At 42.0% G+C, this 53,782-nt stretch carries 49 protein-coding genes and 3 pseudogenes; 22 read left to right on the forward strand and 30 right to left on the reverse strand.

Going from position 1 to position 53,782, the window contains the following annotated elements; genetic code table 11:
- A pseudogene (locus EO95_RS01990) lies at positions 1 to 540 on the reverse strand (hypothetical protein); the annotation flags it as partial.
- A 215-nt stretch (positions 541 to 755) separates the two neighbouring features.
- On the opposite strand from EO95_RS01990, the gene fae reads away from it, so the two are divergent.
- A complete protein-coding gene (fae, locus tag EO95_RS01995) occupies positions 756 to 1,238 on the forward strand; it encodes a formaldehyde-activating enzyme (protein WP_048131735.1) in 483 nt (160 codons plus the stop codon).
- A 248-nt stretch (positions 1,239 to 1,486) separates the two neighbouring features.
- Here the strand turns inward: fae and EO95_RS02000 are convergent, their stop codons facing one another.
- Positions 1,487 to 2,422, reverse strand: a complete 936-nt coding sequence (locus EO95_RS02000; RefSeq protein ID WP_048131644.1) for a nitrilase-related carbon-nitrogen hydrolase — start codon at positions 2,420 to 2,422, stop codon at positions 1,487 to 1,489.
- A 129-nt stretch (positions 2,423 to 2,551) separates the two neighbouring features.
- The gene (locus EO95_RS02005) at positions 2,552 to 3,412 is read right to left on the reverse strand and encodes a hypothetical protein (RefSeq protein ID WP_235282821.1); all 861 of its coding nucleotides are present in this window, start codon (positions 3,410 to 3,412) and stop codon (positions 2,552 to 2,554) included.
- A gap of 377 nt (positions 3,413 to 3,789) precedes the next feature.
- On the opposite strand from EO95_RS02005, the gene EO95_RS02010 reads away from it, so the two are divergent.
- From EO95_RS02010 to EO95_RS02030, 5 genes are all read left to right on the forward strand, one after another.
- Positions 3,790 to 4,287 carry a pyruvoyl-dependent arginine decarboxylase gene (locus tag EO95_RS02010; protein ID WP_048131645.1) on the forward strand — a complete coding sequence of 166 codons (498 nt, stop codon included), beginning with the start codon at positions 3,790 to 3,792 and terminating at the stop codon, positions 4,285 to 4,287.
- A 505-nt stretch (positions 4,288 to 4,792) separates the two neighbouring features.
- Complete coding sequence (locus EO95_RS02015) at positions 4,793 to 5,830, forward strand: deoxyhypusine synthase (RefSeq protein WP_048131649.1); 1,038 nt, start codon at positions 4,793 to 4,795, stop codon at positions 5,828 to 5,830.
- A gap of 63 nt (positions 5,831 to 5,893) precedes the next feature.
- Entirely contained in the window at positions 5,894 to 6,415 is a 522-nt protein-coding gene (locus EO95_RS02020; RefSeq protein ID WP_048131650.1) for an ArsR family transcriptional regulator, read from the forward strand.
- Complete coding sequence (locus tag EO95_RS02025; RefSeq protein ID WP_200894980.1) at positions 6,415 to 7,203, forward strand: MarR family transcriptional regulator; 789 nt, start codon at positions 6,415 to 6,417, stop codon at positions 7,201 to 7,203. The genes EO95_RS02020 and EO95_RS02025 overlap by 1 nt, the downstream gene beginning before the upstream one ends.
- Positions 7,204 to 7,430: 227 nt before the next feature.
- Entirely contained in the window at positions 7,431 to 7,979 is a 549-nt protein-coding gene (locus EO95_RS02030; protein WP_048131656.1) for a metallophosphoesterase, read from the forward strand.
- Between the two features lie 154 nt (positions 7,980 to 8,133).
- Here the strand turns inward: EO95_RS02030 and EO95_RS02035 are convergent, their stop codons facing one another.
- The 4 genes from EO95_RS02035 to EO95_RS02055 form a co-directional block, all read right to left on the reverse strand.
- On the reverse strand, positions 8,134 to 8,355 hold the full coding sequence (locus EO95_RS02035; protein WP_011032245.1) for a hypothetical protein: 222 nt from the start codon (positions 8,353 to 8,355) through the stop codon (positions 8,134 to 8,136).
- 362 nt (positions 8,356 to 8,717) lie between these two features.
- Positions 8,718 to 9,287, reverse strand: a complete 570-nt coding sequence (locus EO95_RS02040; protein ID WP_048131659.1) for an RPA family protein — start codon at positions 9,285 to 9,287, stop codon at positions 8,718 to 8,720.
- Positions 9,288 to 10,541 carry a replication protein A gene (locus tag EO95_RS02045; RefSeq protein ID WP_048131662.1) on the reverse strand — a complete coding sequence of 418 codons (1,254 nt, stop codon included), beginning with the start codon at positions 10,539 to 10,541 and terminating at the stop codon, positions 9,288 to 9,290.
- 311 nt (positions 10,542 to 10,852) lie between these two features.
- Positions 10,853 to 12,691, reverse strand: a complete 1,839-nt coding sequence (locus tag EO95_RS02055) for a cation:proton antiporter (RefSeq protein ID WP_048131665.1) — start codon at positions 12,689 to 12,691, stop codon at positions 10,853 to 10,855.
- A gap of 416 nt (positions 12,692 to 13,107) precedes the next feature.
- Between EO95_RS02055 and EO95_RS02060 the strand changes: the two genes are divergently transcribed.
- The 5 genes from EO95_RS02060 (at position 13,108) to glmU (EO95_RS02080) (ending at position 20,065) form a co-directional block, all read left to right on the forward strand.
- Positions 13,108 to 14,076, forward strand: coding sequence for a calcium/sodium antiporter (locus tag EO95_RS02060; RefSeq protein WP_327037134.1), 969 nt, complete (start codon positions 13,108 to 13,110; stop codon positions 14,074 to 14,076).
- A 303-nt stretch (positions 14,077 to 14,379) separates the two neighbouring features.
- Entirely contained in the window at positions 14,380 to 15,597 is a 1,218-nt protein-coding gene (glmU, locus tag EO95_RS02065) for a bifunctional sugar-1-phosphate nucleotidylyltransferase/acetyltransferase (protein ID WP_048131668.1), read from the forward strand.
- A gap of 23 nt (positions 15,598 to 15,620) precedes the next feature.
- On the forward strand, positions 15,621 to 17,477 hold the full coding sequence (gene glmS / locus EO95_RS02070) for a glutamine--fructose-6-phosphate transaminase (isomerizing) (RefSeq protein WP_048131670.1): 1,857 nt from the start codon (positions 15,621 to 15,623) through the stop codon (positions 17,475 to 17,477).
- A 93-nt stretch (positions 17,478 to 17,570) separates the two neighbouring features.
- The gene (glmM, locus tag EO95_RS02075) at positions 17,571 to 18,875 is read left to right on the forward strand and encodes a phosphoglucosamine mutase (RefSeq protein WP_048131672.1); all 1,305 of its coding nucleotides are present in this window, start codon (positions 17,571 to 17,573) and stop codon (positions 18,873 to 18,875) included.
- The gene (gene glmU, locus EO95_RS02080; protein ID WP_048131674.1) at positions 18,872 to 20,065 is read left to right on the forward strand and encodes a bifunctional sugar-1-phosphate nucleotidylyltransferase/acetyltransferase; all 1,194 of its coding nucleotides are present in this window, start codon (positions 18,872 to 18,874) and stop codon (positions 20,063 to 20,065) included. The genes glmM and glmU (EO95_RS02080) overlap by 4 nt, the downstream gene beginning before the upstream one ends.
- A gap of 225 nt (positions 20,066 to 20,290) precedes the next feature.
- Here the strand turns inward: glmU (EO95_RS02080) and EO95_RS02085 are convergent, their stop codons facing one another.
- Both EO95_RS02085 and EO95_RS02090 read right to left on the reverse strand, forming a co-directional pair.
- Positions 20,291 to 20,854 (reverse strand): hypothetical protein, encoded by a 564-nt coding sequence (locus EO95_RS02085; RefSeq protein ID WP_048131676.1) that lies wholly within the window; start codon positions 20,852 to 20,854, stop codon positions 20,291 to 20,293.
- A gap of 318 nt (positions 20,855 to 21,172) precedes the next feature.
- Entirely contained in the window at positions 21,173 to 21,370 is a 198-nt protein-coding gene (locus EO95_RS02090) for a hypothetical protein (RefSeq protein WP_048140475.1), read from the reverse strand.
- Positions 21,371 to 22,032: 662 nt separating this feature from the next.
- On the opposite strand from EO95_RS02090, the gene EO95_RS02095 reads away from it, so the two are divergent.
- Together EO95_RS02095 and EO95_RS02100 are read left to right on the forward strand one after the other, a co-directional pair.
- A complete protein-coding gene (locus EO95_RS02095; RefSeq protein WP_048131679.1) occupies positions 22,033 to 23,151 on the forward strand; it encodes an AAA family ATPase in 1,119 nt (372 codons plus the stop codon).
- Positions 23,152 to 23,498: 347 nt separating this feature from the next.
- Positions 23,499 to 23,759: a hypothetical protein gene (locus EO95_RS02100; protein ID WP_048131681.1), complete on the forward strand. Its 261-nt coding sequence runs from the start codon at positions 23,499 to 23,501 to the stop codon at positions 23,757 to 23,759.
- A gap of 233 nt (positions 23,760 to 23,992) precedes the next feature.
- Here the strand turns inward: EO95_RS02100 and rnz are convergent, their stop codons facing one another.
- Positions 23,993 to 24,910, reverse strand: a complete 918-nt coding sequence (gene rnz, locus EO95_RS02105; RefSeq protein WP_048131682.1) for a ribonuclease Z — start codon at positions 24,908 to 24,910, stop codon at positions 23,993 to 23,995.
- 506 nt (positions 24,911 to 25,416) lie between these two features.
- On the opposite strand from rnz, the gene cobA reads away from it, so the two are divergent.
- The 8 genes from cobA (at position 25,417) to EO95_RS02145 (ending at position 35,720) form a co-directional block, all read left to right on the forward strand.
- Positions 25,417 to 26,184, forward strand: coding sequence for a uroporphyrinogen-III C-methyltransferase (gene cobA / locus EO95_RS02110; protein ID WP_048131684.1), 768 nt, complete (start codon positions 25,417 to 25,419; stop codon positions 26,182 to 26,184).
- 27 nt (positions 26,185 to 26,211) lie between these two features.
- Entirely contained in the window at positions 26,212 to 27,003 is a 792-nt protein-coding gene (locus tag EO95_RS02115) for a uroporphyrinogen-III synthase (protein ID WP_048131685.1), read from the forward strand.
- Between the two features lie 223 nt (positions 27,004 to 27,226).
- Positions 27,227 to 28,426: a 12,18-didecarboxysiroheme deacetylase gene (gene ahbC, locus EO95_RS02120; protein WP_048131687.1), complete on the forward strand. Its 1,200-nt coding sequence runs from the start codon at positions 27,227 to 27,229 to the stop codon at positions 28,424 to 28,426.
- Positions 28,427 to 28,723: 297 nt separating this feature from the next.
- The gene (locus EO95_RS02125; RefSeq protein ID WP_048131689.1) at positions 28,724 to 29,389 is read left to right on the forward strand and encodes a molybdopterin-dependent oxidoreductase; all 666 of its coding nucleotides are present in this window, start codon (positions 28,724 to 28,726) and stop codon (positions 29,387 to 29,389) included.
- Positions 29,390 to 29,694: 305 nt separating this feature from the next.
- Positions 29,695 to 30,648 (forward strand): phosphotransferase, encoded by a 954-nt coding sequence (locus tag EO95_RS02130; RefSeq protein WP_048131691.1) that lies wholly within the window; start codon positions 29,695 to 29,697, stop codon positions 30,646 to 30,648.
- Between the two features lie 96 nt (positions 30,649 to 30,744).
- Positions 30,745 to 31,509, forward strand: coding sequence for an HAD family hydrolase (locus EO95_RS02135; protein WP_048131693.1), 765 nt, complete (start codon positions 30,745 to 30,747; stop codon positions 31,507 to 31,509).
- Between the two features lie 612 nt (positions 31,510 to 32,121).
- Positions 32,122 to 32,775, forward strand: coding sequence for an HAD family hydrolase (locus EO95_RS02140; RefSeq protein WP_048131694.1), 654 nt, complete (start codon positions 32,122 to 32,124; stop codon positions 32,773 to 32,775).
- A 335-nt stretch (positions 32,776 to 33,110) separates the two neighbouring features.
- Entirely contained in the window at positions 33,111 to 35,720 is a 2,610-nt protein-coding gene (locus EO95_RS02145; protein WP_048131696.1) for a valine--tRNA ligase, read from the forward strand.
- 582 nt (positions 35,721 to 36,302) lie between these two features.
- On the opposite strand, the gene EO95_RS17965 is transcribed toward EO95_RS02145, so the two are convergent.
- From EO95_RS17965 to EO95_RS18670, 14 genes are all read right to left on the reverse strand, one after another.
- Positions 36,303 to 36,476, reverse strand: a complete 174-nt coding sequence (locus tag EO95_RS17965) for a hypothetical protein (protein WP_200894979.1) — start codon at positions 36,474 to 36,476, stop codon at positions 36,303 to 36,305.
- Positions 36,477 to 36,589: 113 nt separating this feature from the next.
- Complete coding sequence (locus tag EO95_RS02155; protein WP_048131738.1) at positions 36,590 to 37,573, reverse strand: hypothetical protein; 984 nt, start codon at positions 37,571 to 37,573, stop codon at positions 36,590 to 36,592.
- A 2-nt stretch (positions 37,574 to 37,575) separates the two neighbouring features.
- Positions 37,576 to 39,198 (reverse strand): archaellar assembly protein FlaJ, encoded by a 1,623-nt coding sequence (flaJ, locus tag EO95_RS02160; protein WP_048131699.1) that lies wholly within the window; start codon positions 39,196 to 39,198, stop codon positions 37,576 to 37,578.
- A gap of 12 nt (positions 39,199 to 39,210) precedes the next feature.
- Positions 39,211 to 41,073 carry a type II/IV secretion system ATPase subunit gene (locus EO95_RS02165; protein WP_048131701.1) on the reverse strand — a complete coding sequence of 621 codons (1,863 nt, stop codon included), beginning with the start codon at positions 41,071 to 41,073 and terminating at the stop codon, positions 39,211 to 39,213.
- A 36-nt stretch (positions 41,074 to 41,109) separates the two neighbouring features.
- Entirely contained in the window at positions 41,110 to 41,826 is a 717-nt protein-coding gene (locus tag EO95_RS02170; protein WP_048131703.1) for an ATPase domain-containing protein, read from the reverse strand.
- Position 41,827: 1 nt separating this feature from the next.
- Entirely contained in the window at positions 41,828 to 42,301 is a 474-nt protein-coding gene (locus tag EO95_RS02175) for a flagellar protein FlaF (RefSeq protein ID WP_048131705.1), read from the reverse strand.
- 4 nt (positions 42,302 to 42,305) lie between these two features.
- On the reverse strand, positions 42,306 to 42,779 hold the full coding sequence (locus EO95_RS02180; protein ID WP_048131707.1) for a hypothetical protein: 474 nt from the start codon (positions 42,777 to 42,779) through the stop codon (positions 42,306 to 42,308).
- On the reverse strand, positions 42,761 to 43,450 hold the full coding sequence (locus EO95_RS02185; protein WP_048131709.1) for a hypothetical protein: 690 nt from the start codon (positions 43,448 to 43,450) through the stop codon (positions 42,761 to 42,763). The genes EO95_RS02180 and EO95_RS02185 overlap by 19 nt, the downstream gene beginning before the upstream one ends.
- Positions 43,451 to 43,519: 69 nt before the next feature.
- A complete protein-coding gene (locus EO95_RS02190; RefSeq protein WP_048131711.1) occupies positions 43,520 to 44,083 on the reverse strand; it encodes an archaellin/type IV pilin N-terminal domain-containing protein in 564 nt (187 codons plus the stop codon).
- A gap of 11 nt (positions 44,084 to 44,094) precedes the next feature.
- Entirely contained in the window at positions 44,095 to 44,691 is a 597-nt protein-coding gene (locus EO95_RS02195) for an archaellin/type IV pilin N-terminal domain-containing protein (protein ID WP_048131713.1), read from the reverse strand.
- Between the two features lie 753 nt (positions 44,692 to 45,444).
- Positions 45,445 to 46,257 carry a protein-glutamate O-methyltransferase CheR gene (locus tag EO95_RS02200; RefSeq protein WP_048131715.1) on the reverse strand — a complete coding sequence of 271 codons (813 nt, stop codon included), beginning with the start codon at positions 46,255 to 46,257 and terminating at the stop codon, positions 45,445 to 45,447.
- Complete coding sequence (locus EO95_RS02205) at positions 46,248 to 46,910, reverse strand: chemotaxis protein CheD (RefSeq protein WP_048131717.1); 663 nt, start codon at positions 46,908 to 46,910, stop codon at positions 46,248 to 46,250. Before EO95_RS02205 ends, EO95_RS02200 begins: the two co-directional genes overlap by 10 nt.
- Positions 46,907 to 47,482 (reverse strand): chemotaxis protein CheC, encoded by a 576-nt coding sequence (locus tag EO95_RS02210; protein WP_235282822.1) that lies wholly within the window; start codon positions 47,480 to 47,482, stop codon positions 46,907 to 46,909. The genes EO95_RS02205 and EO95_RS02210 overlap by 4 nt, the downstream gene beginning before the upstream one ends.
- A 19-nt stretch (positions 47,483 to 47,501) precedes the next feature.
- On the reverse strand, positions 47,502 to 48,677 hold the full coding sequence (locus tag EO95_RS18670) for a chemotaxis protein CheA (protein WP_394297338.1): 1,176 nt from the start codon (positions 48,675 to 48,677) through the stop codon (positions 47,502 to 47,504).
- A 217-nt stretch (positions 48,678 to 48,894) separates the two neighbouring features.
- Between EO95_RS18670 and EO95_RS18675 the strand changes: the two genes are divergently transcribed.
- A complete protein-coding gene (locus EO95_RS18675; RefSeq protein WP_394297339.1) occupies positions 48,895 to 49,128 on the forward strand; it encodes a pentapeptide repeat-containing protein in 234 nt (77 codons plus the stop codon).
- Positions 49,129 to 49,481: 353 nt separating this feature from the next.
- Here EO95_RS18675 and EO95_RS18680 read toward each other — a convergent pair.
- The 6 genes and pseudogenes from EO95_RS18680 to EO95_RS17815 form a co-directional block, all read right to left on the reverse strand.
- Positions 49,482 to 50,615: pseudogene (locus EO95_RS18680) on the reverse strand (Hpt domain-containing protein); the annotation flags it as partial.
- Positions 50,605 to 51,657 carry a chemotaxis response regulator protein-glutamate methylesterase gene (locus EO95_RS02220; protein WP_048131723.1) on the reverse strand — a complete coding sequence of 351 codons (1,053 nt, stop codon included), beginning with the start codon at positions 51,655 to 51,657 and terminating at the stop codon, positions 50,605 to 50,607. The gene EO95_RS02220 and the pseudogene EO95_RS18680, both read right to left, overlap by 11 nt.
- 13 nt (positions 51,658 to 51,670) lie before the next feature.
- Positions 51,671 to 52,033, reverse strand: coding sequence for a response regulator (locus EO95_RS02225; RefSeq protein ID WP_048131725.1), 363 nt, complete (start codon positions 52,031 to 52,033; stop codon positions 51,671 to 51,673).
- A gap of 17 nt (positions 52,034 to 52,050) precedes the next feature.
- Positions 52,051 to 52,851: a CheF family chemotaxis protein gene (locus EO95_RS02230; protein ID WP_048131726.1), complete on the reverse strand. Its 801-nt coding sequence runs from the start codon at positions 52,849 to 52,851 to the stop codon at positions 52,051 to 52,053.
- Positions 52,848 to 53,327, reverse strand: a complete 480-nt coding sequence (locus EO95_RS02235) for a chemotaxis protein CheW (protein WP_048131729.1) — start codon at positions 53,325 to 53,327, stop codon at positions 52,848 to 52,850. The genes EO95_RS02230 and EO95_RS02235 overlap by 4 nt, the downstream gene beginning before the upstream one ends.
- 94 nt (positions 53,328 to 53,421) lie before the next feature.
- A pseudogene (locus tag EO95_RS17815) lies at positions 53,422 to 53,782 on the reverse strand (chemotaxis protein); the annotation flags it as partial.

Genomic DNA, 53,782 nt, shown 5'->3' on the forward strand with positions numbered 1-53,782 from the left:
CTTTATAGACTTTTTAAGAAACTTGGGGTTCTCAATTTTCTCCCCTGTAGATATGGCTGCAAATGTCTTGATACCAACATCAACGCCTACCAGAGTTGATTCGGAATATTGTTGAGTTACCGGATATTTATTCAGATCCCCGGTTAAGATGCTAATGTGGTATCTTCCGGCTGATGTTCTGGAAACGGTAGCAGTTCTTAAGAATTCTGAATTAAGATCCTTCTCAACTATGAGTTCGTTATTAATGGTAGTTGTTTTGATATTAGTTTCAAAGAATTCAGGTTCAAAAAGTGGTCTATGTATATTGATTTTAATCCAGCCAATAATAGGTAGAAATATCTCAGACGTAGTTAAGTTAATTTTATAATGCTGAGGAACCTGGAAAGAGAAATGTTGTTTTTTCTTTAATTTCTCAGCTGGATAATCCCCTAATCCTTTAAAGTAACAGGCATTCTGCCTTCGTTTTTCGTAAAAACCATTCTGATACAGGGGTAAAGTTTCTGGGCAAAAGTTTCTCGGGGAAAATTTATCTATCAGCAAGGCAGGGAACTAACAAATTATTTATTTATGTTTGAAAGTATTAAAGGTTAATTTATTCTCTATATATGGAAACAGCCTTACCCTCTCCTGCCCCATTATCATAACATCATCAAAATATCAGTAAATTTCTCTTTCAGGAAAGGGATTAGGTACGATTTTTCCTTTGTAGAAATAGACTTGAGGTGTTGAAATTGGTAAAAACTGTTTTAAAAAGCATGATAGGAGAAGCCCTCGTTGGCTCAGGCCCGGAAATTGCACACATCGACCTTATCATCGGACCAAGAGGAGGACCGGTAGAGGCAGCATTTATGAATTCCCTTGCGATGCCCAGGCAGGGCCATACCCCGCTTCTTGCTGTCCTTGAACCGAATCTCCAGCCAAAACCTGTAACCCTGCTCGTAAACAAGGTAACGATCAAGAATGTGGCACAGGCTGCCCTGATGTTCGGGCCGGCCCAGGCTGCGGTTGCAAAAGCGGTTATGGACTCGGTAGCTGCCGGAGTACTGCCTGAAGAGCAGGCAGATGACATTTTCATAATTGTTTCGGTCTTTATCGAATGGGATGCAAAAGACAAAGATAAAGTCTACGAATATAACTATGAAGCTACAAAGCTTGCAATATCCCGTGCAATGGAGAGCAGTCCGACAGTAAAAGAGGCGCTGGACAAAAAGGATTCAGCAAAGCATCCATTCGCATAAAGTAAGCTGTATAAGGGTTTCCTGGTTTTACAGACATATCAGGGCTGAAATCCGATAGACTCTAAAATCCGATAGACTCTAAAATCTGATAGACTCTAAAATCCGATAGACTCTAAAATCCGAGAAACCCTATTTATTTACTTTAATGCAGGCAGGTTATCTCAGAATATATCTAAATATTTCCAGGCCGTACCCGGAATATCATCCGGGTATCTCTCATTTTTCAAGAGCAGCTCTGCTTCAACCTATCAATAAAGCTCAGTTCTCCGGTCTTCAAAAACAGGAATAGCCTTTCGAATCTCATCTTTTCCTGCAAGATCAAGGTCATACACGATCACACATTCTTTGCTGCCGGCATCGGCTTTTACCTCACCCCAGGCATCAATAATCATCGAGTTTCCGAAGTAAGTGCAGTCAGGAGCAGAGCCGGTTCTGTTACAGGCGATATGAGGAATCTGATTTTCGATTGCGCGTGCCTTTGCAAGGGTTTTCCAGTGCTCAGCCCGGGGGTTAGGAAAAGCGGCTGTAGTCACAAGCAGGTCAGAGCCGGCAAGGGAAAGTTTTCTTGCAACCTCGGGAAAGCGGAGCTCGTAGCAGATTTCAAACCCGATTTTCAGACTTTGTTTTTTAAGGGAAATGGGCTCTATTGAATTGCCTTTTGAAAAATAACTGTTTTCGTCTTTGAAGGGGTGAGTCTTCCGGTAGGTGCCTGCAAGGTTTCCGGACTCGAAACAGAAACCAAGGTTATAGTAAAGAGCAGATTTTTTACTTTCCGGCATTTCCTTTACTTTTCCGGAAAAATCAATTTTTCCCTCTGGAAAATAATTTTCCCCCTCTGGAAAATAATTTTCTCCTTCTGGAAAAACTTTTTCTCCACCAGTTTCTCCACCATCTTCTCCATCACTTTCTATACCACATTCTCCACTATCCTTCTGAATAATTGAACCCAGGATAATGCAGTCATTTGCTTCGGAAAAACATGCCAGGTTCTCAAGAGTGGGAGATGGGAGACTTTCGGCTGCATGGCTGAAGTTATCATAGCAAAACCCTGTGGAAAAGACCTCCGGAAAAACAATTAACTCGGCTCCTTTCTCAACGGCTTTGAGAGCCATGTAAAGGGCTTTTTCAAGGTTTTCCTGCTTCCTGCAGTGAAGCACATCCATCTGGATACAGGCAACTTTCATATTAGGACCAACATATCTGCTATTTGAGCCCTGATTGTAATTCGGATTTGCGTAAAGGCTTCAGGGCAGGGAATAAAAGGATTTCGGGATAGGGAATAAAAGGATTTCAGGATAGGGAATAAAAGGGTTTCAGGGGACCAGGGTAGTTTGCTTGCTTTTTGCTACCAGCCCTTCGAGGTCCATTCTGTGTTTAATCATCCCTGCAAGCACTTCGTTTGCAAACCTGGTTACTTCTTCCCTGTTTTCCCGGATTTCATATGCAGGGTCATCCGGAGGGACCTCAATTTTTGTAATGTCTGCCCGGGCTTTTTTCAGGTATGAGTCAGGGACTTCGCAAACCAGTCCGGGTTTTTCCATGTACCGGTCAAGGTGTTTCTGGGTGATTCCTACAAGTTTTAACTCCCTGCGGAAACAGGGCCTTTCAAACAGTCTGGAAATTACATAAACGCCAACAGGAATCCGGAAATCCAGATCGATTTTAAGGAGCTGTGCCCTGAAAATGAGGTAAATGTCTTCAGAATCAGAGGAATCTGCCGGACTGAGTTCCCTGCCCTTTTCTGGCAGAGGCTCCTTGCCTTTTTCAGGCAAAGAATAAATTTTGGAAGGGGGAACTTCGATTTCCTCCAGAAGTTCAAGATCCCGGAGTGCCCTGAGGTAGCCGGTCAGAACCAGCCGGTGTTCTTCTATCCCTCCGACTTTCAGTTCCCGTGAGAGTCCGCTGATTGAGAGCTGCCTGCCGTCAAGCAATTCCATAACTTTAAGGTTGAGTTTCTCTGCCATTTTCTCTGCCTTTATATCGACATCCGGGTTAATTAATGGTAGTTCGGTTTTCAGGCCCGAGGCCAGAAAAACACAATCTCCTGCTACAATAACGCGTATAATCAGGTCCGCATTTCCGAAAGTTTCCGGAAAAACTGAATTTTTCCTATCATTAAAAGGCTGTGGACAGGAAAATTGCAAGGAGTAACACACGATGTAATTATCCTGCATGATATAAAGCTTATGAGAGATTTTGCAAAAGGGCTGGAAAATAGAAGAATTTCAGTAAAAGAACGTAAAAGCGAGATAATCTCAATAAGAGAATGGATAAGTAAAAGAATCTTAGAAGTAACCGATTAATTTTGAGTAAATTAATTTATAGAGCCTATTGAATAAAAGTAAAAGAACTTCATATTGAAAAAATGCATGTAAAAATCTCCTGACAAAATCCATTTAAATATAAAAGTATAGATATAAACTTCTACAGTCCAATAATGCCTGAAGAAACAGGAATTGAACTTTTTCCAGCAAAATTGAAGGGCAACGCTTAAAAATGATAATTGCCATCTCAATTAAGTTCAAATTGATGACTTCTCAAGGATGCAAAGATGATCACAAAGTTAATTCCAAGAAAAGTATTCTTCACAAGTGGAGTTGGTACACACCCCGAACAACTTGAATCATTTGAGGTTTCACTCCGGGATGCGGGCATTGAAAAATTTAACCTTGTAACTGTAAGTTCTATTCTGCCTCCAAAATGTGAAATTGTGACAAAGGAAGAAGGTCTGGAAGAACTGAGCCCTGGAGAGGTAGTTTTCTGTGTGATGTCCAGAATCTCTTCCAATGAACCAAGAAGAACGTTAAGTACTTCCGTCGGATGCGCACTTCCCAGGGATATAAGCAAGCACGGCTATATTTCCGAGTATCATGCTTACGGAGAAAACGCACATGATGTAGGGGAACATGCCATAAAACTTGCCGGAAGCATGTACAGCACCTGGACAAATGAGGCACCCCTCAAAACTTTCAGCACCCCCAGATCATCGTCCGTACACGAAAGAGGGGACTGGATGACTGTAATATCCGCAGCAGTTTTTATTATTTAAAAGAGGAGTTTCACACAGGAACTCCAGTTAATACTATTGCTTCATATACATAATAGTATTATTTATAGACAGACTCATTTACGATATATACGTAATAGTATTATTTACAGACAGACTCATTTACGATATTATCTATTTACATAATCTATTTGCAACATCACCTGTTTACCGATACTATCCTATACACACTCACCAAACTGCAACTATCAAGCATCTAATCATCATTGAATCCAGTCATTATTAGAAACTATCTTATAAACGATCTATTACACATCTTTCCCTCTTAACTCATAACTCTTATACACAGCAAATCAGTCTTCCTTCGGAGAAGCCTGTCTCTGTAAGGAATCCTCAGGCGAGATAGTCTGCATATATTAATATTTAATAAAAAATATATAATCCTAAACGTTATTTGCGTCTCTTACCATCTATTGTCGGGTACCTCCAGACAGGATATTAGGATCACAGGCAAACATATCATGATCTGCTTATTATGGAGAATGGCATGCATCACAATATATTTACAAATAACCCAACAGTTCCAATTGATGTGAAAGACAGGTCTGTAAGTGAATTGATAGACGGAATGCTCAAAACCGGCTTTCAGGGCAGGAAGCTGGCAGAGTCAGTCCAGGCCTGGCATAACATGCTCAAAGAGAAGAACACAACAGTGCTTATGGGCTTATCCGGGGCCATGGTCCCTGCCGGCATGCGCAGAGTTCTTTCCTATATGATCCAGGAAAGAATGATCGATTGCCTTGTAAGCACAGGGGCAAACCTGTTCCATGACTGTCACGAAGCCCTCGGCAGGAAGCACTATGTGGGCTCACATCTTGCTAATGATGAAAAACTTTTTGAGCACGGTGTGGACAGGATTTATGATGTCTTTGCAGTGGAAGAAGAGTTCAGGACCGCAGATAACCTGATTGCAGATTTTGCAGAGGAGATTGGAGAGATTTCCTGTTCCTCAAGGGAGTTCATGTACCTTCTTGGAAAGGAGCTTGTAAAGAGAGGAGCTGCTGAAGACTCAATAGTTGTAAGCGCGTACAGGCACAATGTCCCGATTTTTGTACCTGCACTGTCGGACAGTTCCATAGGGATAGGGCTTACCATTGCAAGGAGAAGAGGGCTGAAACTTGAAATTGACCAGATAAAAGACGTTGACGAGATCACACAGATTGTGGAAAAATCAGAAAGGACAGGCGTTGTTTATGTAGGAGGCGGAGTCCCGAAGAACTTCATCCAGCAGACCGAGGTAATAGCTTCGATTCTTGGAATGGATATTGGCGGGCATGACTATGCAATCCAGTATACTTCCGATTCTCCACACTGGGGAGGACTCTCAGGATGCACTTTTGACGAAGCAGTTTCATGGGGAAAGATCGCACCTCAGGCAAAAAAAGTACAGGTTTTTGTGGATGCTACCATTGCCCTTCCAATTGTTATCCATGCCCTGCATGAAAAATCACGTGATATGAAGCGTGCTGCTCCTGTTTTCAACTGGGATAAGCCCGAAGGGCTTGATATCGCTTATAACGAATAATCACATCACAAATCTTTATTATATTGAAAGCCGATAACATAAGGCGAGAAGGAGAGGACATAAATGGGTAAACGAACTCGAATAATTAACGATCCTTCCTATTTAGTACCATTACTCAGGACTTTTGGATCCAGAACCCATAAAAAAATATTCGATGCACTTTCTAATAAATGGATGACCAGAGCAGAAATCGATGAGTTCATAGGTTCGGATTCATCAAAAAACCTTCATATTCTGAAAAAAGCCGGGCTCCTTGAAAGCCAGTGGAGAGTCCCTGAAGCGGGACAAAAACCCTCAAAAGAATACCACAGTTCTTATTCAAAGGTTCAGGTGAACTTTCAGTGCTCCTTTGAAGATCTCAGTGACATCATTATGCTGACATTCAAGCCGTATGAAGAGGTGAAGGATGCCATGGATGAACTGGAAAGACTGGTAGAAGAGGGCAACACCTCAATGAGCAACCTTACACGGACTCTTAACAAAAACCCATTTTATATTTGTGCCGTTGCCCGCCGGTCCGAAAGGCTATCAGTAATGGGGCAGAGGTTAAAAATAATTGAAGATGTCGAGGAGAATTACGATTGATGATTAAAATCCTCCAGACCAAGAGCGGAGTCACCAAATTTCAGGTCCTTATCGAGATTGCCGCCCATCAGCCCAATGTCAGGCAAAAGGAGATTGCCGCAAAGATAGGAATAACCCCCCAGGCTGTTTCCGAATACATCAAAGAGCTTGTAAATGACGGGCTTATTGTAACCGAGGGCCGTGTCCGGTACAGGATAACAAAAGAAGGCGTAGAGTGGGTCCTTGAAAATGCCGCCGAAATGAAGCGGTACGCCCGCTTTGTCATGGAGGACATAATCAGCCATGTCTCAACCTGGACAGCCATCACAAAAGAGGAAGTCAAGGAAGGCCAGCAGGTTTACCTGAAAATGGACCACGGACTTCTCTATGTAAGCAGCACGGAAAAGACAGGCGCATCAGGCACTGTCATATCCGATGCCTCCCAGGGGGACGATGTGGGAGTAACCAGCCTCAAAGGCCTTATAGATCTGGAAAACGCAACCATCACGATCTGCAAGGTTCCCAGGGTCGAGCGCGGAGGGTCAAGAAAAGTGAATCTCGAGCGCCTGAAGACGCTGGCAAACTCAAAACCCTATATCGCAGCAATAGGCGTAGAATCGTTAATTGCTCTTCGCAAGATCGGCATAAGCCCCAATGTCATGTTCGGGACAAACGAATCCGTTATCGAGGCTGCATACCACGGACTTTCATCCCTGGTAGTTTCAGTAGATGAACAGGTCTCTGCACTCCTTAACAGGTTAGAAACCGAGAACCTTGAGTACGAACTTGTTGACCTGACAGTCGAATAACTTTCCTGAGTTTTAGCTTCCGGTTCGAGGTATTCCTGACTCACGAGTTGGGAATTCGAACCTGTTATTTTTTCCGAAAACAGTATCGGTTTTTTTGTGTTTGTCAGGTTTAACTATAATTTTTCAGGTTTAACTGTAATAACCATCTTTAATTACGCTGCACATTTTTATCTTAATATCTTAGTATATTAATATTAGATAATCATCTGATAATCCGGAGGTATTCCATGAAGCTGATCGCACTTTCCGACACCCACCTTAAGAAAGGAGAAATCCCCCCGCAACTTCAAAGCATTCTCAAAGACTGTGACCTGATTGTCCATGCAGGGGATTTCAGTACTGTAGAAGCTTATAAGGCATTCAGTGCTAGCGGCAAGCTGAAAGCCGTTTATGGAAATGATGACACCTTAGAACTCCGGAAGCTCCTTCCCGAAAGGCTGAAATTTGAGGTTGAAGGGATCAAAGTAGGGGTAATACATGAAGGAGGGCTTTCAGTAATGGATACAACTGCCCAGGGTTACCTCGCAAAAGAAATGGGAGTAGATGTCCTGATTTTCGGGCACCTTCACCGCCCTTTGATTGAAAAGAAAGATGTTATGCTGGTCTGCCCGGGTTCTCCGACAAAACCCCGGATGTCAAATCCAGGTGTTGTGGAACTAATAATTGAAAAAGGAAGTATTAACGGCAGGATACTTACCCTTGAAGGAGAGAGCTGTGAATATATCAAGTTCCGGGATGAACTGAAAAAACAAAAAAAGGAAGAGAATCATAAATAATAAATAAAAAGAAGCCTGAGCGCCTGAAGCCGACCAGCAAATCCTGAAAAAGTAATACGCAGGAACCTGCTAAGGATTTTTATTGTAAGAACTCAGGCACATGCCTCGCTAGGCGAGGTCTCTGGAACTATATATTTGGCGAACTCCTATCAGTTCACATGGTCTCCAGTTTGAACATTACACCTGTTCCCTGAAGGCTCAGGTAGACTTTATCTCCAAACTCGAGAATCTTCTCGACACCAACATTGCTGTTCCAGTTATATACAAAATCGTAGCTGCCCTGCATGGGTTCAAAACCCAGGGACAACAGTCTCTGATTGACCTCAGACGGGCGAACTCCTTCACTACTAAACCAGACCACAAGATAGGTTTTCACAGGATCATCCCATATGCCAATTCATTAACTTATTTTAGCGTTGACTCTTATTCAATTACTCATTGCTCATTTTATATCATGTTTCGTTTATTTATCTATATTTTGCCTCTTATGCCCTAATACCATGAAAAAAGGAAAAACTTATTCAGCGCATTAAAATTTAGAAGTGAACTATCTGAAAAGAAACAGGAAAAAACAAAACAAAAGCAAGAGAAAAAAGGATTTAGAAAAAATAAAGAAGCAAAGAGCTTCCTAATTTAAAAGTGTGAATTCAGAGTAAAATGTCCCTGAATTTCACGATCCCTAAGGTAGGATACCCGTCACTTTTGACGACTACCAATTAAGGCTACTTTTTGCAATTCTCAGGCATTGTCTTTAAGGGACTCAAGGGCTTTTTTAACCATTTCACGATAAATCTCAGTATCAGTGGAATAGTGCTCCTTTGCAAGCTTTGAGTTCGGGTCTTCCTGTGCCTCAACTGCCCTTATCCTCTCAAGAGTCTGCTTTGCAGTATCAAGTACCCACAGATTTCTTGTCAGCTCATCTACCTGCTGGATAGATTCCGGACGGATAGAGGTCAGGACGTTTCCATCATCGGTGGTATAGGTGCTGGTTTTGCCGATGACCGCTACGAAAGCAGGCAGTTCGCACTCAGCAAGGAACTGAGCGGCTTCGGGCTGGTACTGTCCTGCATAGACAAGGAAGGAACCTGTCGGGTCGGAAACCCTGCCTCTCCAGTATTCGGAGTCAGTACCAATATCCTCCTTTTCGATAAGAGTCCCCACAATGAAGATACGGTTCACCTTCGCCCCTGTTGGAGTAAGGAGATACTGAGGGGCATACTGGTCACTTTCGTCCCTGGATGTGAGGTTTGAGTCTTTCAGTTCCTGGGAAAAAACCCTGCGCGATACTTCTCTAAAGAAGCCTGCCATTTAAGCCACCTCCAGTTCAGAAAGCAATTCATCAAGGAGTTCCCTGTCCAGGGAACTCGTTGGAGTAAAGGAATCCACAAGGATATAGCGGTCAAGCTTGTGTCCGCTAATAGTATAATACCTGCCGACAAGCTCGTGTTTTAATTTATCCAGTACTACTCCGGGATCAAGGGCATCTGCAGCCATTGCAATGGCGCTGTCAAGAGATATCCCGGCAATCTCTTCAGTAAGCTCCCGGTTAATCAGGGCATCCTGGGTGGAAGTCCCCGAGTCAAGGACTGCCTTTATCCGGAGGTCATATTCCCCTTTGACCTTCCCGTGCTCTGCACAGGCGCCTTTAACCAGGGCCCGTTTGCACTCAGGGCACCGCTTTATAAGTCCGGAGCCTGTCTGAATGTCAATCATTGCCCCGAAATATGTAAAAGCAGAAGTCCCCACTTCGATATCTTCATCGAGTGATTCTATGGAACTTGACCTGTTAAGCTGAATCTGGACCTTGCCGTTCCACTCGTTAATGACCACGTTTTTCAGCATGTAACTTTTGCCTTCTTCCATATCAGGAAGTTCGGAGCTTGCCCAGTTAGTGAATTTAATGACACCGGTCTCATCTCCTATAAGCCCTGCCTGTTCTATCGACTCATGGGAGTTTTCCCAGAGCTGGACCACTTTCCCTCTTACGGTAGCCCACTGGTTTCCCACAAGATCAACAATGTTTCGGAGTTCGGCCTCTCTTGCTGAAGGAATGAAATCGCCACCTCCTACTTCAACAGGCTCGGAAAGCTTCTCTATGGAACTGTTTTTGTTAACCTGGACCTGAAACCTTTCGTTGTATTCTCCGACAACGACACTTCTGAGAAGGTAGCTCTCTCCCTGCTCAAGGGGAGGAAGTTCGGCATTTTTCCAGGTGGTAAACTTTATGATTCCAGTTTCATCTCCAAGGAGCCCAACCTGAGATATGGATTCATGAGTATTTTCCCAGAGCTGAACAACCTTTGCCTTAAGGTTTGCCCACTGCCCATTCTCCGTAACATCCGCAATTTTGGTGAGCTGGGGTTCAGCCTGCCTGACATAAAACTCATTTTTAGGAATGGAATATTTCTTCAAAAAATAGTTTGTTACGCTGCGTTGCGCCTCGTTTGAAGGCACTTTGAACTTCGTAATCAACTCGTCGAGTCTGCTTTCGATGTCCTCGACAGGCACATCGATGCCAAGTTTCATAAACCGGTCTCTAATGGATTCTGCAGTCTGTTTCATCTTAATTCTACCTCAAGCCTCATGGTTAGTTTCATATTTTGGGAGGCACTTTAAAGTACCGCGGCAGAGAATATAAAGCTGAGTGAAGCGGGGTGAAAGTATTCAGTTATTATACAGTCCGCCCTTCCCCGCAGGGAAAAACCCGGGAAAAGAGAATCAGAGTGGCTATCCCTTCCGTGTATGTTTATCACAGCAAGGGAGAGCTTCATCTTCCTTTCTAAACCTGAATCCATGATGCAAAATTACTTTCTCTGTTTTTGTATTCCCAGTAAGTGTATTATCGAAAAGTATACCCCACAATGTACTTAAAATTATTTGTGAAGTATACCTGCGGTCCGCTTGGCTGCATCCCCTTCCCCAATAACGGTTACGATATCTTCATATTCAAGCACAAGGCTCCCGTGCGCGATAATAGAATCACTGCCCCGCTGAACCATAACCAGGAGACTCTTTTCAGGGAACTGGATATCCTTGATGGCTTTCCCGACTACCCCGGGGTTCGTGACCTTGACTTCCATCATGTCCCCTTCGCCCCCTACCTCGCACATGGAGAAGAGATGAGGCCTTCCGATCATGTTGTCAAGCACCACTGCAGTGGTTGTGGCCGGGCTCATGGCGCGGATGCCCAGATTCCAGAAAGCCTGAAGGTTTTCGATCTCGTTTACCCTGGCCACCAGCTGGTCACCCCTGAATCCGAAAGAAACTTTAGCAATCTGGCAGAAGAGAAGGTTCGTGTTATCCTGATTGGTTGTAGCAACCACATATTTGGCATTCCCTATCCCTGCCTTTTTCAGGACGTTTACATCCCCTGCATCACCCTGGACAACCCGGATCCCGAGTTCCATGCATTTTTTGCAGTTGCTCTCGGAAATATCCACAACAACTACATTTTCTCCTCTTTTGTCAAAACGTTCGGCAAGAATCCTGCCTACCTTTCCACCACCAATAATAAGAATTTCCATAGGGATTACCTCCAGCATCTCTGCCACTTTTTTTGACAGGCTGCCACTCATGAAGACCGTGATGATAACTGTAAGGAAGACAAGCCCCACAAGGGCCTGCCCTCCCGGAATGCCCATCGAATCGAGCTTGATTGCAAAATAGGTCGCAACCGAAGTCGGCACAACGCCCCTGGGCCCAACAAAGGAAATGAAAAGTTTCTCATTCGTACCGATCTGCGAGTTCCACATCGAAACGAAGACCGCCACAGGGCGGATGAGGAATATGAGAAGCAGTACAAGGACTATCCCGCTTACCCCTATTCTCTGGATATCTTCAAATTTAAGCATTGCCGCAAGCAGGATGAAAATCAGGGAAAGCATCACAATCACAATGTCACTCTTGAATTCCTTGATAGTATCCTTGTAAGGGAATTCAGAAGTCCCGAGGATGATCCCGAAGACGGCTACCGCCAGAATCCCGGACTCGTTGCCCAGGTATTCTGAAAGAACGAAGCAGGCAAATACGGCGGTCAGGGAAACCAGCCTTGCGGTCCGATTGCTGATCACCGTTCCCCGAGTGAAGAACCAGCGGAGGGCAAACCCGCTCAAAGACCCCAGTGCAATTCCTATCCCCAATCTGTAAAGGATAAAGATCACAGCATCAGTCCCGGAAAGCTCTGCTGCGACCCATTCGAAGACCATGGCTGCAAGGATCACACTGGCAGCGTCATTCAGGACCCCCTCAAGTTCCAGGATCTTGCCAAGCTTGTGGCTAATCTGGATATTCCTTACAATGGGAGTTATCACAGTCGGCCCTGTTGCCGTGACAAGGGCTCCGAAAAGGGCAGCGAGTTCGAGAGGGATGTCTATCAGGAGGCTGGTCAGAACCGTGGCTCCCAGGAAGGTAACAAAGACTCCTATTGTTGTCAGCTTAAGGACACTTTCCTGAACCATCCTTATATGCTTCAGGTCAATATGAAGCCCCCCGTCAAAAACAATCACGGATACCGAGATTGCCACGATAGCACTTAGCCCCTCGATATAGAGGGCAGGGTCCAGCAGGTTAAGGACCTCAGGCCCTACGATGATTCCTTCGATCAAAAGGAAAACGATAAAAGGAATCCGGAAATAGCAGCTGAGGGCCTGTGCGACAAGGGACATAATAAGTACGGCAACTACCAGTCCAAGTAGAAGTATCGGATCAAGCATGAGATTCCCTGTAATGATGAGTTAACTTGCTAAAAATGATTCGTAAACATCCGAGAGAAATTGAAAGGAAAGATACGTCAAGGTTGTATTGCCAAAAAAGCACAAAATGTTTGGTACTGTATACATAATCATACAATTGTGATATATAAATTTGACTCCTGATTGTTAACCCCCGAACACTTTCTTCTCGATAACTCTCATTTATATCTAAATGAGAAAGGCAGTTCCCAAAGAAAGAACAGTTTTTCACAACACCTGCAAATCAATTTCAGAAAAGTATTCCCAGAATCTTTTCAATTTGAAAGCCTGTTACTTTGAGGTCCGGATACAAAAATTCTGAAAAGGCTGCATAATCAAAAGACCATTAGACAAAAACCCTAAAAACTGCAAAAACAGGAGCGTATGAGTTATATTCTTTGTACTCTTTAAGGGACGCCATGGACTTGCTTTTGATCTTTCTTTTTCTGCTCAGCCTTGCTATGATAAGCAAAGGTTCGGACTGGTTCATTGAAGCTGCGATTGCAATATCAAACAAAAGCGGGATCCCAAAAATGCTTATAGGGGCTACGATTGTGAGTTTTGCAACCACAGCTCCGGAGTTTGCAGTTTCTGCAACGGCAGCTTATATCGGGCATACAGACGTAACAATAGGAAATGCAGTGGGTTCGGTCATATGCAACACCGGGCTTGTACTGGGTTCGATTATAGCTGTAAAAGCAATCCCTATGAAGGATGATACGTTTCCCATTAAAAGCGGGCTTATGCTCCTTTCAGGAATTGTCCTTATCATAATCAGTCGCGACGGAAGTGTGAACCGGCTTGATGGGATTATACTTCTGCTGGTGTTTTTTGCTTTCCTCTTCCATGCTTCAAAGACCCAGCGCGTGTTGTTTGAAGATAATGAAACAGGTAGACAAAAACTAAAAATCAAAGATATCCGGAAAGATATAGCTTTCTTCGTTCTCGGCTCCCTTTCCGTAGTTATAGGAAGCAGGATCCTGGTAGATTCAGGAATAAAAATAGCCGAATGGATGGGCATCCCTGAAGTAATAATAGCCCTGACGGCGGTCGCAATAGGAACATCCCTTCCCGAACTTGCAACTGCAATTACCTCCCTCAAGAAAGGGCACCAGGACCTCTCCATAGGAAACATCCTCGGAGCAAATACAATGGACATTGCCATGATCCTCGGGGCATCATCCCAGATTCGCGTGCTCCCTGTTTCGGAACAGCTTGCAGGATACGATTTCCCGTTCATGTTCCTGATATCTCTCGCCCTTATAATCTTCGGGATCACTGGAAAAAAGCTGGAAAGATGGGAAGGAGGCGTAATTCTCGGGGCATATCTGATTTATGTGGCAGGGCTTTTTATCCTCTATAGATAAGCCTGCACCCCAACTTTAAAAAGTAAGAACCTCTTCACGTTTCAAATTCAGGATTTTTACTTTTTACATATTTTTCTCATTTTACATATTTTTCTATTTTTACATATTTTTCTATTTTTACATATTTTTCTATTTTTACATATTATTCTCTATTTACATATTAGTCTCTATTTATAGGCCACCTATTCACTCGTAAATTTTATACAATGTGAAGAATCATCTTTTTTTATAAGCAAATTTTTATATTCATCTTATATCTTCTGAAGGCAATGTATAAATTCTAAAAAAAGGTTCTTTAACTCTATGAAAGCTATTATCCTCGCAGCAGGAGAAGGACTGCGCTGCAGGCCTCTTACTCTTACCCGTTCCAAAGTGATGCTTCCTGTAGCCAACAGGCCTATTCTGGAACATGTCATATCTTCTCTTGAGAAAAACGGAATCAATGAGATCATACTGATTGTCGGGTATGAAAAAGAACGCATAATGAACTATTTTGAAGACGGGCTGAATTTCGGGGTCAATATAAAATATGTCGAGCAAAAAGCCCAGCTCGGGACAGCACATGCGATTGAACAGGCAAAAAAACTAATACGTCCCGAGGATTCCGAATTCCTTGTCCTGAACGGGGACAACCTGGTAGAACCAAAAACCATAGCTGATATCCTTAACAATTATGAAGGAGATGCGAGCCTTTTAACCGTGAGAATGAAGGACACAGCAGGTTATGGAGTGGTACTGAAAGAAAAGAAGAGAGTTACCCAGATTCTGGAAAAAAGACCCGGAGATTTAAGCCATCTTGTAAACACGGGAATTTATATTTTTACGCCGCAGGTCTTTGAAACTATTGAAAAAACTCCTATATCCGAAAACGGAGAATATGCGATAACCGATACCCTCCAGCTTATGATTGACGAAGGAAAAGTAGTCACTTCAATCTCAACCGAATCCAAGTGGCTGGATGCGGTCCATGCCTGGGATCTCCTGAAAGCAAACTCAATTGTATTAAACTCCTCCAGAAACCTGAAGCAAGAAGGAGAACTTGAAGAAGGAGTAATAATTCGCGGAAAGGTTGAAATCGGAAAAAACACAAAAATCCGTGCCGGAACCTATATTGTAGGTCCGGTAGTAATCGGGGAAAACTGTGATATAGGACCTAATGTAGTAATTCTGCCCTCCACTACTATAGGAGACAATGTGTCCATAAGGTCCTTTACCGAAATCCAGAACAGCATCATAATGAATGACTGCCGGATTTCTTCCCACGGGCAGATCTCCAATTGCATAATTGGAAGCAACAATACCCTTGGTCCGGGTTTTACTGCAGAGGAAAAAGAAAACCTTGAGATAAACATTAACTGCAGGATCCACAAAGCTCCAAAACTCGGCACTATCATTGGGGACGATAACCGGATAGGAGGCAGAGTGCTCGTGAAAGCCGGAGTAATGATTGCTGTCAACTGTCAGGTAGAGTCTGGAAACACTATTTACAGAGACCTGCCCCGTGATTCGGTGGTCCTCTGAGCTCTTAAGAAGGAGATAAAAAAATGTGTGGAATTGTCGGATATGCAGGAAGAAATGCTGCTGCACCGGTTCTTATAGAATCTCTCAAAAAACTTGAATATAGGGGATACGACTCCGCAGGGATTACCGTTCTTGGCAGTGGAATTGAAACTTATAAGGCAGTCGGGAAAATCATAAATCTCGAATCCGAAATCCCAAAGAAACTCGGAGGAACTGTCGGAATAGGACACACCCGCTGGGCAACCCATGGACGCCCAAATACGGAAAATGCCCACCCTCATAACTCGGGAGTAAACCCGGAAAAAATCTCGATCGTGCATAACGGGATTATTGAAAATTACATGGCATTGAAAGAGCGGCTTATTGGAGAGGGTTACCAATTCAAATCCGAAACCGATACAGAAGTGATCGCACATCTTCTGCACAAACACATCTATGGGAAACCGGATGGAAAAGAAGCTCAATGCGAACTTCTTGTAGGACTTAGAGAAGCCTTAAAAGAGATTGAAGGATCATATGCTCTTGGAATAATCTCTGCGGATGAACAGGGAAAACTCGTGCTTGCCCGCAAGGACAGCCCTCTCGTCATAGGGCTCGGGAAAGGGGAAAATTTTGCTGCATCTGATGTAACCGCTTTTCTGAACTATACCAGGGATGTTATCTTTGTAGATGACTTTGAGACAGCAGTGCTGAGCCCTTCAGGTGTGGAGATATTTGACAGGGAAGGAAATCTCAGGGAAAAGAAGATAGAAAAGATAGAATGGGACTTTGAGGCTGCAGAAAAAGCAGGTTATGAACATTTCATGCTGAAAGAGATTCATGAACAGGTCACTGCAATCCACGACACCCTGGCAGGCAAAGTCTCTGAACTTGAAGGAGCTATATACTTAAACGAACTGAACCTCAGTGAAGACGAAATAAGGAAACTTTCAAGGGTTCAGATCCTGGCATGCGGAACTTCCTGGCATGCAGGCTTACTTGGGAAATACCTGTTTGAACAGCTGGCAGGAATCCACTGCGATATTGATATCTGTTCGGAGTACAGGTACAGAAACCCTGTGATGAATGAAGGGACCCTTGCCATTGCGATTACTCAATCAGGAGAAACTGCAGATACTCTTGCAGCCGTGCGGGAGATTATGTCTTACAACTGTCCCACGCTTGCAATTACGAATGTTGTGGGAAGCACGATTACAAGAGAGGCAAACAGCGTACTCTATACGCGGGCAGGACCCGAAATAGGAGTCGCTGCCACAAAGACCTTCAGTACCCAGATTACCCTTCTATATCTCCTCGCTGTAAAGTTCGCTCTTGTAAGGGGCAAGTTAAGCCATGATTATGTAAAGAATTTCATTACGGAAATCCGGAAAGTCCCGGGAGAGATCCAGCAGATCCTTAACCAGAAGGAAGCGATAAAGGAATGTGCTGAGAACTTTGCCCATGCAAAGAGCTACTTCTTCCTTGGCAGGCACCTTAACTACCCTATAGCTCTCGAAGGAGCACTGAAACTCAAAGAGATCTCATACGTGCATGCCGAAGGCTTTGCTGCAGGAGAACTGAAACACGGACCTATTGCCCTTCTTGACGAGGGAACTCCTGTAGTTGCAATTGCCACCAGGGGACAGACTTATGAAAAGATGCTCAGCAATATTAAAGAAGTGAAAGCCAGGGATGCTGTTGTGATCGCGATTGCCGACAGTAAGGACACGGAAATCGGAAAGTATGCAGATATTGTCCTCAGAGTCCCCCAGAGCGACGAACTGCTGGCTCCCCTTCTGAGTGTTGTCGTGCTTCAGTTGCTTTCTTATTACACTGCTCTAGCCAGAAACTGCTCTATTGACAAACCTCGCAACCTTGCAAAGAGTGTTACTGTCGAATGATTGTAAAGGCTGAGAATATCAGGATTTAAATATAACAACAGAATACGGGATTTCAGAACAGAATAAAACTTCATGAAATATGGAGTGGGATTTATGAAACTCTTCGGATCTTCAGGAATTAGAGGCATAGTTAATAAAGAAGTTACACCCGAACTTGCACTGCAGGTAGGGCTTGTGTTAGGAAGCCGGAAAAAGACCGCAGTTATCGGGAGGGACCCACGGGTTTCGGCGCCTATGATAGAGCACGCCCTGGTCGCCGGGCTGACTGCTGCAGGCTGTGATGTTACAAAGGTGGGCATGGTAACTACTCCGACTCTGGCATATGCAGCCAGAGAATATGAATGCGGAGTAATGGTTACAGCTTCACATAACCCCTCAGAGTATGTGGGGATAAAGCTATGGAATCCTGACGGCATGGCTTTTGACTCAGCCCAGCAGGAAGAAATTGAAGAAGCTATCGAAAAAGAAAACTTTTCGCGAGTTACCTGGGACTTTATAGGGAAAATTGCTGAAGACGAAAATGCCATTCGGGACCACATGGATATGATCGAGGGTCTTGTAGGGAATTCCGGGCTGCGCGTGGTTCTCGACTGCGGATGCGGAGCGGGAAGCACAATCACCCCATATCTCCTGCAGGAACTTGGCTGTCAGGTAATAACCCTGAATTCCCAGCCTGACGGACATTTCCCGGCAAGAAACCCTGAACCCAATGATCAGAACCTCTCCCTGCTTAAAAAGGCAGTTGTGGCGTTCGAAGCCGACCTCGGAATAGCCCATGACGGAGATGCGGACAGGATGATGGCAGTCGACGAAAAAGGTAACTTCGTATCCGGAGACGACCTGCTTGCAATATTCGGGCGTTTTGAATGCGGAGATAAAAAAGGAGCTGTTGTCGTGCCTGTAGATACCTCCATGATGGTGGATGATTATCTTGAAGGTTCTGAAATCATAAGGACAAGAGTTGGGGATGTCTATGTTGCAGAGGGCATAAAGCAGTACGGAGCCATCTACGGCGGAGAGCCTTCAGGAAGCTGGATTTTCCCTGAGATTTCCTACTGCCCTGACGGGATCTATGCAGCTGCAAAGCTTGTTGAAATTGTCAGGGAAAAGAAGTTAAGTGAGCTCAGGGCAGAACTTCCTGTTTATGCCACAAAAAGGGGTGCTCTTCCATGTGCAAACGAAAAGAAAGCAGAGTTCATGGAAAAGGTAAAAACAAGGCTTGAACCCCTTGGAAAAGTCCTTGACATTGACGGGATCCGCGTGGAACTTGAAAACGGCTGGGTACTTGTCCGCCCCTCGGGCACGGAAGCAAAGGTAAGGATTACGGCAGAAGCCAGGGAAAATGTAGATGAGATCTACGACATGGCAGAAAAAATAGTGAAGGAGGCGCTTAAATGAAAGCAGTTGTCCTTGTGGCAGGCAAAGGCACAAGGATGGAACCTCTCACCTCCGACTGCCCTAAAGTAATGCTTCAGGTTGCAAACAAACCGATACTTGAACATATCCTGAACGCAGCCGTAGAAGCAGGTATCGAGGGTTTTGTCTTCATTACGGGATACCTGGAAGAGCAAATAAAAGCCCACTTCGGGGACGGAAGCAAATGGGGAGTAAGCATCGAGTATGTGCAGCAAAAAGAGCAGCTAGGAACTGCAAATGCTATCGGCTATGCAAGAGGGCACGTTGAAGGGGCATTCCTTGTACTTAACGGGGACATGCTCATCGGGCAGGAGGACTTGAAATCCCTGGTTTCCAGGAAAGAAGAAGCTGTCATCTGCGTAAAAGAGGTGGAAAACCCTTCGGATTTCGGAGTTCTTGAGACCGAGAATAATAAAGTAGTCAGGATAATTGAAAAACCGAAAAATCCCCCGACCAACCTTGCAAATGCCGGGATTTACCTTTTCAGGGAGTCCATATTTGACTTAATTGATAAAACCCAGCTTTCCGTAAGAAAGGAACTTGAGATAACAGACTCCATTCAGATGCTGATCGACAGCGGAGCGCCTGTAGGCTACAGCCCCCTTGAAGGCAGGTGGATTGACATAGGATATCCCTGGGACCTCCTGAAAGCAAATGAACACCTTTTAAAAGACCTCAGGGGCAGTTGTGAAGGCACCGTGGAGCCAAATGCAACCATAAAAGGTGAAGTTGCAATCGGAAAAGGCACTCTCATCCGAAATGGTTCCTATATCGAAGGGCCTGTGGTAATAGGTGAGAACTGCGATATAGGGCCCAACTGCTTTATTCGCCCTTCAACTGCAATAGGCAACCGTGTAAGAATCGGAAATGCCGTGGAAGTAAAAAATACAATTGTTATGGAAGGCACTCATGTGGGGCACCTGAGTTATGTAGGAGACAGTGTCATCGGGCGCCGCTGTAATTTTGGAGCCGGTACGAAGGTTGCAAACCTCCGTCACGATGGAAAGAACATAAAGGTGATGCTGAAAAGCAGGATTCTTGACTCCGGCAGAAGAAAACTCGGCGTGATCATGGGAGATGATGTGCATACTGGCATCAATACGAGTATAAATATAGGCGTGATAATGCACAAAGGAAGAGCCACCCTTCCCGGAGAAGTAGTAAAGCACTGAGCCGGCATCAAAGTAAGAAAATGAATCAGGACTCCCCTCCTTTCCCTGGTGGCATAGGAGGGGAAATCCCTGCATGTTTTTGTTTTAATCTATGTTCTTTATTTTCTGTATTTGAATCTATATTTTTTATTTGAAGCTATTTTATTTAGTTGGATTTATATTTTTTAGAAGAAGTTATTTTATTTAGTTGAAGTTATTTTATCACTTATGAATACATTATCGAGCTTATGAATACAGCTGTTTTATGCTCCAGAACACTGTGTTTCGGAAGAAACCTTTTACTTCCACATTGAGAGATCCGTCATTCATTTTCTCTACAGCTTTCCTTAAAGGATCATCTGAAGCAATTATCTCTCTGATAGTCTCTTCGTCGGATTCCACAGTTATGGAGGGACCGAACTTTGAATTTGGATCATTGGGAGTGTCATACCTGTAAAATTCTCCTACTTTTCCACTCCTCATAAGTAAAGTTACGTAGAGCATTTCACCATTCTCAAGTTCAATTCTCCCCGCAATCTCTTCACTTGCCACCAGCCTTTTTACAAGGGATGGCACGTTATCAAAGTTCTCGTTATAGAGCTCCATCTGCGCACTTAATTCGGAAAAAAGATCGTTCTCCGTACTGGAATTAACAGAAGTTGTAAATAATTCAGCTGCTGTAACATTACCCGCACTGGAAGCATTACCCGCACTGGAAGCATTACCCGTACTGGAAGCCGCACCTGCTGCATTAACAAGCAAAAGCACAACCAGAAGGGAAACAATAGCCCTATTTTTCCAATAAACCATGATTGAAAATAAGAAGCAGGGATATAAAAAAGTTATCAATATAAATTAAAACTCTCCAAAAAGGAAGAGGAGTGGAGAAATTGAACTGTCTTAAAATCGAATAATAAAAAACGAAATCAAAACCAAAAATAAGAAACAAAACCAAAACCAAAATCAAAACCAAAATCAAAAATAAGAAACAAAAACAAAAACAAAAATAAGAAACAAAACCAAAACCAAAAATAAGAAACAAAACCAAAATCAAAAATAAGAAACAAAACCAAAACCAAAACCAAAAACAAAAAACTTACCGGGATAAGTTTTATCCAGCGGCAAGATTTAAAGTTTAAGAGAGGGTCTGAACACCTCAGAACAGTACCTGTCGAAGACCTGGTCTTCAACCTGTTCACAGATTTTCTTATAATCTTTCGACTTTGGGTCGTGCTTGTTCATAGTCTTTTTGACTTCAGCGTTCATCTTATCAAGAGTTTTTTGGTCGAAACCGTCCGTATTCTCCATAGTAAACATATAAATCATACTCTAGAATTAACTTAGTTAGATGCTTAAGATTTTTTGCATTATTTAAATTTCTATATTACATACACAGTATTACCATACAGATAGATTAATCGGGTAACACACTGGTAATTAATTGCCAGCTTTTAACTATTTTTGAAAATAGTTTTAATTTAATAATTAAAATATTTATATTATTGCTCTAATATATTAGCTTTCCCTTTTAATCGAACTTCATTTTTACTTCAAATGAGTAGACCTGAGGGATTTGCCAAATAATCCATTATGGAAGCCTCTTTACTCAAAGAAAGAACTCATCAAAGCCTGCATAAACGATTGTTCAAGCAAATTTTAAACAATAAGCTTTTTAGGGCTTACTCCTATAAATATTTTACATTTGGAGGGTATCCTTCAGGACATACACATCTATACATTACATTAAATATATGAATATATAATGGTTACCTGAAGTCCATAGACTGTATTATACAGATAAACGATAGGAAAATAATGTCCTGCATGAATAATTTTCAGTAAACGGGTTTCTGTTATACGGAGTTAAGATAAGGCTTTCGCAATCGAATATCCATACTGGTTCATGGGGTTAATTATATTAGCTCTTCAGGTCACTATAAGGTATAGAAAAGTATTAGGTATAGAAAAGTATTCGAGTTGATAACAAAGTGCGACCGGTCTCACAAAGAGTGAACGCGAAGAAAATTCACGAGAACAATGCCGAGCTCGGGAAATCCACATCCGAACTTCTTATCCTGAAGCCTGAAGGATATCCCCTGAGCGGCATGATGGAAGAATATCCTGTTATTGAAAACAAGGATGTTTTTGAATTCTATGCACGGGAACAGTGGAATGGGAATGTTGCCCGCAAAGGAGATTATCTCTTTGACAAGAGAATGTTTCCTGACTTCGCATACCGCATTATAGATGTGGAACCTGCAGAATCCATAATAGGAAACTCAACATCCATTATCGTAACCGAAGAGGAAAATGGAATTTCTCCCTCTGAAGAAATAAAAAGTGATGTTAGATTTGAAGATGTGATAGGGCAGGAACTTGCAAAACAGAAATGCAGGCTTATTGAACGCTTTCTGGAAGAGCCCGAACGTTTTGGGAAATGGGCACCAAGAAATATTCTGTTCTTTGGACCCTCGGGCACTGGAAAAACCATGCTCGCAAAAGCCCTTGCAAGCAAGACCGATGTGCCGATAATTCCGGTCAAGGCTACCCAGCTAATAGGGGAATATGTCGGGGATGGAGCCCGTCAGATCCACCAGTTATATGACCGGGCAGAAGAGATGTCTCCCTGTATAATCTTCATTGACGAACTTGATGCCATTGCCCTGGACAGGCGATTTCAGGAGCTCAGAGGAGACGTAAGCGAAATCGTAAATGCCCTTCTGACAGAAATGGACGGAATAGTTGAACGAGACGGAGTCTGTACCATCTGTTCTACAAACCGTGTCAATTCCCTGGACTCTGCTGTGAGAAGCAGGTTCGAAGAAGAGATTGAATTTGTCCTTCCGGCGGAAGAAGAAATCGTTCATATACTGGAATCAAATGTGAAGACTTTCCCTCTGCAGGTAGAAGAATTTGATTTTCAGACACTTGCAAAGAAAGCTAAAGGGCTTTCAGGCAGGGATATTGTAGAAAAAATCCTTAAAACCGCCCTTCATCAGGCAATCATCGAAGATAGGGAAATTGTCAGCGGTAAAGACTTTGAAAAAGCCCTTGCAAGATTGGGCAGGAAAGATTTTATCCAGGACCCAACCCAACTTTATGTATAACCCTTGAAAGAGAAATAACCTAAATGAGAAAGTGCCTTTTAATCCCTTTTCTATGAGATATTTCCAGGCACCTATCTTAGGTATAACTCTTTACCTGCTTTTACAAGTTTCCTGTGAAGACTAATTTGTTCAGTCTAAGGAAGTTTTCTTTTCAGCTCTGGTAGTTTATAAGAAGATTTTAAGAAAATTTTAAGAAGTTTGTAAGAAGACATTAAGAAGTTTGGAAGAGAAGTTTCTTATTAAAGCCTCTGGGATAGTTTTATGTATAAAAATCATTATTCTTTATCAGAAGTTCTATTTAAGTAAGGTCTCAACTATACCCTAAACAAGATTTAAAAGGGATTCTCATGAATGAAATACGTGAAGTCGACCGCTTTGAGTGCAGGGTTATAAGCGTAACCCATAACATGGCCTGGAAAGGTGTGACAGTTGAAGAAAATGATACAAAAGGGAGGGTGTACTTCGGAAGGGTCAACGGTGAAATTGAAATCAACCCTGGAGACACATTCTATCTCGGTATCAAGCAGATCTATGAAATCGAAGACAAGACCATGAAAGTTACACTCTACGACGCTGAAAACAAAAACCTGGACTGGACACTTGTCTGAACAACCTGATAATACTGAATAAAGATTCTTTCTGCAGGTTTATTTCCTGTAGAGAGATTTAATCTAATTTTTAAACTCTGCTTTAAAGAAAACTTCAAATATTCCGCAAAAAGCCCTGTACCCAGTATATGAAGGCTCAATCATATCTGTTTGTTCAGGTCTGGTTATTCAGGTATGTTTGTTCAGCTATGTTTATCCAAGTCTGCTATTCAGATCTGCTTATCCAGGTCTGCTTATTCAGGTCTGTATGGTATCTCAAGTTCCATCAGGTCTTCGGCTACAACTACATTTTCAAAAACTATTTTTGAATCTTTCAGGATAGGTTCCACATCATCAGTATAACGTGAGCTGATATGGGTAAGGACCAGTTTCCTGACTCCGGCTTCTTTTGCAAGGGCTGCAACCTCACCTGCTGTCGAATGCATGGATTCTTCCGCCCAGTCTGCCATCTCGTCAGCGAAGCTGCCGTCATGAATTAAGAGGTCGGCATCCCTGCTGGCTTCAAGCACTGCTTCACAGGGCCTGGTATCTCCGGTGTACACGATTGTCCTTCCGGGCCTCGGGATTCCCATTACTTCTTCGGGCCTTACGAGCCTTCCGTCCACTTCTACAGGATTTCCCCTTTGAAGTTTTGCAAAAAGGGGACCAGGAGGGACGCCGAGTTCGACTGCCTTTTCCCGGTTAAAACGTCCGGGGCGGGGGTTTTCCACAAGGGCATAGCCAAGACTCGGGATGCTGTGTTCGGTCTTTAAAGCCCGGACTACATAACTTTCCCCTTCTACAGTGTCTCCGGGACTCAGTTTCACGCCCCGTATTTCATATTTAAGGTTGAAATAGCCAAGGGCTTTAAAAAGCTCAGTAAATTCCCGGGTCCCTTCAGGACCGTAGATCGTCAACGGCTCTTTCCTGCCCAGGAAGGACATAGTTTGAATGAGGCCAGGAATTCCAAGAAAATGATCTGCATGAAAATGACTGATGAAAATAGAGGACAGACTCATCATCCCCGTTTTTGCCCGCATCATCTGCTGCTGGGTGCCTTCTCCACAGTCAAAGAGTACAAGTTCCCCTTCTCTGTTGATCATTACTGCTGACGGATTTCTGTTACGGGTCGGGAGGGACCCTCCAGTGCCTAGAAAAGTTATGCGAAGCATGATGAACTCACTGATTATGATGAAATTACTAACTGGTAACAATGAAATTGGTAACAATGAAATTATCAGTTACAATGAAATTGGTAACAATGAAATTATCAGTTACAATGAACTCACTAATTACATCAGAGGTATTTATTAATTGCCAGTCGCTCTATACTCTTTAATAACACTCTCTTTTTCAAGAATCAAACCATAAGCAAACACATATAGTATACAAAAGAGGAATAAGAGATATAAGATAAGTATACGATTTAATATATATAAGCTTGGCAATAAAACTGTATGAAGATGGTATACTATTTATTATAAAAGCTCTTTAAACCCTACAGATTTACATTTCTATAAAACCTCTCCTTCTTATTAGAAGATGGCTTTCCACCTTCAGAAGAAGTTATCCTGTTATGGAACCTTCCCATGAAAGTATAAGGTGTCATCTATCACGACATGAAGGAAGAGAATTATCTATCAACAATTGTAAAGGAAGAAAAAGGAACCGTCGTCATATGTCAGGAAATTACGGAAAAGTTTATCTTGTGGGTTCTGGTCCCGGCGACCCTGAGCTTCTGACCCTGAAAGCCCGTCGGCTGATTGACAGTGCTGAAGTCATTATCTATGACCAGCTCCCTGGAAAAGTGATCCTGGACTCAATGCCGGAAAGCGCAGAGAAAATCGATGTGGGAAAATACGCGGGCAATCACACCATGACCCAGTCCGAAATCAATGAAGTGCTTGTGCAGAAGGCAAAGGAAGGCAAGATGGTGGTCCGGCTAAAAGGAGGGGACCCCTACGTCTTTGGAAGGGGAGGAGAAGAAGCTGAGGTGCTTGTAGCAGAAGGCATAGAGTTCGAAGTGGTGCCAGGGATTACCTCTGCAATTGCAGTGCCTGCATATGCAGGAATTCCCGTAACCCACAGGGAAAGCACGTCGATGGTCACCTTTATAACAGGGCACGAAGACCCCACAAAGGAAGAGAGTGGACTGGACTGGGAGACCCTGGCAAAGTTCAACGGGACCATTGTAATCTTTATGGGTGTAAAGATGCTCAGGCGAAATACTGCAGAGCTCATGAAGCACGGAAAGGACCCGAAAACCCCTGTTGCAGTCATAGAGAAAGGGACCCGACCTGACCAGCGGGTAACCGTTGGAACCATTGCAGATATCGCAGACCTGGCAGAAGAACGAAAAGTAAAGGCTCCTGCCATCACGGTTGTAGGAGACGTGGTCCGCCTGCACGATATCCTCGGAGAACAGTTAACGGGAGTGGAATTTTAACCCGACGAAATGACAGGAGAAGGGAACATGACAGAAGGAAAAAAGCCTGTCCTTGCAATCATGAGGCCGGAAAGTTACCGCGAAAAGTCTGAGGCACTTGCCAGAGAGTACGGCTTTGAGCCCATCTATGCCCCCATGATAAAGCTTGAAGGCATGAAAGACGAAGGATTTGAGCCCTTCATTCAGAGGGTCATTGACGGAACTTCGGATTACGTTGTTTTTACAAGCGCAAACGGGATAACTTTCACACTGGACAAGCTCACGGAAACTGAAAAGGAAAAATTCATCACAGCCCTGAAAAAGACCAGGGTAATAGCAATCGGCCCGAACACGGAGAAAGAGCTTGTAAAAATAGGGATTGAAGATTCTTTCCTGCCCGAAGATTACAGTTCCGAAGGAATTGTAGAAGCTCTCTGCCCTGAGGTAAAAGGGAAAACATTTGACCTTGCAAGAAGCGCTTTTGGGGCTAAGGTTTTGATAGAAGGCCTTGAAAAGTGCGGAGCAACAGTCTATGAGACTCATGTGTACACCCTCAACATCCCTGAAGGTGCAGCCCAAAAAGAGCTCATAGAACGCGCCCTCTCAGGAGAAGTGGATGCCTTTGCCTTTACAAGCTCAATGATGGTCAAAGGCTTTATGAAACATGCGGAAAAGCTGGGAGCAGGAGAGACCATAAAAGAGACTCTTGGCAAGGCTGTTGTAGGTGCCATCGGGACTCCTACAGGAAATACCCTGAAAAAACACGGGATCAATGCAGATGTAATCCCTGATGAGTTCACCTTCGAAGCCCTGATAAAGGCTATGAAAAAAGAGCTATGAACAGCCAGCTCTAAGGGTTATTCAAGAAATATTCTACAAGTATACTCAGAAATTTATGCCGGGAAAGCGCTCAGAATCTTTCCCGGTGAAGCCATCTGAGGTTTAACTCAAATTGTTTTGAGGACTGGCAAATAAAAGACCCACTAAAAATTTACCCATAAAAGCCGGTTCAAAAAACAATACTTAAAATTCTGGAAAACAATCTTAATTTTGACGGATCGACATGATAGGCATTTCAAAACTTTACTGCGGAACCGTGGAACCTTCTGATGCCCTTCGTTATGGAAGGGACTCAAAGAGGCTTCCCTCTCACCTACTGCAGTTTTCGAAAGATAAAAAACCGGTAGTAGTCTGGAACATGACCCGCCGATGCAACCTGAAATGCGTCCACTGTTATGCCCAGGCACAGGATGTGGAGTTCAAAAACGAACTTTCGACCGAAGAGGGAAAAGCCCTTATCGATGACCTTGCAGCTTTTGGCTCTCCTGTTATGCTCTTCTCCGGGGGCGAGCCCACGATGCGAAAAGACCTGCCGGAGCTTGCAGCCTACGCCAGAGAGAAGGGGATGAGGGCCGTAATCTCAACAAACGGGACTCTTATAGATAAACCCCTTGCAAAAAAGTTAAAAGAGGTCGGGCTTTCTTACGTCGGAATTTCCCTTGACGGCATAAGAGAGACAAATGACAGGTTCAGGGGCATGCAGGGAGCATTCGATGCAGCTCTAAGGGGCCTGCATAACTGCCAGGAAGAAGGCATAAAAGTGGGCTTGCGTTTTACCATCAACAAGCAAAACGTCAGGGACATCCCTGCAATCTTTGACCTCCTTGAGAAAGAAAAAATCCCGAGGATCTGCTTCTATCACCTTGTCTATGCAGGCAGAGGCTCGAAGATGGTAGATGAAGACCTTTCCCTCGAAGAGTCCAGACAGGCTGTAGACCTGATTATGGAAAGGACAAAGGAGCTGCACAAAAAAGGCTTCCCCGCAGAAGTCCTGACTGTGGACAACCACTGCGACGGTCCCTACCTCTATATTAAGCTCCTTGAAGAAAATCCGGAAAGGGCTGCCGAGGTATTCGAACTCCTCTCGATGAACCAGGGCAATTCCTCAGGAATAGGCATCGGATGCGTTTCCTGGGACGGCGCTGTACACGCAGACCAGTTCTGGAGACATCACTCTTTCGGGAATGTGAGGGAAAGGCCTTTCAGCGAGATCTGGACCGACCTGAGCGACGAACTGATGGCCGGGCTCAAGCACAGGAAGCCTCTTATTCAGGCCCGTGGAGACCGCTGTGCAAAGTGCAAATGGTTCGACGTCTGCAACGGAAACTTCAGAGTTCGAGCCGAAGCCGTTTACGGGGATGTATGGGCAGATGACCCTGCCTGCTACCTTACAAAAGAAGAAATAGGATACGATGAGGCCTGAAAACTTTTCAGGCTTATTCCCTTTATCGCTTTCTTTTTTCGGCACTTTTCTTAATCTCTCTTCAGTTTTTGTCTATTTCTTTACATCTGCCAACCTTAATCTCCCGGATTATTACTTCCTCGGATTATTACTTCCTCGGGTTATTACTCTTCCAGATTATTACTTCCAGATTATTACTCTTCCAGATTATTACTTTAACACTTAAATTTTCTTTTATAAATAGCCATTTATTCCCGCTGAATGCATATTTTAAGGAAAGGACATGCAGGAAATAAGTTGATGGGGGCAGAATAATACATGAAGCCGATCCATTTACTTCTAATAATTTCAGTTGCTTTTACAGTATTTTCAGGCTGCGTATCCGACAGAGGAGAACCGGGAGTCTATGACAACCAGACAGAGACTCTTTCTTATCAGGGTGAACAGTTAACCCCTATTGCACAGCAGCGCAACAATGCCATCAAAGGCACTCAGTATATTGAAAGGGAAAGTTACAGGCTGCAGGTTGATGGGCTTGTGGAAAACCCCCGAGATTTTACATATGAAGAAATAACCGGGTTACCTCAAACTTCAAAAGTTGTTGACCTTAACTGTGTAGAAGGCTGGGGTTTTACCGCAAAATGGACAGGGGTCCGGATAGCCGATCTCTTTGAAGAAGTGGGGGCTATGGAAAATGCAACAACGGCTATTTTTTACAGTGCCGACGGGTATTCCACTTCCCTTGATATGGACTATCTGCTGGAAAACGACATCATAATTGCTTATAAACTAAATGATGTAACCCTGCCGCCTGAAAGAGGGTTTCCCCTGCAGCTTGTGGCTGAAGGCAAATATGGATACAAATGGGTGAAATGGATAGTAAGAATTGAGCTCAGTGACTCACCTTACAGAGGGTACTGGGAGGAACGCGGGTACAATAACATAGCTGATGTCGGCGGACCTGCTTTTGAAAAGAGAGGGTAAAAATCCGTATTGAAACACCAATAATAATATAAGATACCCAGGCTATAGTATACTGTTGCCAGTATTGAAGAATCAAACCCAGAGATTCAAACCCTATTACTGGCTAAATTTGATTATTACAGGGTTTGATCATAACCGCCTTTTATTATTCTATCTTTATGAGAGCTACATTTCATGAGTGCTACGTTTCATGATCTGTATTTCATTGCAGTACTGTTTAAAGCAAGTACTGTTTAAAGCAAGAGATATGCGAGGCAAAGAATATAGTTGTTGAGATTGTTTCTGGAAAAGGGGGGTAATTTGAAGTGGCAAATAGCCATGTTAATACTTTGTACCCTGGGGACCCATTCAGGGACTGGCTTGTTGAAGAGGTTGTAGGACACCGGATTCGCGACAAAAAGTGTCTTGTGGATGTTATTAAGTACAATTCCTCTCACACAGTCTGCAGGTATCAGTTCAAAGGGGAACACTTCAGCGTGATGGCAAAATTTTTTGCAGAACCCACTGGGAAGCTGAAAGCTTACAACTCTTATAAAGGTATGATGAATGAATACCGGAACCTGAAAAAAGCAGCTTCGATAATAAATGTTGCAAAGCCTCTTGCAGTAAATAAAGATTTTAATTGTGCCCTTGTAACCGAACACATACCTGGAAAATCTCTGGGCTGGCACCTTAAACGCGAAGAGGACCTTTATGAAAAGCTTGCTGCGGTGGCTCATATGCTCAGGCAGCTGCATGATAATACACAGTCATCCACTTACAATAAAGAAAATGAGTTTAGAAACTATCATGACGTGCTGGACCACCTGAAACTGGATTACAGCACCAGGGAGACTTTCAACAAACTCCTTGGAGAATGGTGGTACAGTTCCTGGCTCGACCGGGAATACGGATGTATGGTTCACAGGGATGTTACTCCCTCCAATTATATTTTTTGCAAAGGAAAGCCCTATGCACTTGATTTTGAAAGTTCCTGGTTTGATGCACATCCTGTAAGAGACCTCGGAATTCTTACTGCGGAACTTAAGAACGAATTCGAATTGCACAAAGGAGGAGGCTGGAAAGCCGAGCCGTATATAGGGAACTTCCTCTGGGAGTACAGCCGCAGAGAAAAGGATTTTTTCTACATTACCAGAATTCTGCCTTTTTTCATGAGTATAGGGCTGCTTCGTTCGGCAAGGCTTCACCAGAGCGATTACAGGGATTACCTGATAAAAGAAGCACGTGAATGTTTAAGTGCAATTCATAGAGGGAATTAAGGAAATAGAGGAATGAAGAGTAAAATTAAGGAGATTGAAGGAAAAATTAAGGGGATTGAAGGTAGATAATGAGATTGAAGGAAAAATTAAGGGGATATGGGAGGCAAGAACATTTCCAGAGACCATGAATCGGAACCCAGCGAGGGCATTGTCACCTTTCTGGGTGCTCCTGCCGGAGCAGGGGAAGAGGTATTTGAAAGCTGTCAGATAAAAGGTGCTATTTTTGACTGCTATCAGACGCTTATCGATATCCACACCGAAGAACACAGGATCGAGACTTATGAGACTGTAAGCGCATGGCTTGCCTACCATGGGGTAAAAGTAAAGCCGGAAAAGCTGTGGGATACGTACATATTTAAGGTTCAGGAAAGGATGGAGGACTCAAAGGAGATATACCCTGAAGTCAGGGTGGAGGACATCTTTGCCGAGATCTGCAGGGAAAATTCGATCTGGAAAATCGATGAAAAACTCCTCGGAATTGAGACCTCAAGAGTCTTTCGAGCAGCTTCTATACGGAAACTCCGCCCCTTCCCTCAGAGCATAAAGCTAATTGAGCACTGCATAAACATCCCCAAGTGCATAATCTCCAACGGGCAGAGGGTTTTTTCCGAACTGGAACTCCGGTTTCTGGGGCTCTACGACTACTTTGATTTTGTTATTTTCTCGTCCGATGTGGGATACAAGAAACCTGACCTCAGGCTTTTTATGACCGCACTCAAAAGGATGGAACTCGAACTCGAACCCAAGTGTGTTATGTCCATAGGGGACTCTTACGAAAACGAGATACTTCCAGCCAGAAAACTCGGGATGCAGGCAATGACTATTGAAGAAGCCTGGGATTTTTACGGGCTGAAAGACTGATTTTTCAAAAACGTTCCCTCTCTTTTGCGGAGAGGTTTATTGTTTAGGCTCTTTGGCATACTCTATGGATTAAGATGATTTTCAATTCAAGACCGCTTTGGTTTTATGAGGATATTCACACAAAACAACGAAGAGCCATTGTTTACACTAATTCTGTTTCTTGTGGTCCCGGACCCATCTCCTGATATAATTAAAATATAAGAAAATGAAAGCTCCGGCTTTCTATCCCTTCCCATAAAGGGTTGTAACCAACATGCAGCCAGAGATAACTTCCCATTACCCTGTAAACTGTTTTTCAGTTCACGCTTAAAATAGCTCCCGCCCGGCTAATCTGGCAGCGTCTGCCAGAGAGAAACAAAAAAGAATTAAAGCCCCGCGTCTATCTGATTTTGCAATAATGTTCGCTCAAGAGAATGAGAGGTAGAAGAGGATTTAAGAGGGAAGACTATAGTTAATTTGAAGAGATGTATATATATTTATACCATATATGAGTATTTGCACAATGCCTATATACCATGACGCGCATCAAAATCTAAGTAGAGAAAGAATATACACAAGATCCAATATCTGACAAAATTCGATTAAATTCAAAAAAATCGAAGGAGAATCCCTATGCTCCAAAACGGAAAAATTAAAGGCATAATCTTTGACTGCTACAAAACCCTTATTGACATCAAAACAGACGAAAAAAGCCGGGAGACAAACGAGAGAGTGAGTCGCTGGCTGCTTTACCAGGGAGTGAAGATTGAACCTGATAGGCTCAGGGAAGAGTACAGGTGGAAAGTCGTGAGCAGGCTGGGAAATTCCGGACAGCAGTACCCAGATATCCGCATAGAAGAGATTTTTGCCGAGATCTGTGCAGAAAATGCTTTCAGGGAGATTGATTCTTACTGGCTTGGAATTGAAACTGCAAAGGTCTTCAGGACTGCATCCATAAGAAAACTGGAAGCTTACCCGCAAAGCCTCAGGTTGCTTGAAAAATATAGGAACATCCCTAAAGGTATTGTCTCAAACGCCCAGAGAGTCTTTACGGAGCAGGAACTGCGCTTCCTCGGCTTATACGACCGTTTCAACTTCGTGATCATGTCTTCGGACCACTGTATCAAAAAACCTGATACAAGGCTTTTCAAAATGGCTCTTGACCGCCTCGGGCTTGAGCCCTGGGAAGTGCTTTCAATCGGAGACACTCCGGAAAATGACATCTATGCACCTCAAAGCCTCGGAATGAATGCAATGCACATCCACAGCGCGTGGAAATACGCATAAGGGTATGAGAACACAAAAGAAAGCGTAAATTAGAAGAACTGTAACTTTTAATTTTTTTTATAACTTTTACGGCTGTTTATTCATTTGCTCCTTTTTTTGCTCGTTTTTTGTTTGCCGTTAGACTGACTGTTGATAAACAGTTGTAAATATATTTAGTTATGGGATCCGTTTTTCCGGGAAAAAAATACAATCAACAAAAACTAAACATATAATCTGACAATTCCTGCACAGTCAGAGATTTCCATAACATCCAAAACCAGATATATTTAAATAATCGCAAGCACTCTAAAACCCAAGAAATTCTTATACTTATTTCCCAATCATGGAGTGTCTTTATGACAGAATCGGAAATTCCAAAAGAATATAACGCAAACGAGGTTGAGGAAAAGTGGATGGAGAAGTGGAACCTCTCCATGTACCACTTCAACTGGGGAGAAGATACCCGCCCCCAGTATATTATTGATACCCCGCCTCCCTATCCTACAGGCAATTTTCACATCGGAAACGCGCTCAACTGGTGCTATATCGACTTTATAGCCAGATACAAACGCATGCAGGGATATAACGTAATGTTCCCCCAGGGCTGGGACTGCCACGGCCTGCCAACGGAAGTTAAGGTTGAAGAAATCCATGGCATTACGAAAAACCAGGTTCCCAGGGCGGAGTTCCGCAGGATGTGCAGGGAGCTTACGGGAGGAAACATCGACAAGATGCGCAAAACAATGCTGCGTCTGGGCTTTTCCGTGGACTGGAGCAACGAATTCGTTACCATGGAGCCTTCATACTTTGTAAAGACACAGAAGTCCTTTGTCAGGATGTACAACGGCGGGCATATTTATCACGAAGACCACCCTGTCAACTGGTGCCCCCGCTGTGAAACTGCCATTGCTTTTGCAGAAGTAGAGTATGATGCCGGGCAAACGAAACTTAACTTTGTCCACTTTGATAAGGTAGATATCGCAACTACAAGGCCAGAACTGATGGCAGCCTGTGTTGCCGTGGCCGTAAGCCCCAAAGATGAACGCTACAAAGCATACGTAGGGCAGACCCTCACAGTACCTATCTTCGGGCAGAAAGTGCCACTGATTGCAGACGAAGCTGTTGAGCCTGAATTCGGGACCGGCGCTGTTATGATCTGTACCTTCGGGGACAAGCAGGACGTGCGCTGGTGGTTAAAGTATGGACTGCCTCTGGTAAAAGCCATCGACAAACAGGGCAAGATGACAAAAGCAGCAGGCAAATATGAGGGAATGAGCCTGACCGAATGCAGGGAAGCTGTAATTGCAGACCTGAAAGCCGGGAGTTTCCTCTATGACCAGAAACCCCTTGATCAGAATGTAGGGCTCTGCTGGCGCTGCGACACTCCTATTGAAATCCTTTCCGAGCCCCAGTGGTTCGTAAAAATCAACCCTGAGGGCATCCTGAAAGCTGCAGATGAGATAAAATGGTACCCTGAATATATGAAAGTCAGGCTCCAGAACTGGACAGGCACGATGGAATGGGACTGGTGTATCTCCAGGCAGAGGATCTTTGCAACCCCGATTCCCATCTGGTACTGCAAAAAGTGCGGAGAGGTCATGATTGCCGAAGAGAGCTGGCTCCCGATCGACCCCAACGAAAATGCACCAAAAAGAGCCTGTGCCTGCGGTTCAACTGAGTTTGAACCTGAGACAGATGTGCTGGACACCTGGATGGACTCCTCGATCACTGCCCTGCACGTCTCGGGCTGGGAAAGCGAACACGAGCTCCGCCTGCCTGCACAGATCCGCCCTCAGGGACATGACATTATAAGAACCTGGGCTTTCTACACAATTCTGAGGAGCCTGGCTCTTGAAGGCATGAGGCCCTGGGATTCAATAGTGATCAACGGGATGGTACTCGGGCCTGATGGGCATAAGATGAGCAAGTCTCTCGGAAACGTAATCTCTCCAGAAGAAGTGACTGCACAGCACAGTGCTGATGCTTTCAGACAGTGGGGTGCTGTTGGAGGTTCCGCAGGCTCTGACGTAATGTTCCGCTGGAAAGACGTGGTTTCAGCATCTCGTTTCCTGCAGAAGATGTGGAGCATCTACCGATTCTCGATGTCCCACTTAAAGGACTTCGGGCCTGAAGATGCTGAAAACTTCCCCCTGGATTCTCTCCTTACAATCGACAGGTGGCTCCTGAGCAAGCTTAACAGGCTTGTGGACACTGCCACAACGGAGCTTGATGGATACCAGTTTGATTCCACATTCAAGGCTATAAGGGGCTTTGCATGGGAGGTCCTTGCAGATAACTACCTGGAACTTGTGAAAGGCAGGCTCTACGGTGAAGATACGGAGGGCAGGAAAGCAGCCCGGTATGTACTTTACACAACAACTAAGACCCTCTCCCTTCTGCTTGCTCCGTTCATACCTTTCTTTGCAGAAGAAATGTACTCCAGGTTCAGCAATGAAAGTGTGCATATACAGGCCTGGCCTGCAGTCAATGAAAGCCTGATAAGCGAAGAAGCTGAAGCCGCAGGCGAAATGATCAAAGAGATCACAGGTGAGGTCCGCAGGTATAAATCAGACCTGGGAATGGCTCTGAACTCTCCTCTGAAAAAAATAGAGATCTACAATGCAAGGATCGATACAGGGGATATTGCAGGGGCTACGAACTCAGAAGTGGAACTTATGGAAGGTGCTCCTTCATTTGAGTATGTGCCTGTAGAGGTAAAGCCCAATATGGGTTTCCTGGGCCCGCGCTTCAGAAAAGATGCCGGGGCCGTTGTGAAAGCTCTTCAGGCAGAAGACCCTGCTGCAGTTGAGGCTCAGGTAGCTTCAGGAAAAATAACCGTTACTGTAAACGGCGAAGCAATAGAACTCGAACCCGCAGCAGTTGAAGTCCGGAAAGAAGTAATCTCCGGAGGCCGTGAGGTAGAAGTTCTTGATGTAAAAGGCGCAGTAGTCTTAATTGTCAGGTAAGCTTCGGCACCCGAGTTGCGGGATCACAGGAAATCTGAGATTTCCAGGGAGTTGCACTGCAAGTGCAACAGCCCGCAGTCCTTTTCGCTCGCTCAAGAGGACTAATTTATGGATTAGAGCAGTGAAAAAGAAGAAAACAGGTAAATAATAACCTGTGACTTCTTTTCCTTCTTTTTATTACTTATTCCTGCTTTCAGGGCGTCTTTTTTGATGGATCTCCAGAAAATCTGTGGAGGCAGTTTATATCTGCTTGAATTGGAAAGGCGTGCTTCAGGGTTAAGAATGGCATTTATCTGGTTGACAGGCTCCCGTCCATGTGCGGCGCGGGAAAAGAAAACTGAAAGATTCTCTACGGCTTCCGGTATAGATAAAACAATTAATCAGAACCAACCTGATTTTAAAAGATTATAATGCTCAAGGAGAATTATAGAAAGAGATGAGAGAATAGTAGGAGAGAAAATATAAAGAAAGAGGATTTCAATTAACCTTCAATTCCACCAGCTTCCGAATGATTTACAGAAAGATTGGAATTTACACACGGATTTTGATTTTTCAGGTCTTTTGAAATCCTCAGAACATATTTTATACCTGCGTTTGCCTCTTTACCAGCATCAGAGAAAAAGAGAGGATAAGAAGCGCTGCATAGAACATTACACCGGAATCAAATCTGTTATACAATGACAGCCATGTGTATACGAGCATTGATCCTGAAAACACTGCTAAAACTATAAGTCCGACATATTTTGCATCTACCATTTTTCATCACTCACTTTGCTTATTATTGTACAATTTATTTTTGTTATATAAGTTAGAATCTCAGTTTGAGTACTGGAAATTTGCTATCAGTATCGTAATAAACCGTTGATAAATTATGATTTTGAATATCGCCCTTGTTTTTTCAGATCCCTGAGAATACCTTCAAGGTCGGATTTCATCAGCTTCAAATCCAGATCTTCTCCTTGCATATCATCCATGAAATTGACCTTTTTCTCTTTAGAAATTACGATTTCCTTCTTAAGTGAGTCTAATAGACTGTCACTTTCATCACCAAACTTTATTACTGTCGAATTGTCATCAAATGAGAAGCTACCTTCATCAGGTTCATTATCCAGTCCCTCAATTTTAATATCAAATTCATTTCCATCGAACATTAAGTCATTATCAAGTGATTCACCAAGTTCTGAAGCCATCTCACCAAAAAACGGATCTGCCGTATTAGCTTCAGGAATATTGCTTTTTAAAGTGCCTGTAGTAGACATTTTGATTAGAAGGTCATCATCAAAATCTAATTCGTCTTTTTTGGATTCGACTACTTTCTCTAGATTATTGACATGATTCGTTACACTAAATTTTGAATTTGTTTCCTTTTTATTTGTTTCCTTATTATCAGATAAGGAAACAAATTTTCCTTCATCATGTTTATTCCTTCGAGGTAAAGTGGATGAAACAGATGAAATTTTATTTTTGAAGTTAATAAAAAGTTTCCGACCAGCATCTTTTGCTTTAAGGAATATTGTTTCCACTTTTTCAAGATACTTTTTGCTGGAGTTACCATGGATTAAGCGGGATTTTTTCTGGACTGAACTGGACATTTTCAGACTTGAACCTGATCTTTTCGGGATAAAGCTGCTAATTTTTTTGCAATACTCAGAAAAATGCTTCAAGCCCTCCGAACTGAAAGTTGTTATTTTCTGGTTCAGGTTCGAAAAAAACTTAAACTCCTCTAGATCGAATGAGGCTCCGCCTTTACTTTTATACATATCGTAGAGAGTTGTTGTCCCCATAACAACCAGAGTTACAAAAATACCTATGAAGATCGTAAAATTGGTCTCGTATATGGTTATTAAATCCATATTCATATGCCTCCTGCAAGACTATCAAGTGCTCCATTAAATGAAAAGGCCATTTCCACTAAAGGAGGAGTTATAATCATCAGTACCCCTGAAAGGATACATATAGAGATACCGTAATAAATTGCTAAGTACATTGGTCCCCCTTTTACGGCAACAATTGCTAATATGTTAGCAACCGTTAGAATAATAATAACTACTATAACAAATTGATTAAGTAAATCGATAGGAACTCCGCCAAATATGCCTAAATTCATGCTACCCATACCGGTAGGTAGACCTGAAAGTTCTGAGTCAGTAACATCAAACTGGGCAAAAAGAGATGATATGATAGTAGAAAAGATCGTCAGGATCTGGCCGATAAAAAGAAGAAGGGCAACCATTGCTACATGCAGAGGTATGACAAGACTGGTAAATCCTTTGGATATGCGTTCCCTTTTCATTCTTAAAAGAACCAGTTCAAGGTTGGATGAGCTCACAAGCTCTCCTACCACTTCTGCATTACCCCCGAAATTTACAGCATCTACAAAAACATTTGAAAATTTGTATATCAAATAGCTGCCCGTCTCTCCGACAAATCTTTCCCAGCACAGCGTAGGATCCAGCCCTGTTGCCAGTTTCTTGTAGAGCTCCTGACTCATGTCTTTGAGCTCTCCAAGGTTTTTTGGATCGATCTTTAGAAGGGCTTTTGGAACTGTCAGCCCGGAACCACTTATAATAGACCCTAAGCTACTTATAAAAGTGGTATAACATTCATCCCTTTTGTTAATTTTTTCAATATCTCTATTTGCCGCAATTCCGACAGGCATCATAATAACTCCTGCAAGAATCATTCCGACTCCTTTAATATCAATGAAAAACTCAGGTGAACCGATAAAAGTCGGTATAATGGTGAATATTATAACAGCCAGAGTGGATAGAACAAGTGTAAGAGGAATCCACTTATGAATGAATACCTGCTCTTTTGATTTTACACTTAAACTATGGACTTTAGAATCTTTAGGAGAGGATGAAAAAAGTAATCCTACCCCAAGAAACGCCATAAAAAATACAATAACCATTGTGGAGTAAAGCGTATCCGCCGGGTCACCAATATTATATAAAATTACTGAAAGTAATATAATTATAGCTACAAGGGATGTAGAGACAAGCAATGCTGTGTAAGCGTTTGACCATTCTTTAGTGGTTTCAAGGTCTCTTTCGAACTCATCTTTTCTTTTTGTTTTAAATAATTTCCATTCTTTGGTTAGAAATTCATTATCAGGTTCTCCTGCAGCTATAGCGTTTGATAACCTGTTCAGAAGTTCCCGCAGTCTATCGTGAGTTACTTTTGTGGATATGATTTCACATGCATTGGCATAATCATAATGCCAGTTCAGAGCCAGTTCTTTAATCTGATTAAAATATTTACTTGGACAATATTCTTTCTTATCAGATATGCTTGTGAATATTTTGTCTCTTGTTAGATTAGCAGTTGAGATTGAAGCCATATAAGTAAGAGTAAAAAGCAGATCGTTACTCATATAGAGTTCTTTCTTGTAACGTCTGAGTTTAAGAGAAAACCAGTCTAAAATAGGTTGTAAATTAGACTTTTTGTTGAAAATGTTTTTTACCCTATAGATTCCCATCTAAACCACCATTTAGAATTGAATCCTCAGAATACCATGTTTCGTAATCTTTGCGACCGTATTGAAAAAGTCGTAATAATTTACAATTCCTTCATTGTTTAATCTCTCCAGTATTTTTGCTCTTTTTTCAATTTCATCATAAATTGCTTTCTTTTTCTTACCAGGAATTCCAAGCCTTGTAGCAATTTTATTTTCAAGGATATATGAACTTCCCAGAGCACTGAAAATAAATGAATCGGTAACAGGATCCCAGGAAAAGGCTTCAATGAATGAAATTCCACCCTTATCAGGATTGTATCCGAGAACCTCATTTATACTGAGGACTCTTCTCACAAGTTTGCCATCCGGTCTCCGGACCGCAGATTGGATAATGACAAAGTTGAGGTTATCCACGTACGTTTTAGGAATGTTTATAGGGTCAGCGGTAAGTCTCTGGATCAATTTTTCTACGTTTGCAGCGTGGAAGGTTGACATGACAGGGTGCCCGGTCTGCATCGCCTGGAATGCGACGTTTCCTTCAACTCCTCGGATTTCTCCTACAAGGATGTAATTTGGCCTCTGCCTCAATGCTGCTTTGAGGAGGTCGAACATTGTAACATCCGAACCGCTACCTTCTCCTACTCCTCCGCCCCTTGTACTTCCTCTTGTTGTTTCTCTGGTCCAGTTTTTATGAGGAATCTGCAGTTCAGGCGTATCTTCAATTGAAACCAGTTTAGAATCAGGGTTTATAAATGCTGTAATACCATTCAACGTAGTTGTTTTTCCACTCGCGGTTTCACCGCATATAAAGCCGCTCATTCCCTCAGAGATAAGAATCCACAGGTAAGCTGCCATCCTGTAATCCAGGGTTCCGCCTTTTATAACCTGAAGAATACTGAATGGAATGTCAGCGAATTTTCGTATGGTGAAATTACTCCCGTTTTTACTGATATCATCCCCAAAAACAATATTAATTCTTGACCCGTCCGGGAGTGTGGAGTCCACTATGGGGTTTTTGAAAGTGATGGGTTTTCCGATCCTCTCTGCAAGCCTGATAATATATTTATTGAGTGCATCATTGTCATTAAATTCAATAACGCTCCTCAGACCCTTGAAAACCTTGTGTTCAATGAAGATGGGCCCCAGACCATTGCATGTTATATCCTCAATATGACTGTCATTTATATATGGATCAAGGAAACCCACGCCGATTTTGTCCCTGAGAACTGAGTATTTCAGCGCTTCATAATGCTCTTTTGTGATGTACATCTGATTTTTATCCGGATCATCCTTAACTGGAAATAATCTGGACCCGAATAGTTTTTTGACCCCGGAAGTAGAATTGTCAACCGGCTTTTTATTGCCTATTATGCAAATAGCTTCTAAGGATTCTTTCAGTATCCTTTCTTTTTCGTCTAAATTTTCAGGATCAAACTCAATCCCTGTAAGGTAATCTACAAGTTTGATTTCTACTTCTTTAATGAGCCGCCCAACTCCGGTAAGAAGTATAGGTTCAATAGGAATATAGAAATTCCTTACGTCGTTTTTGTTTGGATAAATGTGAACATATATCTGGTCGTTGACCTTGTATATCAGATTGGGGTCCTCTATATCACCGTGTTTTGATTCAAGCTTAGAAACATATCTGGGTATACCCATTGTATCTATGGGCAGGATATGCAAGTACTCCAGAAGATGAAGGTTGATTTCAACCTCCTTTTTCATTTCCGGAGGGAGAAGTTTGTAAAGGTTACAGGTTTTCAGGTTTGAATGGTCATGTCCGTCATATTTTTTTGGTTTAAACGGAAAATTTGTATATACTCCTGCATTAAGTGCACGACCATCTTCAATACTCAGCTTCTCTTCAATACTCAGCTTATCCTCAATAATATCCATGTCAACCCCCTAAGTGGACAGTTACGTTAAAAAAAATTATACTCTTGCCTGTGATATTGGAATTATCTTTAAACCGAATCCAGGCTGGACTTCAAAACTCACTATATTTCCTGTGCTTTTCTTAGCACCTCTTATTTTGGAGACTTCCATAACGCTAATATAGCGATCAGTGAGCTGTTCCTTTCTCAGAAATAGGTGACAATCGCATGAAGACCGAATTCTAACAAGTGTGTCCTCTTTGAAAGCGTGTTGATGCAAAGTAATGAAGATTGTGTACCCTTTATCACACAAATTTTTCAAACTTGTGAGGAATCCAAGTATGTCATCCTCATCAGAGTAAGTAGTAAACATTGTGAGGGAGTCAATTATAATGACTCGTTCTTTGACACTTTTAATATGATTTATAACAAGGTGCAGGGTCCCTTTCATTTGATCGGAAGTCCATTCAACCCCGTCAAGATGAACCGGAAAAATCCTGAAATAGCCCCAGGTGTAAAAATCCGAGATATCGAGGCTCAGACTGTCCATTTGCGCCAGCATGCTTTTAATGGTATTCTCGGTTGAATAATATGCTATCCTGTAAAGTTGATTCAATCCGCCATACACCATTTGTTGGCAAAATACACTCTTCCCGGTATCGTTTTCGCCTTCAATGAGCACAAGAGAACCTATAGGGATACCCTCACCTAATTTTTTATCAATTTCATCATTGCCACTTGAAATAATATTCTTTTTTTCCTCTGTTTGTCCCATTTTATTCACCTGCCACATGTTCTGCGGAAGAGACGATACCATTTTCAGTGATAGTTTTTACAATAAAACTGTCATTGGATTCAAGATCAACTAATAATTCAACGTTAATACTTTCATGCGGGTCCAGAATACCGGGATTTAGTATCTCTTTATTAGAGGTCATGTTGTACTGAGATTTATTCAAATAGGACACCGTACCATTTTTAACTAAGATAACATCCCAGAGACCGGGGTAGATTAATTTGGTTTCACCTGTATTTACAACTGTGAAACTGGTAAGATTTGTTGAAACGTTAAACCGTATATTTTGTATTTCAATACTGGTATGAAGCCTATCCATAGTTGTTTCATGAATTGCTACGTATCCGTCATAAGAAGATTCGAGAAGATTACTGGTCCCCATTGTTACAGTACCTGCTACAACAAGAATCGTTCCAACTACAAAGAACGCTACGATTACTGTATCAAGGCCCATGATATCACTTTGAGAATGTATCTGATGTTGATACCCCATTATAAAGGAAAAAGGTAATTTGATAAATATCACTTGGCAGAGAGTCAAGACTTATTGCTGCCTTAATAGTTTCTCCACGATCCCAGGTATCTCCGTCTCCATTTTCAAAAGTATATTCCCATGAAGGAGTCGAATTGGATTCAAATCCGGGGTTCCAGTAGTTTGAAGAAGAAAGAATGAAGACGTCACAGTATTGTAGCTTTGAAAGGGGTATATTTGATGACCCGACATTTTTTATCCAGACGGAAACATTGTTATCTTCAGGATAAATAAATATGATATCGAGATCTGTTTTAAACTGATCTTCCATATTATGTGCAACGGAATTATAAGATTCGGATAGACCATATACAGAAGGAAGAATGGCATTAACAAAAGTCACTGCAGCTATAACACTCACCATTACGAGTATTGCTGAAGTTATGACTTCCTTTGCCATGCGTTCTTCACCATATCAGTTTCATTCAGGACATGACCCAGTATTTTGGAGTCAAGAGAAAGATCTTCGGGATAAAGTATATGATAAAGTCTATAAAGGTCCACTACTGCACCATCAAGGTTGTTGTTTTTGACCAGGATCTCAATGACTTTAAGAATAATCTCCTTAATATCACCGGGAATATATCCTAAGAGAGAGAATACTTCAATTAATTCCTTTATGGCCTCATTGTCATATTTCTCCACCATGTCCTTGCTCCAGACAATAGTATTGTAAAAGGCCAGGGGATCAATAAGTTTAGAGTCATTCCTCTTAGGCAGTTTTTGAGCAGATTGCTTCATATCTTCAAAAGGACTCTTATGGACCTGCTCCATTAATTCCAGATCTGTATCATCAGACTCATTTTCTTTTGTTTCTTCTTTGTCCCCATCATCAATAGGCCTGGGATTTACTATGGCACCGGAGATATTAGCAATACCCTGAATATTCTGGAAAGGGTTTTCAAGAACACTCATCGTTTCCCTTATGTCCATAAGGAGATTTTTGATAGAGCCTTTGATCTCAGTTACCTCTTCTTCAAGATTTGCAACTTTGGATTCTATAGTGTCGCTCTCAGCGGTAGCTACAATTTTATCAATCATAGACTGGTCAAAGGATTCCCCACTCATCATATCACCAAAACTATAGCATTAAAAAATTAAAATAATGGCACTCAGGAGAGTGTCATTATTACTTCAATTTTAGACGAGAGTCATAATTGCACTGATTGATGGAGGTGCCGTCCTGTGAATAGTATAGGTTGCTCCCTGGGGTGGTTTGATTTCAAACTGGAACGCTTCGTTAGGCCCTATATGGAAATCAGACGCATTGATGTCTATTTCGAACTTCTCAAACATGTCCAGGAGGTCATCGTTATTTTCACCACTGTTGAACTTATTATTAATAGTGAATCCGTTGTTAAGTTTCAAATCAGTTGGTGCTACGCTTGGAGAGGAAAAAACTATAAGAGTTTTGTTAATATCAACAGATGAACCGCCTGAAGTCAACTGCAGGAACATAGTGATATTGTTAATTTCGTGACTGGTAGTGTTACCTTTTGCGATTAAGTCTCCACTCAGTTCAACACTGCTGCTTGCCTGCTGTACACCGGTGTGTACAACTTCCTGGCTCTTTTGAGTTGTATAGAAACCTGCTCCAAGCATGACATAGCTGAAAACTGCAGCCACGACCACGAAGGCCACCAGTACAATTGCAGCCTCAAGACCGGTAAATCCTTTTTCATCTTTTACAAATTTATTCCACATGCCAGATCACCTCAGTAAACTGTATAATATTGCCCGTTGGTAATTGAAGCAGGCATTGTTCTTTCAAGAATAAGGACTGCACCTTCTGGCGGTTTTACCTCAATCTTGATCTTTTCATTTACACCTGGCCCTGTAGTGACAAGATCATTAGTAGGAGTATCTGACAGATCGAGTGTAACCCTATACTTTTCCCCCTTTTCGACCAAGTTAAGTGCATTAGATCCAGAGTCGATAACTACGGAATAATCCCAGGCATTGGCAGTATCATTGTATGCCTGTGTATTATAGTCGTCAATATCTGTGTAGGTAATTATTGTTTTATTGAGGTCTACAGCAGTTCCACCGGCAGTGTTCGTAATATAAAACGTTATCTCGCCTATTTTAGAACTTGCTCCTCCTTTTACAATTACATCTCCGGAAGGTGCAAGGCTGCTGCTTGCCTGGGCAACACCTGTGTGCACGACTTCCTGGCTTTTCTGGGTTGTATAGAACCCCGCTCCCAACATGACGTAACTGAACACTGCAGCTACGACTACGAAGGCTACCAGCACAATTGCCGCTTCAAGCCCCGTAAACCCTTTTTCATCTTTTATTAATCGATTCCACATTATAATTCACCATAATATATTGTGACTATTATAACAGCAAATATAATATCAGACTATGTTATAAATGTTTCGGCAGTTAGAGGGTTAACTTTATATAAAATTTAATAGAATACGGAGGCGATTTGAAAGGATTTCAGTGTGGAAAAGATGGTTGCAGGATATTTTTTGTTGAAGAGTTTTAATAATAATTAAGTCTATTGAAACCGTTTTTAAAAAAAATTATACATTTTAAGGAAGAATGGCATGTTTACCAATTAGTCTTGATACGAACATATATTAAGGAAAAACATAAGAGTATTATTTAGCATGTTTTTGGTCAAAAAAATTAAAGAGTGTAACACCCACTGATTAAATAATATATAAACTCCCTCTTTGTAAGTCAGTTGAAGAGTCTTCTGATTCTATTTTTTCAATAATGCCGCGACATATCGTCAAAAATTCAATAATTTTAGAAGAACAAAGGAATATTGTCGCAGATATCCCCACACATATGAACACTTGAATCCCCGGGGAAAAGTGCTATTACGGATCGTGTGAAATACAAACCGTAGAGAAGAATATGAATTTTAGTATAAGGGTTCTCACAATGCCAGAGTTTTGGAAAAACAATTTTAACAGATAAATAAGAAGAAAATGAAATTAGGATAAAGGAAATTATGCCAAACAATTTCCTCTACCATTAGAGAAAAAAATAAATGTAGAAGTAATTGGCTAAATCCAGAGTTATACCGCTGTAGAAATATAAATGACCAGTTATACTTTTTTGAAAACTTTCTCTTTCACACTGACAGGAGTAAACAGGCCCCTTATTTCAACGGGTAAAGTCTCGGACTTGCCAATAATCAGATAGCCGTCATCTGAAAGAGAATTATAAAAATCATTTAACATTTTTATTTTTTGGCTCTCATTGAAATATATCATAACATTTCTGCAGAATACGGCATCAAAATGTTTTGAAATTGGAGGTTCACTGGTCAGGTCATGTTTTTGAAATCGGATCGATAGTTTTGGGATGCTTCTGATCTTAAAACCTTCCCCTGCAGGCTCAAAATACTTTTTTATAAGGGAAGAGTCCAGATTTTTTATTTGCTCTTTACTGTATATTCCCTGTGAAGCATGCTTCAGGCATTTTTCGTCAATATCCGTTGCATAGATGGAGACACTCCAATCTTCCGGCAAAACGTCTTTTGAGCAAATACCAATTGAATACGGTTCCTCTCCATTAGAACAGGCTGCACTCCATAACCTGACGAGGTTGCTTTTAGATTTTTGTTTCCTTTCCATTATGTCGGGCAATATTTCTTCCCGGAAAAACATAAATGGCGTTTTGTCCCGCATAAACTCGGTAACGTTTACTGTAAGTGCGTTTATAACCTCCTTCATCTCATTTTGATTTTTCTCCAGGAGTCCTGTATACGTTGTGTAGTTATCTGCACCTACAGCCTTCATTCTCAGGTCAATTCTTCTCCTAAGATAACTGTCTCTGTACCCGGCCAGAATAATGCCTGATGATTTCGAAATTTTTCGTACAAGAAAGTTAAAGTCGTCATCAATATTTACAACCACAGTACATCCCCTTTAGTAGGTTTAACGATCATACTTCCGTCCACAGGATTGAAGATAACGCTTCTACCGACTTCCCCACCCACATCTTTTGCCAGAATCGGGATATTTTTTTTAATCAAAGTTTCTTCAACGGATATTGCATTTCGATTACCAATTTTGAGGATATCCAGGCTCATATGCTTAAAAACCTGGGCTCCTCCTGCAAACTTTGCAGTAATCCTGCTTTTTCTCGCCCCCATTTTTATCATGTCTTCAAACATTTTTTCTATGGCTGTTTCGGCATACTTGGTTTCGCCGTTATTTGAAGCCCCGGGAAGCAGCACATGTGCTATTCCGCATATACCTGTAGAAACGTCAGAAAGAATAACGCCAATACAGGAGCCCAGTCCCATTACTTTTAAGAGGACATTTTTCCCAATCTTATATTCCCCTATCCCGGCAGACAGTTCTCCGTCCAGGCTTTTAATGTTCAAATTTGATTTAGTGCCCATCATGTAACTTTTTGCACCATTAATCATGTCACATGATCGGCAAGAATCCTGAGATGAGCAGGTATTTGAAAGTGAACAAAAAGATTTTAGCAGTACATCCCCGCTGGTTAAAAAAACCGCTTTCCCACTTTCATTCGAGACGAATAAAATATCACTGCTCATAATTGTCCCAGAATTTTCATCATATCATCAAGCACACTGGGTTCCGGAAGCATGGCTAAATAAATTTCTACATCTGGATCAGAACTGAGAGAGGTCTCAAATAGAATTATATGGTCATTCTTCTCAGCCATTTGCGAAACTACTGAATCAATGACTGCCGTAGGTACATCTACTGCGAAATTTGGAGGGGACGGGAGCAATATGATGTCCATAAAATCAGCTGATGCATCACAAAAAGAAGAGGAGAGTATATTCCCGACCTCCATAATTGTGGACGCATACATTTCCTCATCCAGCTCTTCCATACCAAATAAATCACCTGCAATTTTTCTTGCAGACTTTTCAGGAAACATAATGTATAGATATCCGGACCTGTGTTCTTCGAGGTCCTGCAGTGCTATAACTACCCCTGCAACAACATCGTTAATGAATTCACTGGAGAGATTTTTAATTTCTCCTATCTTGACCTCCGGAACTGAGAAGTAGACATCTTTATTAAGTAGTGTGGAAAGAGAAGTCGCAGCATGCCCGGTCCCAATATTCCCGAGTTCCTTTAGAATATCCAGTTCCACTTCACTAAGATTTTTTAGATCAGTCATCAATATCACCTTTTATAAGCATTGAAACATCTATGATCGGTATTACACGCCCATCTCCCAGTATTGTGGCACCAATAAATCCTTTTGAATTTGAGAAAATATTTCCCAGTGGTTTAATAACAATTTCCTGCTGGTCTATAATTGAATCAACTATAAGGCCAATTTCTTCATTTTCTTTTTCAACAATTATGGCAATTTCGTTATCTAATTTTTCACAGGTTACATTGAAAATTTCTTTTAACTCAACCGTTGGTATCAGCTTGTCCCTTATATAAAGCACAGGGGTTTCTTTAACAAGCTTATAATCACTGCTGTCAACACTCAGAGCTTTCACAACGTTAGAAATCGGGATCGCGTATGTTTCAGACCCGACCTCCACTAAAAGAGATTTTATTATAGCGACTGTGGGAGGCAGATCAATTCTGATTCTGGTAAACTCTCCCTTCTTTGAATATACCCTGACCTTTCCCCCCAGTTTTTCAACAGTAGTTTTTACTACATCCATGCCCACACCCCGGCCGGAGATCTCTGTTGGAGTGTCCTTTGTCGAAAAACCCGGGGCAAAAATGATCATCCGGATTTCTTCTTCACTGAGGTTTTCTACATCAAATGACGAGAATAGTCCCTTCTCAACAGCTTTCTTTTTTAAGATTTCAACATCTATGCCTTTGCCGTTATCTTCGATCTCTATTATTACGTTGTTTTTTTCTCTTCTAGCTGAGAGTTTTATGTGTCCAACTTCGTTTTTCCCGGCTTTTTCCCGCTCTTCGGGATATTCGATACCGTGGTCAACGGCATTTCTCACAAGATGGACCAGAGGATCGCTAATTTCATCTAAAATCGTCCTGTCTAATTCGGTATCCTGCCCTTCAATTTCAAACTCGACATTTTTGTTGAATTTTCTACTTAGATCCCTTACCATGCGCGGAAACTTACTGAATATCCTCTCAATTTTTACCATCCTTATTCTCATCACTTCATCTTGCAGGCTTGAAATTGATTTATCCAGAGTCCCGGTTGCTTCCTCCAGTTCAGGTAAGTTGTATTCCTGAGATATCTGAAGCAGACGTCCTTTGTTAATAACAAGTTCGCCAACAAGATTCATTATATTATCAAGATTGGAGGTCCTAACCCGGATAGTTTCCTGTCTTTTTGTTTCCAGAGGCACTTTTGCGGATGTTGCCGATTCAGATAAGTGATTGATTGAGTCTTTTTCCGATTCACCGGTTTCCTGGATCTCCTGTGACTTTAATCCCTGAGTAGAGATATTTTCAGAGTCCTCTGCCGGAGATTGGGCTTTATCTAATTGCAGCTCTTGATAAGGAATACTCTTATCAGAAATACACTTATCAGGAATGTCCTTATCAGAAATACACTTATCAGGAATGTCCTTATCAGAAATACACTTATCAGGAATACACTTATCAGGAATACACTTATCAGGAATATCCTTATCAGAAATACACTTATCAGGAATATCCTTATCAGAAATACACTTATCAGAAATACACTTATCAGGAATATCCTTATCAGAAATACACTTATCAGGAATACCCTTATCAAAAGTTTTTCCAGAACCTGGCTCTAAAATCCGAGCTTCGTTCAGTTGCACCTCTTGATCAGGAATTGCAGGATTTATTCCGGAGTCTTTTTCTAAGACCCGGACTTCCTGTGACTTTGGACCGTCAGTAGAGGAGTCCTTGCATTTTTTCCTTGGAAGTATTCCAGCGTATTCTGTTATTTTGAAACAGTTTATTGATTTACTAATTCTGTTTAAAATGCAACGTAGTCTTGCTGCCAAACTGTACATATAGGAGTGAAGTGTATTTGATTTGTTTGTGGCTGAAACAGCTGTTGCTTCAGGCACCGTAACTGGAGTTGAGGGGGAATCTGGTTGAGATTCTACTGAGAAACTATTACATTTAATTTCTTCATTACAGGCAATATTAAGCGGTTTAATTTCAGAAATATTAAATTGTTCAATTTCTGAAATTCTATCCATTAACTCTTCAACCTCATCACTTTCTCCTGAAAGGAAAACTTTAAAGTGACCATCAAAGCTGTTATCCATCTCATTTTCATCGGGATCGATTTTAGCTAATTTACTTATATCTTTGAGAGATTCTATGATCAATGTTGCTCTCAAACCCTTCATTACACAGTCTTTATCAAGGGTTACATCCAGGACAAGATTGCAGGCATCCAGATTGCAGGCATCCGGATTGCAGGGAACCTCATTTTCCATTTTGGATGGGATACAGGATTGAGATTCTACTGAGAGAGAGCTTTTACATTTAATTTCTTCATTACAGGCAATATTAAGTGGTTTAATTTCAGAAAGATTAAACTGTTCAATTTCCGAAATTTTATCCATAATTTCTTCAACCTTATTGCGGTCTCCTGAAATGAACATTTTAAAGTGACCATCGAAGCTGTTATCCATCTCATTTTCATCGGGATCTATTTTAGCTAATTTGCTTATATCCCTGAGAGATTCTATGATCAATGCTGCTCTCAAACCCTTCATTACACAGTCTTTAGAAAGGACTACATCCAGAACAAGATTGTAGTCATCAGGATTGCAGGTAACTTCATTTTCCTGTTTGTCATGGCATTCAGAGTTTGAAGAGGTATTGTCATCTGATTGCTGTATGGACATTGTTTTAGGAGATAAGACCTTATTTTCCACGGGATTTTGGATACAAAGAGACCCCTGTCCACCAGTCATCATTTTTTCGTAAGTTTCAAATGCGTTCAGAAGATCTTCTATTTTTACATTATCATTATCTGCGCTTTCTATTTGCTTAACAATTTCCATGATTCGGTCAACTGTTGAAAGCAGAATGTCAACCAGCTCACCATCGATTTCTATGTCTCCGTTTTTTATGCCGCACAGGACTTCTTCCATACTATGACACAGATGTTCAAGTGATGTATATCCAAGAAATCCAGCCATTCCTTTTATAGTATGGGTTATTCTAAAGATTTCATCAATTGCGGCAGAGTCCCCATTTTCTAAATCCACAAAAGATTGATTAAATACGTCGAGACACTCGTATATCTCCTGAAGGAAATCGCTTTTATAAGCTGCCATATCACTTTCCATTGCATTTCGCCTCCAGTTTTTTCACAATTTCTTCAGGGATCTCAAAAATGGGTTTCACAACGTCAATAGCTCCAGCTTCTATTGCAGCTCTTGGCATCCCGAAAATAACACAGGTATCTTCACTGCACGCAATTGTGGAACCGCCTGCATCTCGTATCTTTTTAAACCCGGAAGCACCATCACACCCCATACCCGTAAGAATAGAGGCAACAATGTTCTTTCCATATACCTCTAACATACTTTCAGCTGTTACATCAACGGCAGGCATTACAGCATGAACTGGCTTGCCTTTTATGAGTTTAATTCTAGTGACATCCAGAGCCTTTCTAACGGTCATGTGGTAGCCGCCCGGTGCGATATAAACAACACCTGCGGTTACTTTTTCATTATTTCTGGCTTCTTTAATTTCCAGCTCAGATAGAAAATTCAGCCTTTCTGCCAGTTGCCTGCAAAAACTACCTTCAGGCATATGCTGGACAACAAAAACCGGAGCAGGCAAATCCCCGGGAAGCCTTGTAATCACCTGTTCAAGAGATGAAGGACCGCCTGTAGATGAACCTATAAGAATTCCAAAGTTCCCGGTACATCTCCATTTTCCCCTGACAACCTCCCCTTTAAATTTTCTCATATTAAGTAATCTTAATATGTTAGGATTTGAGCTGTGAATATTTTTTATTTTATCAATAAGCTCGCTCTCTGCCTTATTTACATCATGGTGAGACTCAGATTTTGCAGTAAAATCTATTGCTCCAAGATGCAAAGCTTCTAATGCCTCTTTTGAGCCCTCTGTAGTCAGGGTGCTAAACATGATGATGGGAACCGGGTCCGTATTCATAATGGTTTTAACAGCCGTCAGCCCATCCATGACTGGCATGTTAACGTCCATTATGATTATATCAGGGTGTAATGTTTTTGCCTTTTCTACAGCTTCTTTTCCATTACATGCGTCTCCGACTATCTTTATATCCGAGCTACTGGCAAGCATGCTTCTTATTGCCATCCGCATGAAGGCAGAATCGTCAACAATAAGAGTACGTATCATGCTACCCCCAAATTTATCCACCAATTACTTTCTTAATTTCTTCAATGACTTTAGGAGCCTGGAAAGGCTTTATAATATAGCCTCTTGCCCCCAGTTTTATAGCTGTTTTTACTATATTCTCCTGCCCTATGGCAGTACACATCACGATTTTAGCGTCTTTATCAATGGACTTTATTTGCTTTAATGCGTCAATTCCTGTCATTTCAGGCATAACAACGTCCATTGTAACGACATCCGGTTTGAGCTCTCGATACAGTTCCACTGCTTGCTTTCCGTTTTCGGCCTCCCCTGCGATATCAAATCCAGCGCCGAACAGAATGTTTTTTAGAAGTTTCCTCATAAAAGCGGTGTCATCAACAATTAATACTTTTGGCATATGTATCCCCCTAAAAATTATCTTTTAGATATATTATCAACCATATTTACCCCAAGAGGGGTCAATTCTATTTCTTTTCTAATTTTTACAACTTTAGCCAATCCGGAATCGACAAGCTGATCATAATAATTATTTAGTTCATCCGTTGAGATTCCGATTATATTTTCAATTGATGCAAAATCTAATCCGGAATATATCAGAGTGAGAATTTGCGTTTCATCTTCAGACAATTTAATTGAAGGTTTATGTTTTTTAAAGAGCCGCTGAAGATAGCTTTCAAGCATTTCCAGCGTACTTTCCGGGCAGAGGACCAGGCTTGTTACTACATTACTTTTTTCAACATGAGAAAGGATGAGAACTTTTCTCTGTTTCCCACCCACGTTTCTAAGATCAGTGTTAACAGATCCGAGATTTTCAATTGGAATTCTCTTCTGATTTTTGGAGGACAAAAACCAGAATCCTTCATCTGTTACGCTGAAATACCCTTTTTCCCACTGTGAATTCGATGAAACAACACCACCAACAGTAGCATACGACAAAAAAAACACTGCAAACTTATCTGCTTTGAGATTAAATGCAATGAATTTGAAAACCTGTTGATGAAGATTTTGAGGAAGGTTAAGTACAAATTTACCCTCTTTTTTGATCTGGATGCATTTAACACCCTCTACATCAACATCTTCCAGGTCTTCTATTTCCCTGAAGGGGATGTCTCTTTTGCCTATAATAAGACTGTTGTCGGTTACTATAAGTTCTACATCCACCCATCCGCCATCATAAGTTTTAACAGGAGCTCTAAGGTGGACTTTATCGGTCATCCCCCAATCTCCTTCAGCTCTTCTTCACTGAATAACTCTTTAAGGTCCATCAATGTGAGAAGACCATCCTCAAGTTTCCCAACACCCTTTAAAAACTTTGAATCATCTCTCAAAGCTAAAAACCGGGGTATTTCTTCGATATTCTGGGAAGATAGGTATTTGACTTCACTGACACTGTCAACCATCATCCCTATGGTGGCATTATTGTATTCAACAACAATAATCCGGGTATTTTCATCGTTTTTCTTCGGTTCTTTGCCCAGTCTTTTTCTGAGATTAATAATGGCTGCTATTTGACCTCTGAGGTTCAGGACTCCTTCTACAAAGCCAGGTACGTTTGGAATTCTGGTAATTTGAGTTGGCAGGATAATCTCCTTTACCTGAGAGATTTCAACTCCATATCGCTCTTCTCCAAGACTGAAAACAATCACCTGAATAGTATTATCCACATTTACAATTTGACTATGATAACTCATTTTATATCACCTGAAAGGGGGACTTATAGGAATTACAGGATACAAACTGCAGCATTCCATCAGCCCCGAATTCAAACAGCTCTCGATTTTACATTCAGTATATTTTAGAATTATTTTTCCTGTTGAAATGCTGTGGTTTTCCAAAAGAAGGTTGATTGTTTGTCTGTTCCCCCGAAACTTTGAAGTTTTCTAAAAGAACATTTACTGTTTTCTGAGCAAGCTCGCTAACATTCTGCACAGCAGTGCTTACCTGCTGCATGGCAGCGGTCTGTTCCTCAATAGCAGCAGAGGTTTCTTCACTGCTTGCGGCATTCTCTTCAGCAGTAGATGCGGTCTCACTGATGCTTTTCTCAATATTTTCAATTTTATCCAGGCCTTCATCTGAAAGCCTATCCAGTTCGATGAGCATAGAGTTGATAGTGGCAACTGCAGTGGCAATTTCCTGACTCTTATTC

The organism is Methanosarcina sp. 1.H.T.1A.1 (assembly GCF_000979295.1).
Classification (GTDB): Archaea; Halobacteriota; Methanosarcinia; order Methanosarcinales; family Methanosarcinaceae; genus Methanosarcina.

What these genes read in the sequence shown, in the direction of transcription:
- fae (WP_048131735.1), top strand. Translation starts at nt 756, where the DNA reads ATGATAGGAGAAGCCCTCGTTGGCTCAGGCCCGGAAATTGCACACATC.
- EO95_RS02000 (WP_048131644.1), bottom strand. Translation starts at nt 2,422, where the DNA reads ATGAAAGTTGCCTGTATCCAGATGGATGTGCTTCACTGCAGGAAGCAG.
- EO95_RS02005 (WP_235282821.1), bottom strand. Translation starts at nt 3,412, where the DNA reads ATGCAGGATAATTACATCGTGTGTTACTCCTTGCAATTTTCCTGTCCA.
- EO95_RS02010 (WP_048131645.1), top strand. Translation starts at nt 3,790, where the DNA reads ATGATCACAAAGTTAATTCCAAGAAAAGTATTCTTCACAAGTGGAGTT.
- EO95_RS02015 (WP_048131649.1), top strand. Translation starts at nt 4,793, where the DNA reads ATGCATCACAATATATTTACAAATAACCCAACAGTTCCAATTGATGTG.
- EO95_RS02020 (WP_048131650.1), top strand. Translation starts at nt 5,894, where the DNA reads ATGGGTAAACGAACTCGAATAATTAACGATCCTTCCTATTTAGTACCA.
- EO95_RS02025 (WP_200894980.1), top strand. Translation starts at nt 6,415, where the DNA reads ATGATTAAAATCCTCCAGACCAAGAGCGGAGTCACCAAATTTCAGGTC.
- EO95_RS02030 (WP_048131656.1), top strand. Translation starts at nt 7,431, where the DNA reads ATGAAGCTGATCGCACTTTCCGACACCCACCTTAAGAAAGGAGAAATC.
- EO95_RS02040 (WP_048131659.1), bottom strand. Translation starts at nt 9,287, where the DNA reads ATGGCAGGCTTCTTTAGAGAAGTATCGCGCAGGGTTTTTTCCCAGGAA.
- EO95_RS02045 (WP_048131662.1), bottom strand. Translation starts at nt 10,541, where the DNA reads ATGAAACAGACTGCAGAATCCATTAGAGACCGGTTTATGAAACTTGGC.
- EO95_RS02055 (WP_048131665.1), bottom strand. Translation starts at nt 12,691, where the DNA reads ATGCTTGATCCGATACTTCTACTTGGACTGGTAGTTGCCGTACTTATT.
- glmU (WP_048131668.1), top strand. Translation starts at nt 14,380, where the DNA reads ATGAAAGCTATTATCCTCGCAGCAGGAGAAGGACTGCGCTGCAGGCCT.
- glmS (WP_048131670.1), top strand. Translation starts at nt 15,621, where the DNA reads ATGTGTGGAATTGTCGGATATGCAGGAAGAAATGCTGCTGCACCGGTT.
- glmM (WP_048131672.1), top strand. Translation starts at nt 17,571, where the DNA reads ATGAAACTCTTCGGATCTTCAGGAATTAGAGGCATAGTTAATAAAGAA.
- glmU (WP_048131674.1), top strand. Translation starts at nt 18,872, where the DNA reads ATGAAAGCAGTTGTCCTTGTGGCAGGCAAAGGCACAAGGATGGAACCT.
- EO95_RS02085 (WP_048131676.1), bottom strand. Translation starts at nt 20,854, where the DNA reads ATGGTTTATTGGAAAAATAGGGCTATTGTTTCCCTTCTGGTTGTGCTT.
- EO95_RS02090 (WP_048140475.1), bottom strand. Translation starts at nt 21,370, where the DNA reads ATGATTTATATGTTTACTATGGAGAATACGGACGGTTTCGACCAAAAA.
- EO95_RS02100 (WP_048131681.1), top strand. Translation starts at nt 23,499, where the DNA reads ATGAATGAAATACGTGAAGTCGACCGCTTTGAGTGCAGGGTTATAAGC.
- rnz (WP_048131682.1), bottom strand. Translation starts at nt 24,910, where the DNA reads ATGCTTCGCATAACTTTTCTAGGCACTGGAGGGTCCCTCCCGACCCGT.
- cobA (WP_048131684.1), top strand. Translation starts at nt 25,417, where the DNA reads ATGTCAGGAAATTACGGAAAAGTTTATCTTGTGGGTTCTGGTCCCGGC.
- EO95_RS02115 (WP_048131685.1), top strand. Translation starts at nt 26,212, where the DNA reads ATGACAGAAGGAAAAAAGCCTGTCCTTGCAATCATGAGGCCGGAAAGT.
- ahbC (WP_048131687.1), top strand. Translation starts at nt 27,227, where the DNA reads ATGATAGGCATTTCAAAACTTTACTGCGGAACCGTGGAACCTTCTGAT.
- EO95_RS02125 (WP_048131689.1), top strand. Translation starts at nt 28,724, where the DNA reads ATGAAGCCGATCCATTTACTTCTAATAATTTCAGTTGCTTTTACAGTA.
- EO95_RS02135 (WP_048131693.1), top strand. Translation starts at nt 30,745, where the DNA reads ATGGGAGGCAAGAACATTTCCAGAGACCATGAATCGGAACCCAGCGAG.
- EO95_RS02140 (WP_048131694.1), top strand. Translation starts at nt 32,122, where the DNA reads ATGCTCCAAAACGGAAAAATTAAAGGCATAATCTTTGACTGCTACAAA.
- EO95_RS02145 (WP_048131696.1), top strand. Translation starts at nt 33,111, where the DNA reads ATGACAGAATCGGAAATTCCAAAAGAATATAACGCAAACGAGGTTGAG.
- EO95_RS17965 (WP_200894979.1), bottom strand. Translation starts at nt 36,476, where the DNA reads ATGGTAGATGCAAAATATGTCGGACTTATAGTTTTAGCAGTGTTTTCA.
- EO95_RS02155 (WP_048131738.1), bottom strand. Translation starts at nt 37,573, where the DNA reads ATGGATTTAATAACCATATACGAGACCAATTTTACGATCTTCATAGGT.
- flaJ (WP_048131699.1), bottom strand. Translation starts at nt 39,198, where the DNA reads ATGGGAATCTATAGGGTAAAAAACATTTTCAACAAAAAGTCTAATTTA.
- EO95_RS02165 (WP_048131701.1), bottom strand. Translation starts at nt 41,073, where the DNA reads ATGGATATTATTGAGGATAAGCTGAGTATTGAAGAGAAGCTGAGTATT.
- EO95_RS02170 (WP_048131703.1), bottom strand. Translation starts at nt 41,826, where the DNA reads ATGGGACAAACAGAGGAAAAAAAGAATATTATTTCAAGTGGCAATGAT.
- EO95_RS02175 (WP_048131705.1), bottom strand. Translation starts at nt 42,301, where the DNA reads ATGGGCCTTGATACAGTAATCGTAGCGTTCTTTGTAGTTGGAACGATT.
- EO95_RS02180 (WP_048131707.1), bottom strand. Translation starts at nt 42,779, where the DNA reads ATGGCAAAGGAAGTCATAACTTCAGCAATACTCGTAATGGTGAGTGTT.
- EO95_RS02185 (WP_048131709.1), bottom strand. Translation starts at nt 43,450, where the DNA reads ATGATGAGTGGGGAATCCTTTGACCAGTCTATGATTGATAAAATTGTA.
- EO95_RS02190 (WP_048131711.1), bottom strand. Translation starts at nt 44,083, where the DNA reads ATGTGGAATAAATTTGTAAAAGATGAAAAAGGATTTACCGGTCTTGAG.
- EO95_RS02195 (WP_048131713.1), bottom strand. Translation starts at nt 44,691, where the DNA reads ATGTGGAATCGATTAATAAAAGATGAAAAAGGGTTTACGGGGCTTGAA.
- EO95_RS02205 (WP_048131717.1), bottom strand. Translation starts at nt 46,910, where the DNA reads ATGAGCAGTGATATTTTATTCGTCTCGAATGAAAGTGGGAAAGCGGTT.
- EO95_RS18675 (WP_394297339.1), top strand. Translation starts at nt 48,895, where the DNA reads ATGTCCTTATCAGAAATACACTTATCAGGAATACACTTATCAGGAATA.
- EO95_RS02220 (WP_048131723.1), bottom strand. Translation starts at nt 51,657, where the DNA reads ATGATACGTACTCTTATTGTTGACGATTCTGCCTTCATGCGGATGGCA.
- EO95_RS02225 (WP_048131725.1), bottom strand. Translation starts at nt 52,033, where the DNA reads ATGCCAAAAGTATTAATTGTTGATGACACCGCTTTTATGAGGAAACTT.
- EO95_RS02230 (WP_048131726.1), bottom strand. Translation starts at nt 52,851, where the DNA reads ATGACCGATAAAGTCCACCTTAGAGCTCCTGTTAAAACTTATGATGGC.
- EO95_RS02235 (WP_048131729.1), bottom strand. Translation starts at nt 53,327, where the DNA reads ATGAGTTATCATAGTCAAATTGTAAATGTGGATAATACTATTCAGGTG.